This window comes from Bradyrhizobium sp. USDA 4369 (genome assembly GCF_054056435.1).
In genome coordinates this window covers 3,399,398-3,457,068 of sequence record NZ_JBSRYH010000001.1, presented here as the reverse complement: position 1 = coordinate 3,457,068, position 57,671 = coordinate 3,399,398, and the positions used below count along the sequence as shown (strand labels likewise).

At 65.6% G+C, this 57,671-nt stretch carries 45 protein-coding genes, 1 other RNA gene and 5 pseudogenes (2 of these 51 running past the window's edge); 26 read left to right on the top strand and 25 right to left on the bottom strand.

All coding sequences use genetic code 11. The features are described 5' to 3' along the window. Window positions 1-427, bottom strand: partial view of a YebC/PmpR family DNA-binding transcriptional regulator gene (locus tag ACVIJ6_RS15625; protein WP_456773421.1) — the 5' portion only. 320 nt of this gene lie to the left of the window's left edge; 427 of the gene's 747 nt are visible here — the first part of the coding sequence; it begins with the start codon at window positions 425-427; the stop codon falls past the left edge of the window. Between the two features lie 222 nt (window positions 428-649). On the opposite strand from ACVIJ6_RS15625, the gene ACVIJ6_RS15620 reads away from it, so the two are divergent. The 3 genes from ACVIJ6_RS15620 to ACVIJ6_RS15610 all read left to right on the top strand — a co-directional run bounded on the left by ACVIJ6_RS15620 (window position 650) and on the right by ACVIJ6_RS15610 (window position 4,192). Beyond that, window positions 650-2,404, top strand: a complete 1,755-nt coding sequence (locus ACVIJ6_RS15620) for a methyl-accepting chemotaxis protein (protein ID WP_456773420.1) — start codon at window positions 650-652, stop codon at window positions 2,402-2,404. Window positions 2,405-2,461: 57 nt separating this feature from the next. Further along, window positions 2,462-3,892, top strand: a complete 1,431-nt coding sequence (locus ACVIJ6_RS15615; protein ID WP_456773419.1) for a methyl-accepting chemotaxis protein — start codon at window positions 2,462-2,464, stop codon at window positions 3,890-3,892. A 69-nt stretch (window positions 3,893-3,961) separates the two neighbouring features. Then, window positions 3,962-4,192: a hypothetical protein gene (locus ACVIJ6_RS15610; protein WP_456773418.1), complete on the top strand. Its 231-nt coding sequence runs from the start codon at window positions 3,962-3,964 to the stop codon at window positions 4,190-4,192. Between the two features lie 31 nt (window positions 4,193-4,223). On the opposite strand, the gene ACVIJ6_RS15605 is transcribed toward ACVIJ6_RS15610, so the two are convergent. From ACVIJ6_RS15605 to ssrS, 3 genes are all read right to left on the bottom strand, one after another. Continuing rightward, a complete protein-coding gene (locus ACVIJ6_RS15605) occupies window positions 4,224-5,048 on the bottom strand; it encodes a TIGR00282 family metallophosphoesterase (protein WP_456773417.1) in 825 nt (274 codons plus the stop codon). A 1-nt stretch (window position 5,049) separates the two neighbouring features. Beyond that, a complete protein-coding gene (locus ACVIJ6_RS15600; RefSeq protein ID WP_456776995.1) occupies window positions 5,050-5,631 on the bottom strand; it encodes a 5-formyltetrahydrofolate cyclo-ligase in 582 nt (193 codons plus the stop codon). 128 nt (window positions 5,632-5,759) lie between these two features. After that, window positions 5,760-5,921, bottom strand: a non-coding RNA gene (gene ssrS, locus ACVIJ6_RS15595) — 6S RNA. Between the two features lie 1,095 nt (window positions 5,922-7,016). On the opposite strand from ssrS, the gene ACVIJ6_RS15590 reads away from it, so the two are divergent. Then, the gene (locus ACVIJ6_RS15590) at window positions 7,017-7,472 is read left to right on the top strand and encodes a DsrE family protein (RefSeq protein WP_456773416.1); all 456 of its coding nucleotides are present in this window, start codon (window positions 7,017-7,019) and stop codon (window positions 7,470-7,472) included. 119 nt (window positions 7,473-7,591) lie between these two features. Then, a complete protein-coding gene (locus tag ACVIJ6_RS15585) occupies window positions 7,592-8,854 on the top strand; it encodes a TAXI family TRAP transporter solute-binding subunit (protein ID WP_456773415.1) in 1,263 nt (420 codons plus the stop codon). Between the two features lie 377 nt (window positions 8,855-9,231). Here the strand turns inward: ACVIJ6_RS15585 and ACVIJ6_RS15580 are convergent, their stop codons facing one another. After that, complete coding sequence (locus tag ACVIJ6_RS15580; protein ID WP_456773414.1) at window positions 9,232-9,873, bottom strand: glutathione S-transferase family protein; 642 nt, start codon at window positions 9,871-9,873, stop codon at window positions 9,232-9,234. A 3-nt stretch (window positions 9,874-9,876) separates the two neighbouring features. After that, window positions 9,877-11,145, bottom strand: a complete 1,269-nt coding sequence (locus tag ACVIJ6_RS15575) for a serine hydrolase domain-containing protein (RefSeq protein ID WP_456773413.1) — start codon at window positions 11,143-11,145, stop codon at window positions 9,877-9,879. A 208-nt stretch (window positions 11,146-11,353) separates the two neighbouring features. On the opposite strand from ACVIJ6_RS15575, the gene ACVIJ6_RS15570 reads away from it, so the two are divergent. Beyond that, on the top strand, window positions 11,354-11,557 hold the full coding sequence (locus ACVIJ6_RS15570; protein ID WP_456773412.1) for a hypothetical protein: 204 nt from the start codon (window positions 11,354-11,356) through the stop codon (window positions 11,555-11,557). Window positions 11,558-11,625: 68 nt separating this feature from the next. Continuing rightward, window positions 11,626-12,011, top strand: a pseudogene (locus tag ACVIJ6_RS15565) (ester cyclase). 179 nt (window positions 12,012-12,190) lie between these two features. Here ACVIJ6_RS15565 and ACVIJ6_RS15560 read toward each other — a convergent pair. Together ACVIJ6_RS15560 and ACVIJ6_RS15555 are read right to left on the bottom strand one after the other, a co-directional pair. Beyond that, complete coding sequence (locus ACVIJ6_RS15560; protein WP_315804786.1) at window positions 12,191-12,574, bottom strand: cell division protein ZapA; 384 nt, start codon at window positions 12,572-12,574, stop codon at window positions 12,191-12,193. Next, window positions 12,571-12,921: a DUF4164 domain-containing protein gene (locus ACVIJ6_RS15555; RefSeq protein ID WP_456773411.1), complete on the bottom strand. Its 351-nt coding sequence runs from the start codon at window positions 12,919-12,921 to the stop codon at window positions 12,571-12,573. Before ACVIJ6_RS15555 ends, ACVIJ6_RS15560 begins: the two co-directional genes overlap by 4 nt. Before the next feature lie 268 nt (window positions 12,922-13,189). On the opposite strand from ACVIJ6_RS15555, the pseudogene tkt reads away from it, so the two are divergent. The 10 genes and pseudogenes from tkt to ACVIJ6_RS15505 all read left to right on the top strand — a co-directional run bounded on the left by tkt (window position 13,190) and on the right by ACVIJ6_RS15505 (window position 25,284). Then, a pseudogene (gene tkt / locus ACVIJ6_RS15550) lies at window positions 13,190-15,176 on the top strand (transketolase). A gap of 251 nt (window positions 15,177-15,427) precedes the next feature. Beyond that, window positions 15,428-17,305 (top strand): DNA helicase RecQ, encoded by a 1,878-nt coding sequence (recQ, locus tag ACVIJ6_RS15545; protein ID WP_456773410.1) that lies wholly within the window; start codon window positions 15,428-15,430, stop codon window positions 17,303-17,305. Window positions 17,306-17,449: 144 nt separating this feature from the next. Further along, entirely contained in the window at window positions 17,450-18,457 is a 1,008-nt protein-coding gene (gap, locus tag ACVIJ6_RS15540; protein ID WP_456773409.1) for a type I glyceraldehyde-3-phosphate dehydrogenase, read from the top strand. 114 nt (window positions 18,458-18,571) lie between these two features. Beyond that, on the top strand, window positions 18,572-19,762 hold the full coding sequence (locus ACVIJ6_RS15535) for a phosphoglycerate kinase (RefSeq protein WP_456773408.1): 1,191 nt from the start codon (window positions 18,572-18,574) through the stop codon (window positions 19,760-19,762). A gap of 46 nt (window positions 19,763-19,808) precedes the next feature. After that, on the top strand, window positions 19,809-20,066 hold the full coding sequence (locus ACVIJ6_RS15530) for a hypothetical protein (RefSeq protein WP_456773407.1): 258 nt from the start codon (window positions 19,809-19,811) through the stop codon (window positions 20,064-20,066). Window positions 20,067-20,264: 198 nt separating this feature from the next. After that, on the top strand, window positions 20,265-21,332 hold the full coding sequence (fba, locus tag ACVIJ6_RS15525) for a class II fructose-bisphosphate aldolase (protein WP_456773406.1): 1,068 nt from the start codon (window positions 20,265-20,267) through the stop codon (window positions 21,330-21,332). Window positions 21,333-21,573: 241 nt separating this feature from the next. Next, entirely contained in the window at window positions 21,574-22,596 is a 1,023-nt protein-coding gene (locus tag ACVIJ6_RS15520) for a class I fructose-bisphosphate aldolase (RefSeq protein WP_456773405.1), read from the top strand. Window position 22,597: 1 nt separating this feature from the next. Then, on the top strand, window positions 22,598-23,275 hold the full coding sequence (locus ACVIJ6_RS15515) for a thiamine phosphate synthase (RefSeq protein ID WP_456773404.1): 678 nt from the start codon (window positions 22,598-22,600) through the stop codon (window positions 23,273-23,275). Window positions 23,276-23,285: 10 nt separating this feature from the next. After that, window positions 23,286-24,368 carry a tetratricopeptide repeat protein gene (locus ACVIJ6_RS15510; protein WP_456773403.1) on the top strand — a complete coding sequence of 361 codons (1,083 nt, stop codon included), beginning with the start codon at window positions 23,286-23,288 and terminating at the stop codon, window positions 24,366-24,368. 124 nt (window positions 24,369-24,492) lie between these two features. After that, a complete protein-coding gene (locus tag ACVIJ6_RS15505) occupies window positions 24,493-25,284 on the top strand; it encodes an inositol monophosphatase family protein (RefSeq protein WP_456773402.1) in 792 nt (263 codons plus the stop codon). Between the two features lie 164 nt (window positions 25,285-25,448). Here the strand turns inward: ACVIJ6_RS15505 and ACVIJ6_RS15500 are convergent, their stop codons facing one another. From ACVIJ6_RS15500 to ACVIJ6_RS15480, 5 genes are all read right to left on the bottom strand, one after another. Further along, window positions 25,449-26,045: an outer membrane protein gene (locus tag ACVIJ6_RS15500; protein WP_456773401.1), complete on the bottom strand. Its 597-nt coding sequence runs from the start codon at window positions 26,043-26,045 to the stop codon at window positions 25,449-25,451. 203 nt (window positions 26,046-26,248) lie between these two features. Beyond that, window positions 26,249-29,404 carry a multidrug efflux RND transporter permease subunit gene (locus ACVIJ6_RS15495; protein ID WP_456773400.1) on the bottom strand — a complete coding sequence of 1,052 codons (3,156 nt, stop codon included), beginning with the start codon at window positions 29,402-29,404 and terminating at the stop codon, window positions 26,249-26,251. Between the two features lie 6 nt (window positions 29,405-29,410). Beyond that, complete coding sequence (locus ACVIJ6_RS15490) at window positions 29,411-30,607, bottom strand: efflux RND transporter periplasmic adaptor subunit (RefSeq protein WP_456773399.1); 1,197 nt, start codon at window positions 30,605-30,607, stop codon at window positions 29,411-29,413. 276 nt (window positions 30,608-30,883) lie between these two features. Continuing rightward, the gene (locus ACVIJ6_RS15485) at window positions 30,884-31,915 is read right to left on the bottom strand and encodes an SAM-dependent methyltransferase (RefSeq protein WP_456773398.1); all 1,032 of its coding nucleotides are present in this window, start codon (window positions 31,913-31,915) and stop codon (window positions 30,884-30,886) included. Continuing rightward, on the bottom strand, window positions 31,912-32,727 hold the full coding sequence (locus ACVIJ6_RS15480; RefSeq protein WP_456773397.1) for a DUF1295 domain-containing protein: 816 nt from the start codon (window positions 32,725-32,727) through the stop codon (window positions 31,912-31,914). Before ACVIJ6_RS15480 ends, ACVIJ6_RS15485 begins: the two co-directional genes overlap by 4 nt. 184 nt (window positions 32,728-32,911) lie before the next feature. On the opposite strand from ACVIJ6_RS15480, the gene ACVIJ6_RS15475 reads away from it, so the two are divergent. The 3 genes and pseudogenes from ACVIJ6_RS15475 (at window position 32,912) to ACVIJ6_RS15465 (ending at window position 35,425) form a co-directional block, all read left to right on the top strand. After that, window positions 32,912-33,904 carry a hypothetical protein gene (locus ACVIJ6_RS15475; RefSeq protein WP_012046758.1) on the top strand — a complete coding sequence of 331 codons (993 nt, stop codon included), beginning with the start codon at window positions 32,912-32,914 and terminating at the stop codon, window positions 33,902-33,904. Between the two features lie 45 nt (window positions 33,905-33,949). Then, window positions 33,950-34,979 (top strand): annotated as a pseudogene (locus ACVIJ6_RS15470) (peptidoglycan -binding protein). Continuing rightward, the gene (locus tag ACVIJ6_RS15465; protein ID WP_456773396.1) at window positions 34,976-35,425 is read left to right on the top strand and encodes a GNAT family N-acetyltransferase; all 450 of its coding nucleotides are present in this window, start codon (window positions 34,976-34,978) and stop codon (window positions 35,423-35,425) included. The pseudogene ACVIJ6_RS15470 and the gene ACVIJ6_RS15465 overlap by 4 nt, the downstream one beginning before the upstream one ends. A 200-nt stretch (window positions 35,426-35,625) precedes the next feature. Here the strand turns inward: ACVIJ6_RS15465 and ACVIJ6_RS15460 are convergent, their stop codons facing one another. Both ACVIJ6_RS15460 and ACVIJ6_RS15455 read right to left on the bottom strand, forming a co-directional pair. After that, window positions 35,626-35,826 carry a hypothetical protein gene (locus ACVIJ6_RS15460; protein WP_006614616.1) on the bottom strand — a complete coding sequence of 67 codons (201 nt, stop codon included), beginning with the start codon at window positions 35,824-35,826 and terminating at the stop codon, window positions 35,626-35,628. Window positions 35,827-36,143: 317 nt separating this feature from the next. Beyond that, entirely contained in the window at window positions 36,144-38,003 is a 1,860-nt protein-coding gene (locus ACVIJ6_RS15455) for an ABC transporter ATP-binding protein/permease (RefSeq protein WP_456773395.1), read from the bottom strand. A 234-nt stretch (window positions 38,004-38,237) separates the two neighbouring features. On the opposite strand from ACVIJ6_RS15455, the gene rpmE reads away from it, so the two are divergent. After that, complete coding sequence (gene rpmE / locus ACVIJ6_RS15450; protein ID WP_015664357.1) at window positions 38,238-38,465, top strand: 50S ribosomal protein L31; 228 nt, start codon at window positions 38,238-38,240, stop codon at window positions 38,463-38,465. Between the two features lie 140 nt (window positions 38,466-38,605). On the opposite strand, the gene rcdA is transcribed toward rpmE, so the two are convergent. Together rcdA and ACVIJ6_RS15440 are read right to left on the bottom strand one after the other, a co-directional pair. Further along, complete coding sequence (gene rcdA / locus ACVIJ6_RS15445; protein WP_456773394.1) at window positions 38,606-39,118, bottom strand: protease adaptor protein RcdA; 513 nt, start codon at window positions 39,116-39,118, stop codon at window positions 38,606-38,608. 399 nt (window positions 39,119-39,517) lie between these two features. Further along, a complete protein-coding gene (locus tag ACVIJ6_RS15440; protein ID WP_456773393.1) occupies window positions 39,518-39,709 on the bottom strand; it encodes a DUF1192 domain-containing protein in 192 nt (63 codons plus the stop codon). Between the two features lie 101 nt (window positions 39,710-39,810). On the opposite strand from ACVIJ6_RS15440, the gene ACVIJ6_RS15435 reads away from it, so the two are divergent. Further along, complete coding sequence (locus tag ACVIJ6_RS15435; RefSeq protein WP_456773392.1) at window positions 39,811-40,809, top strand: NAD(P)H-quinone oxidoreductase; 999 nt, start codon at window positions 39,811-39,813, stop codon at window positions 40,807-40,809. A 168-nt stretch (window positions 40,810-40,977) separates the two neighbouring features. Beyond that, window positions 40,978-43,855: pseudogene (locus ACVIJ6_RS15430) on the top strand (EAL domain-containing protein). A gap of 37 nt (window positions 43,856-43,892) precedes the next feature. On the opposite strand, the gene ACVIJ6_RS15425 reads toward ACVIJ6_RS15430, so the two are convergent. Beyond that, the gene (locus ACVIJ6_RS15425; protein ID WP_456773391.1) at window positions 43,893-44,372 is read right to left on the bottom strand and encodes a MarR family winged helix-turn-helix transcriptional regulator; all 480 of its coding nucleotides are present in this window, start codon (window positions 44,370-44,372) and stop codon (window positions 43,893-43,895) included. Window positions 44,373-44,651: 279 nt separating this feature from the next. Here ACVIJ6_RS15425 and ACVIJ6_RS15420 point away from each other — a divergent pair, with 279 nt between their 5' ends. Both ACVIJ6_RS15420 and ACVIJ6_RS15415 read left to right on the top strand, forming a co-directional pair. Then, window positions 44,652-46,505, top strand: a complete 1,854-nt coding sequence (locus ACVIJ6_RS15420; protein WP_456773390.1) for a feruloyl-CoA synthase — start codon at window positions 44,652-44,654, stop codon at window positions 46,503-46,505. Between the two features lie 362 nt (window positions 46,506-46,867). Then, window positions 46,868-48,853 carry a cache domain-containing protein gene (locus tag ACVIJ6_RS15415; RefSeq protein WP_456773389.1) on the top strand — a complete coding sequence of 662 codons (1,986 nt, stop codon included), beginning with the start codon at window positions 46,868-46,870 and terminating at the stop codon, window positions 48,851-48,853. Window positions 48,854-48,868: 15 nt separating this feature from the next. Here ACVIJ6_RS15415 and ACVIJ6_RS15410 read toward each other — a convergent pair whose 3' ends face one another. The 7 genes and pseudogenes from ACVIJ6_RS15410 to ACVIJ6_RS15380 all read right to left on the bottom strand — a co-directional run bounded on the left by ACVIJ6_RS15410 (window position 48,869) and on the right by ACVIJ6_RS15380 (window position 57,028). Further along, complete coding sequence (locus ACVIJ6_RS15410) at window positions 48,869-49,867, bottom strand: ABC transporter ATP-binding protein (protein ID WP_456773388.1); 999 nt, start codon at window positions 49,865-49,867, stop codon at window positions 48,869-48,871. Beyond that, window positions 49,867-50,865: an ABC transporter ATP-binding protein gene (locus ACVIJ6_RS15405; RefSeq protein ID WP_456773387.1), complete on the bottom strand. Its 999-nt coding sequence runs from the start codon at window positions 50,863-50,865 to the stop codon at window positions 49,867-49,869. Before ACVIJ6_RS15405 ends, ACVIJ6_RS15410 begins: the two co-directional genes overlap by 1 nt. After that, window positions 50,865-51,806 carry an ABC transporter permease gene (locus tag ACVIJ6_RS15400; RefSeq protein WP_456773386.1) on the bottom strand — a complete coding sequence of 314 codons (942 nt, stop codon included), beginning with the start codon at window positions 51,804-51,806 and terminating at the stop codon, window positions 50,865-50,867. The genes ACVIJ6_RS15405 and ACVIJ6_RS15400 overlap by 1 nt, the downstream gene beginning before the upstream one ends. Then, a pseudogene (locus ACVIJ6_RS15395) lies at window positions 51,772-52,732 on the bottom strand (ABC transporter permease). The gene ACVIJ6_RS15400 and the pseudogene ACVIJ6_RS15395 overlap by 35 nt, the downstream one beginning before the upstream one ends. Before the next feature lie 43 nt (window positions 52,733-52,775). Then, entirely contained in the window at window positions 52,776-54,569 is a 1,794-nt protein-coding gene (locus ACVIJ6_RS15390) for a peptide ABC transporter substrate-binding protein (RefSeq protein ID WP_456773385.1), read from the bottom strand. Between the two features lie 265 nt (window positions 54,570-54,834). Further along, entirely contained in the window at window positions 54,835-56,628 is a 1,794-nt protein-coding gene (locus tag ACVIJ6_RS15385) for a peptide ABC transporter substrate-binding protein (RefSeq protein WP_456773384.1), read from the bottom strand. Between the two features lie 142 nt (window positions 56,629-56,770). Then, a complete protein-coding gene (locus ACVIJ6_RS15380) occupies window positions 56,771-57,028 on the bottom strand; it encodes a DUF7662 domain-containing protein (RefSeq protein ID WP_456773383.1) in 258 nt (85 codons plus the stop codon). A 140-nt stretch (window positions 57,029-57,168) separates the two neighbouring features. Here ACVIJ6_RS15380 and ACVIJ6_RS15375 point away from each other — a divergent pair, with 140 nt between their 5' ends. Next, window positions 57,169-57,671: the 5' end (the start) of a diguanylate cyclase gene (locus ACVIJ6_RS15375; protein ID WP_456773382.1), read on the top strand. It continues 1,006 nt past the right edge of the window; only the first 503 of its 1,509 coding nucleotides appear in the window; it begins with the start codon at window positions 57,169-57,171; its stop codon lies beyond the right edge, outside the window.

Sequence of the window (57,671 nt, the reverse complement as noted above, 5' to 3'; positions counted from 1 at the left end):
GGTCATATTCGATGATCCCGACCCGGTCGAACATGAACGACACCGAACCGGTTTCGCCGAGATTGCCGCCGGATTTCGTGAAGTAGGAGCGGATGTCGGAGGCGGCGCGGTTGCGGTTGTCGGTCAGCGCCTCGACGATGACGGCAACACCGCCGGGGCCATAACCCTCGTAGCGGATCTCGTCATAATTGTCGCCCTCGCCGCCGAGCGCCTTCTTGATCGCACGCTCGATATTGTCCTTCGGCATATTCTCGGCGCGGGCGGCGACCACGGCGGCCCGCAGGCGCGGGTTCATCGCCGGATCGGGCGTGCCGAGCTTGGCCGCGACGGTGATTTCGCGCGCCAGCTTGCCGAACAGCTTGGACTTCATCGCATCCTGCCGGCCCTTGCGATGCATGATGTTCTTGAATTGGGAATGGCCGGCCATGCGAGGTCTCTTGGAAGGGTCTGAGGTCAGTGGGGAGCGCGGCCTTATAGGCCGATGACTCGTCAAAATCAAAGATTTGGAGCGGATTCAAGGGGCGGTGCAACCGACGGCATGCAGCTGGCGGCCTTGCACCGTAAGGCGGAATTTAACCATCGCTTCACGCTGAAGTGCAAGGATATCCCCCTATCTGCACCTTTTCACGCGTACCAGGGTACTTCTCCCATGGCGTTTGGTTTCCTTGCACGACGTGCCCCTGCGCCCGAGACAAAGGCGGAGGTCGCCCCGAAGCCGATCGCCATCGTTGAGACGCCGGTCGGAGCGGACGGCGATTCGGCCGGCGCGATTCTGGACCTGCTGGAGCTGGAACTCGGCGGGATGATCCGCCAACTGGAACGCGCCGCGAACGCCGTAGCCAGCGGTGCGGAGGCGACGGCGGGGACACTGACCGACATCCGCCAGCGCGCGGACGCCCTGACCGGCCGCAGCAGCGCTGCCCAGGGGACCGCCGCGACCTTTGCCCAGGCTGCCGAGAAGGTGACCCAGTCCGCCCACGGTATCCGTACACAGGTCCAGGATGCAGGCCAGCTCGCCGACCAGGCCAGCGCCGCCGCACGTGAGGCGCGCGCTAATGTCGACCGGCTGCGCGAATCCTCGGCCGCGATCGGCAATGTCGTCAACCTGATCTCCCAGATCGCCCGCCAGACCACCCTGCTCGCGCTCAACTCGACCATCGAGGCCGCGCGAGCCGGCGACGCCGGCCGCGGCTTTGCAGTGGTCGCCACCGAGGTCAAGGCGCTGGCCATCCAGACCCAGAATGCGACCGAGGAGATCACCCGCAAGATCGAGGCGCTGCAGAAGGACGCCGCCGGCTCCGCCGACGCCGTGCACCGCATCGCCCAGGCGATCGATGCGATCCGTCCGGTGTTCACCAATGTCAACGGCGCGGTGGCCGAGCAGAACCAGACCACTGGCGAGATGTCCAGCAATGCGGCGCAGGCGTCGCAGTTCATTGCCTCGGTTGTGGACAGCGCCGCCGACATCGGCACTGCCACCAAGCAGGCGGAGAGCTATGGCGAAAGCGTCACCAGCGCCGGCCGCGCGGTGAAGACGCACGCGCAGAAGCTGAAAGCGCGTTGTGCGGTGCTGCTGCGCCAGGGCAATCGCGTCGCGCGCAGCGGCAATGAGCGCCTGCCCTGCCATCTCAGCCTCGAGATCAAATCCGGCCCACGCACCCTCAGCGTACCTGTCTATGAGATCTCCAATGACGGCATGCTGATCACCGGACCTGAGGCGGGCCGCCTGCCGGTGAACGAGCGTTTCGACGCCGTGCTGGAGGATGTCGGCCCTTGCCGGCTGCGCGTGACCGAGCAGGTCAGGGCTGGCGCCCAGGCGCGGTTCGATGCGCCGAACGCCGAGCTGCGCGAGAAGATCGAGGACAAGCTCTGGGCGCTGCACGAGGAGAACAACGAATTCGTTGCCCGTGCGATGGAGGCCGGCACCGAGCTGAACCGGATTTTCGAAAACGCCGTCAAGAACGGCGAGATCACCCTCGAGGACATGTTCGATTCGAACTATGTCGAAATCGCCGGCACCAATCCGCAGCAGCACCGCAGCCGAATTCTCGACTGGGCCGACCGCGCTTTGCCGCCATTCCAGGAGGCCTTCCTGGCCAAGGATGCGCGGATGGCATTCTGTGTCGCGATCGACCGCAACGGCTACCTTCCAGTGCATAACAGGATCTACTCGCACCCGCAGCGGCCGGGGGACGTGGCCTTCAACACCGCCAACAGCCGTAACCGCCGCATCTTCAACGACGCGGCCGGCCTCGCCGCCGGCCGCAACCAACGGCCTTATCTGATCCAGAGCTATGCCCGCGACATGGGCAACGGCAACACCGTCATGATGCGCGAAATCGACGTGCCGATCCGCGTCCGCGGCCGGCACTGGGGCGGCTTTCGAACTGCCTACAAACTGTAAATCGAGCCGAGACCTACCGACAGTCCTTTTAAAATCATCAATCCCGGGAGCCTGGAAATGTCCGTCGCGCAACGCGCAATCCTGGAAAGTCACGATGCGCGCTGGGGCGCCGAACGCCTCATCGACGAAATCGCCGACCGCATTGGCGGGCTCGGCGTCGAACTCGCCGATGTCGCCGGCAATGTGCAGGAGGTCGCCAACAGGTTCAGCTACCAGTCGCAGCGGTTCGGCCATCTGCAGACGACCGCCAAGACGATGGTGGCGGCCAATCACGACATCGCCACCGCCTCGCAGGCGGTGCAATCGGCCACGTCGGCGGCGGTCGGCGATATCGCGCAATCGCGCAGCGTCGTCGATGCCGCGGTGCGCCACATCGCCGAGCTGGTCGATTCCGTCGAGCGCATCGAGCATCGGCTCGGTTCGGTCGGCGATGCGCTGTCGCAGGTCGCCAAAGTGTCGGTGGCGATCGAAGCGATCGCCAAGCAGACCAACCTGCTCGCCCTCAATGCCACGATCGAGGCGGCGCGCGCCGGCAGCGCCGGCCGCGGCTTCGCTGTGGTCGCGAGCGAGGTGAAATCGCTCGCCGAGGCGACGCGCCAGGCCACGCAGCAGATCGGCGACACGCTGCGGGGACTCGATGCCCAGGTGAAGAACCTGCTCGGCGAGAGCGGCCAGGCCTCCTCGCGGGCCAAGACCGCGGGCGAAGGCGCCCAGCAGATCGGCGGCATCATCGTCCGCGTCCAGGACGGCTTCACCAGCGTCGGCCAGGAGATCGATGGCGTGGCCAAGGCCGCGACCTCCAACCTCGCGCATTGCGACGCTGTGATCAGCGAGCTCAACGAGCTTGCCAAGGGCGTCGATCAGTCCTCGATCGAGCTCAAGCAGGCCGACGCCCGCATTGCCAAGCTGCTCGACAGTTCCGAGGCGCTGATCGGACTGATCGCCGAGAGCGGCGTCGAGACCGCGGATGCGCCGCTGATCCGTAGCGTCGTCGAGACCGCCCGGCAGATCTCGGAGACGTTCGAGGCGGCAGTCGATCGCGGCGAGATCGCGCTGGCGGACCTGATGGACGAGAACTATCGCGAGATCCCCGGCACCAACCCCAAGCAGTACATGACGCGCTATGTCGAGTTCACCGACCGCGTGCTGCCCGCGATCCAGGACCCAATCCAGGGCAGCGATCCGCGCATCGTGTTCTGCGTCGCCTGGGCTCGCGGCGGCTACCTGCCGACGCACAATCCGAACTATCGCAAGCCGCAAGGCGCCGACCCGGTCTGGAACAACGCCAATTGCCGCAACCGCCGGCTGTTCGACGACCGGGCCGTCAAGAAGGTCGCAGCCGCCAGCAGCAAGCCGTTCCTGCTGCAGACTTACCGCCGCGACATGGGTGGCGGGCAGTTCGTGCTGATGAAGGACCTGTCCGCACCGATCTTCATCAAGGGCCGGCATTGGGGCGCATTCCGGATGGGCTTCCGGCCGACCGTATAGTCCAACTGTCGTCGTGCAGTCATTGGCGCTTCCTATAACTCCGCTGCGATCAGCGGCAGGAGTTGAGACATGAGCGACCGTCCCGAGCTCGATGCACTGCAGAAGGCCTACAAGGACGCGGTCGAGCAATGGATCGCCGCGATCCGTCACGAGGAGGAGCTCGCCTCCGTCAACCACAGCGTCGCCGACATCGACAAATGGGAGCAGGCCCATTTGGACGAGGACGAGCAGCGCAACCGGGTGAAGGATGCCAAGGAGGCCTATGAAGACGCACTGCGCGAGAAGTTCTTCGGCTTCTGAGCAGCGTCCCATCCGTCTCACCCGGCGCAGCTCATCCTGCCCAGAACTCCGGCCTGGCCGGGGACAATCGTCCGCCGATGCGCAACGGCGCGACCTTGACGGCGAGCCCGGTCGCATCATCGGTCTCGACCGCCACACCGCTCAAGGTGGCCTCGCCCATCGCCGGCTCGAACCGCGCCGACGGGATGCCTGACTGGAAGCGGCGCAGCGGCTCGTCCTTCTGCATGCCGATGATGGAGTCGTAATCGCCGGTCATGCCGGCATCGGTCATGTAGGCGGTGCCGCCCGGCAGGATCTGGTGATCGGCGGTGGGCACATGGGTGTGGGTGCCGACCACGAGACTGGCGCGGCCGTCGCAGAAATGGCCAAGCCCCTGCTTCTCGCTCGACGCCTCGCAATGCACGTCGACCACGATCGCGTCCGCCGCCTCGCGCAACGGACAGGCGCTGAGCTCGCGGCCGATCGCCGCGAACGGATCGTCGAACGGCGTCATGAACACGCGCCCGAGCACGTTGACCACCAGTGCGCGGGCACCGTTCTTGGCCTCGACCAGCGCGGCGCCGCGGCCGGGCGTGCCCGGCGGATAGTTCGCGGGCCGTACCAGGCGCGGCGCCCGCTCGATGAACACCAGCGCCTCGCGCTGATCCCAGGAGTGATTGCCGAGCGTGACCGCGTCCGCTCCGGCATCGACCAGTTCCTGATAGATCGCCTCGGTAATGCCGAAACCACCGGCCGCGTTCTCGCCATTGACGATGACGAGATCGAGCGCCCAGTCGCGGATCAGGCCTGGAAGGTGGTCAGAAACGGCGCTGCGGCCGGCCCGGCCGACCACGTCGCCGACAAACAGAATTCGCAATTCATTTGCTCCGGAAATCGAAGGTCTCGCGTTCGGTTAGCACATAATCCAGCGCGGCGTCGTGGGCCAGGGCCGGCACAGCAGCGGTTTCCTGGACGGCGAAACCGAGACCGACGCCGATGACATGATGCGCCTTCCGCAGGTGCGAAAAGGTGTAGTCGTAGTAGCCGCCGCCATAGCCGATGCGGTGGCCGGTGCGATCGAAGGCCGCGAGCGGCACCAGCATGACGTTCGGGATCAGCTCGGCGGCGGCCGGCGACGGTTCGGGGATGCCGAGCGAGCCCATCACCAGCCGATCGTCCGGCGCGAAGGCCCGGAAGGTCAGCGCGTGGCCCCGCGCGGTGATCGCCGGCAGCGCCAGCCGGGCGCCGGCGGCGGCAAGTCTCAGCATCAGGGGGGCCGGATCGAGCTCGCTGCGAATCGCGACATAGCCAGCGACGACGGCGCCCGGCTGCAGCGCGAACGGCAGGCCGCGGGCGGCAATCGTCGCTGCGGCCGCCTTGCGGGCATCCTCGCTCAGCGCATCGCGCGCGGCGAGCGCGGTGGCTCGCAATTGCTGCTTGGACTGCTGTGCGGCCTTCATCGGCATGCGACGTGACCTCCGGGGAGGCCCGCGGACGGCGGGCGATCGAACGTTCTCAGAAACGCTGGGGACCGGCAACCGATGAGGACAGGGAAATGAGGGTAGAGAGATGAGGGTAGAGAGCGAAGCGCGAAGCCGCAATCGCCGTTGAAACGCTCGATCCCGGAGTTCCCTACGAAAGTAGGTGGGCACCATATGTCCAGGTCCACGGACCTGGCCAGGGACAGTTCCCTAAAGGATCGATAAGGCCCCGGGGATATGTTGGTTCCGGACGCGCGTCGCAGCCTCGCACGGCCAATGTAACCATCGCGCGGTGATTTTGCCAGCGGTGGACGTGGATAAGGCAAGACCCGGCGTCCAACTCGCTGTCGTCGCCCGGCTTGCCGCCTTCGCTGAAGCTTCGGCGCGCACGGGGGGCTCATGGCGGCCGCGTCGAAGCCGAAGGCGAAGACGTGACCGGGCGATCCAGTCCTCCGAGACGGCTGTAACGGAGCCGAGTGGCCGCGGCGTACTGGATCGCCCAGCTTCGCGGCGGATGACGATTGTGGGTCGGCGACGGTCGGGCCGATCACGCCAGAGCCGGCGCCCGAGCAGATCATGATGGACATGGCTTCGCCTCCTCGCGGCACTGACCGAGCCCGAGTTGTTGAATTTCAATCCCCCTCTTCGACAGAGGGGACAGGGAAGGCCGGACGTCGGCTGACGCCCATGGCCCGCCTGCGAGAAAAAATGCAGGCGGCAGGTACCACAGGTGCAGCCGGAAACATCCGGCCTTCCCTGCGCGACGGTTTGAACGGCTGCTTCGCGATCTCCCTGGTGCGCCGGGCTTGTTGGCCACCATGGCGACAACGCGCGTGAAGCGCATCATCGCGGGACACCAGCATCGGGGTGTCAGGACCACGCGACTTGACCGTACGTGTCTCGCCGTTCGTCCGCGCAAGTGACTCACGCTGCGGCAATCCACGCCCATCGCATCCCACTGCCAACGATCCGTGACGGCCGCGAAACGTCCCTCATGCGGCAGCAGGACGGCCGGGACTCTCCACCTGATTTGCCCGGCACGACAAGCCGCGCAGCGTGCGACATCGTAACGCGACGGGCAGTTGGCGCATGAGCGACATGCGCTGATTGCCCGTCGTGCAAAGGAGCCGGTGCGAGAAGGCCCGGATCGCACCGAACGCGAGGCGCCGCCATCCATTCGCTGTGGTCGCGGGCAAGCCGCCGCGGGAGCCCTCGCGCGAGGCTGCCATGGGGCAACGCGGCCCAAGCCGCGCATAGTGTCGCCATGATTAGGGCTCAACGATTGCAGCTGTGGTTGTGCCGGATCATGACCACATCCAATGCCCAGTAGCGTACATATCTGTAGCGTCCATTGGAGAGCTGGCATGCGCTTCGATCTCAAGATAGTCACAGCGGCCTGCGCGCTGTTGATCGCATCGGCCGGCGCGAGCCTCAGCGCCGACGTCAAGATTCACCGCGTCGCGATCCAGGTCGATCAGAACGATCCGGCGATCATGAATCTGGCCCTCAACAACGCCAGCAACATCATGGAGACCTTCAAGGAGAAGGGCGAGGAGGTCGAGATCGAGCTCGTCACCTACGGGCCCGGGCTCAACATGCTGCGCGAGGACACTTCGCCGGTGAAGGACCGGCTCAAGCAGATCGCCGAGCTCAGCTTTCCCGCCAAGATCAAGTTCTCCGCCTGCAACATCACCAAGCGCGGCATGGAGAAGCGCGAAGGTCACCCGATCGCCATCGTCGCCGAAGCCAGCCTCGTGCCCTCGGGCGCTGTGAGGCTGATGGAACTTCAAGAGAGTGGTTGGAGCTACTTAAAACCCTAGGTAGCTGTCGCCGCAAATCCGCCAGCTTTATATCACACGTTCACACGACCTTAGATTGAAGCGGCCATATCAGTCTGCTCACTGGGACACGCGGGCAGACGCGATCGGGGATGATCATCATGCGTCGAACGCCCGCTGGTCCAGCGCTGATCGCGCTGGCGCTGACCTCTGCTGTCTTGTTCACTGCCAGGCCCGTGGCGCTGGCTCAGGATCTCATCAGGGATCAGCCTGCGACGCCGCTCTCCCTCAAGCCTGCCCGCACGGCGGAACGGCGGGCTGTCGAGCCTCGGGCCGCGCAGGCGCGTGTGCCCGAGCCACGCAGCGCAGCGGACGAAACCGCGACCAAGACGCGCATGAACCAATGGACCGTCGGCCTCGCCGCGGGCCTGCCCGATGGCGGCTTCGTGCGCTTCGCCAGCGAGATGGCGCGGACGATGGATGACGGCGACAATATGCGCCTGATTCCGATGGTGACGCGCGGCACGACGTCGAACATCGCCGACCTGCTCTATCTGCGCGGCGTCGACGTCGCGATCACCTATGCCGATGCGTTCGACTTCTATGTGCGGCAGGCCGGGCTCGCCAACATCAACGACCGCATCCGCTATGTGCTGCGATTCTTCATCTCCGATGTGCATATCTATGCACGCAATGAGTTCAAGTCGCTGCAGGATCTCAAAGGACAGAAGATTGCGGTCGGCACGCCCGGCGTCGCCGCCGCGCATACCGGCCCGCTGATCTTCCGGCGACTTGGCATCGACATCGAGCCGGTCGCGGTTGGCGGACCGGTCGCGCTGGAGAAGCTGCACAAGGGCGAAATTGCGGCGATGGTCTATGTCGCCTCGAAGCCAGGCGAGGTGTTCAGCAGCATGAAGGCGGCCGACCCGGGTTTTCACTTCGTGCCGATCCCCTACACCAGCCAGTTCTCGGACTTCTATTATCCCACGGCGATCAAGGCGGAGACCTACCCGGCGCTGCTCGCACCCGACGCATCGGTCGAGACGATCGCGGTCCCCTCGGTGCTCGCGGTCTATAATTGGAAGCCGGGCAGCGACCGCGCCGACCGCGTCAACCGTTTCGTCGACACGCTGTTCACCAACCTCGCCCGGCTGCAGCAGCCGCCGTTCCATCCCGGCTGGAAGGACCTCAATCTCGAAGCACAGGTGCCGGGCTGGCAACGCTATCCCTATGTCGAGACCGTGCTGGAGCGCATGAGGAAGGAGGCCGATGTCGGCCTGCCGCCCGCCATCACCGGCAGCCTGTCGCAGCAGGAGCGCTTCGAAGCGTTCCTGGCCTCGCAGGCCAAGGCGCCGACCTCGAAAGCCGACAGGGAGGAGCTGTATCGCTCGTTCCTGGACTGGAGCCGCAAGCGGCCGAAGTGAGGGAAGAGGAACGCGTCAGGACGGACGCGATGCGCTGCAGGCTGTGAGGTCATTGGCCCCCTCACATGACGCCATCGCAACTATGCGGAGCTGCATCGAACGAACGAGACGAGTCATAGCGACTCGGGCAGTCTGCTCCCTCTCCCCGTTCTTACGGGGAGAGGGTCGGGGTGAGGGGCAGCCGCACGAATAGTGTAGCTATCTCCACGACGCGCTGATCGGCGCGGAGCCATCGTGCCCGTCCGATGGATTTCGGATCTGAGCCCCGCATGTGCCATGCCCCTCACCCGGATTGCTGCGCAATCCGACCTCTCCCCGCAAAGAGCGGGGAGAGGTGCACCGCGCCTGCCGCACGAGCGATCGTCAAATGACTTCTCTCAACTCAACAACAGCGCCATGCCCGGATCGCCCTTGGCCATCGCGCGCTGATAGGCCGGACGGGCGCCGATCCGCGCCAGATAGCCGCGGATGTTGGGGAACGGCGCGAGGTCGTAGGGCAGGAAGTAGCGCATCGTGGTCAGCGAGAACACGGTCATGATGTCGGCGGTGGTCAGCGCGTTGCCGGCCAGATAATCCGTCTCGCCGCAGCGCGCCTCGACGGCGGCGAAGGCGCGATCGACGCGCCCGCGCATCGCCAGCAGCATGGGATTGTCCTCGGGCAGATTGAGCCGGTTCAGGATCATCAGCCGCCCCATCGCCGCCTGCAGCGTGCCGTTGGCGAAGTGAAACCAATACAGGAACGGGGCAAAGCCGGGATCGTCGGGACCGGGCCGCAGCCGGCCCTGGCCATATTTCGCAGTGATGTACTCGACGATGGCGCCGGATTCGGCGAGCAGCAGCTCGCCGTCGGTGATGACGGGCGCCGCACCGATCGCGTGCAGCGCTTTGTACTCCGCCGGCGCCAGGATGGTCCTGGCGTCGCGCGTGTAGTGCTTCAACTCATAGGGGATCTCCAGCTCCTCGCAGAGCCAGACGATGCGTTCGGATTGGGATTTGCCGAGGTGATGAACGGTGAGCATGCGCTACCTTACCATCGCGCCATAGACGATGTCCTGCACCTGCTCGCGATAATATTTGCGCAAATCCCCAGGCGCGGCCGTGCCGACGACCACGACGAGGCGCTCCTTGGGATCGCAAAAGAACAGCGTGCCGAAGGCACCGTTCCAGCTGAACTCGCCGGGATTGCCGGGCACGGCCGACAGGCCCTCGCTGACGCGCACGGCCACGCTGAGGCCGAAGCCGAAGCCGGCGCGATGCGGCTCGACATTGGCGACGGTGTTCTTGATCTCCGGTCCCAGATGGTTGGAGGTCATGTGATGCACTGTCTTCGGGCTCAGGATGCGCACACGGTCGAGCTCGCCGCCATTGAGCAGCATCTGGCCGAAGCGGATGTAGTCGCCGATGGTCGCAAACGAACAGGCGCCGCCGCAATCCGACCTGGTCGGCGTGTCCAGGAGCTTGATCGCCTGCGGCTTGCCGGTGAGCGGATCGTTCGGGAACGGCCGCGCCAGCCGCGGCCGCTGCGCCTCGGTCGGCGCGAAGGTGGCATCGACCATGCCGAGCGGCTTCCATAGATTGTTGGAGAGATAGTCGCCGAGCCGCTGCTCTGAGACCTTCTCGACGACGGCGCCGAGCACGTCGATGGAGAAGCCATATTCGAACTGCGTGCCCGGCTGATGCGCCAGCGGCAGCTTGGTGAGGCGCTCGATGAAGGCCTGGGTGTCGCCCTCGATCGCCGGCGCGATGCCGTCCGGATAGAGCCGCGCCACCGGGCTCGCGCTGTCCGGCCGGCCGCCATACATCAGGCCCGAAGTGTGGCGATAGAGATCATGGATCAGGATCGGGCGCCGCTGCGGCTCGAACTGCAGCGCTCCGCCCTCCTGCACCACGCCGACCTTCATGTCCGCGAACGCCGGATAATAATCGGCGAGCTTCGCCTGCAGCGGCAGCCGGCCCTGCTCCATCAAGGTGAGCGCGCCGACCGCCGCCATCGGCTTTGTCATCGAGGCCAGGGCAAAGATCGCATCGAGCGGCATCGGCGTGCCCTTGACCGGATCGAGCTGGCCATAGGCCTTGTAGTGCACCAGCTTGCCATCGCGCGCGATCGCCACCACGGCGCCGGGCACGCGCTTGGCGGCGATCTCGCGGGCGAAGAAAGCGTCCATGCGGTCCAGGCCGGATTGCGAGAAGCCGACCTCGTCGGGCTTGGCTTCGGGCAGAGGTGCGGCAGCGAGCGGCGTGACGATCATGGTGATGGCAATGGCCGCAGCCGCCTTGATCCGCGTCTTCATGAAATCTCCCTGATGCGGGTGACCCCGCTTATGCTTGCGGGACTCGACAGGTCCGCTGACGCAAGCAGTAAGTCAGCTCGCGGAGAACGACAAGCGTTTGCAACACGATCGTATCGCGGCGATGTGATCAGCTTCGCTGCTGCACAATGGCCGCGCGGCCTGACGAATCATCGAGGACGGATGAGATCGCTGCCGCGCGGGATCACGCATGCTGAGGACGATCGGGCACATCCTTCACGCGATCTGGGCTGTCTGCGCGATGGCGGCCGGCACATTCGTCGGTGCCGCCTTAGGTCTTCACTCCGGCGGCTGGATCGGCGCCGTTGTGCTGGGGACCGTCGGCCTCGTCATCGGCGCCGTGGCGGCGGCATTCCCGTTGCAAACCATCGCAACGATCATCGAGGGCCTCTGATCGCATCGCCGGAACCGTTGCGGTTGCGAGATGTTGGCTGACTCACGTTTCGAACAGAGCTTAGCGCCATGACCGCAACCGAACTCGGCGCGCGCTATCGCGCCTACATCGCATGCCTGAACGCGCAGGACTGGCCGCAGGTCGGCAATTTCGTGCCGAGCATGTCGTCCACAACGGGCGGCAGATCGGGCTCGCAGGCTATCACGACATGCTCATAGGCAATTTCGCCGAAATTCCAGACCTTCGCTTCGACATCCGCCTGTTGCTATCAGACCCGCCACATGTCGCGAGCATCCTGAGCTTCGATTGCCGGCCGCGCGGCACGTTTCTCGGCCTCCCCGTCAACGGCCGGCGCGTCGTCTTCGCCGAGCACGTGTTCTACGCATTCCGCGAGGGCAGGATCGCCGAGGTGTGGTCGGTCATCGACAAGGCGGCGATCGAGCCGCAATTGTGAGGCCACGGCGCGAGCGTACCTTCCATCCTGCCACTGATGGATCTGGCTCTGTCATTGATGGCGAGTGCTGCGAAACAATGCTGAGTCTTTGCTCAGCCCTGGATTGCTTCGCTGCGCTCGCAATGACGGAGCAAGTCAATGATGATTGATCAAACTGATCAGTTGTATGTCGTAGCAACCTACCCGATCGCCACGCCGCCGCCGATGGTGCGGTTCAGCACCTGTGTCGTCCGCTCGATGCGCTCTGCCGCCGCATTCAGCGCTTTCGCCACCGCGACCTGCGTCGCGCGGGCGCGGTCGCTGGCCTGGTTGCGGACGTTGCGCAGGCCTTCGAGCTCCTGCTCCAGCATCTGCACGCGCTGATTGGCGTCGATCAGCTCGTCGCACACGGTGAGCGCCGCCATCACGGTGAGCCTAGCGTCACCGATCTCGCCGAACTTGCCGCGTAGATTGGTGATGCGGGATTCGAGGCTCTCGGCGAGCTTCAGCAGCCTGAGCTCCTGGCCCTCCTCGCAGGCCATGCGATATTGGCGGCCGTTGATGGTGACGTTGATGTGGCTCATTCGTCATCCTCATCGTCATGCGCCTTGTCCTGCGCATCGCCGCCATTGAGCACCGCGCGAATGGTGCCGATCGCGCTGTCGAGGCGCTCGGCGATCTCGCGATTGGTGCGCTCGAGCCGGCGCGTTTTCATCAGCGAGCCGTCGAGTTCATCCGCGAGGCGGGAGCGATCGGCGCCCAGCGCCTGAATCCGCGTCGCCAACTCGTCCTCGTCCCGATCAGCCTCCCGCCGCCGCTCGACCGCGCTCTCCAGCGCGTCGAGCGCGGTCATCAGACGCCGCGTCGCCGCCTCGAGATCGGCGGCGCCGGGTTCCACCTGACCGGCAAGATTGGCAGGGTGATCGTTCATGAGGCGGATGCGGGCCTTTCCATCGCCGGGATAGCGACAAAAGCCGCTGTCCGGCAAGCGTTTACGGGCAAAATCTTACGTGCTGGACGAGCCAAGCGCAACGCTCGGCCGAAACTATGCACTACTAAGCAACTTTTGGGCGGCCCGGGACGTTGCATTGCCTTTGATTCCCGGAACCGAGGTGCTAATCAGCCCGCAAATTCCGGGCCCGCCAGCGATACCGGCGGCTCTCTTGTCATCAGCACTTCACGTTTGGACGGATTCCAGCATGACGCAGGTCGATCATTCCCGCATGGCCAACGCCATCCGCGCGCTCGCGATGGATGCCGTCGAGAAGGCGAAATCGGGCCATCCCGGCCTGCCGATGGGCGCCGCCGACGTCGCCACCGTGCTGTTCACCCGCGTGCTGAAATATGATGCTGCAGCGCCCGCCTGGCCGGACCGCGACCGCTTCGTGCTGTCCGCCGGTCACGGCTCGATGCTGCTGTATGCGCTGCTGTATCTCACCGGCAACGAGGAGATGACGCTCGACCAGATCAAGCGCTTCCGCCAGATCGATTCGCTGACCCCCGGCCATCCGGAAAATTTCCGCACCAAGGGCATCGAGACCACCACCGGCCCGCTCGGCCAGGGCGATCTCGACCGCCGTCGGCATGGCGCTGGCCGAGAAGATGCTCCAGGCCGAATATGGCAAGAAGATCGTCGACCATCACACTTACGTGCTGGCCTCCGACGGCGACCTGATGGAGGGCATCTCCCAGGAAGCGATCGCGATGGCCGGGCACTGGAAGCTCAACAAGCTGATCGTGCTGTGGGACGACAACGGCATCTCGATCGACGGCCCGCTGTCGATCGCCGACTCGGTCGACCAGGTGAAGCGCTTCAAGTCGGCCGGCTGGGCCGCCGAGCTGATCGACGGCCATGATCCGGAGGCGATCGCCGCGGCGATTGCCCGGGCGCAGAAGTCCTCCAGGCCGTCGCTGATCGCCTGCAAGACCACGATCGGCTATGGCGCGCCGACCAAGGCCGGCACCTCCAAGGTGCATGGCGAGGCGCTCGGGCCTGAGGAATTGAAGGGCGCCAAGGAGAAGCTCGGCATCTCCCTGGAACCGTTCTCGGTGCCGGACGACGTGCTGGCGGCCTGGCGCGAGGCCGGCCGCCGCGGCGCGCCTGCGCGCGCCGAATGGGAGACCCGGCTTGCCGAGATGGGCCCGCGCAAGCGCGCCGAGTTCGAGCGCCGGCTGCGCCATGAGCGTCCCGCGGCGCTGGCAAAGGCGCTGAAGGACCACAAGAAGGCGCTGCTCGAGACCCCGCTCAACATCGCGACGCGCAAATCGTCGGAGGCCGCGATCGAGGTCATCGCCGCGGCGATGCCGTTCGAGTTCGTCGCGGGCTCTGCCGACCTCACCGGCTCCAACAACAACAAGGCGAAGTCGGCCACCTCATTCTCGGCCAAGACGCCGAAGGGCCGCTTCATCCATTACGGCATCCGCGAGCACGGCATGGCCGCGGCCATGAACGGCATCTTCCTGCATGGCGGCTTCGCGCCGAACGGCGCCACCTTCCTGGTGTTCTCCGACTACGCGCGTGGCGCGATGCGCCTGTCGGCGCTGATGGGCGCCGGCGTCGTCTATGTCCTGACGCACGACTCGATCGGCCTCGGCGAGGACGGCCCGACGCATCAGCCGGTCGAGCATCTGGCGGCGTTGCGCGCGATCCCCAACATGCGCGTGTTCCGCCCGGCCGATGCGGTCGAGACCGCGGAGTGCTGGGAGCTGGCGCTGAACCGCACCAATGGCCCGACCGTGCTGGCGCTGACGCGGCAGAACCTGCCGCAGCTCCGCACCTCGGCGCCGTCGGACAATCCGTGCAGCCATGGCGGCTATGAACTGGTCGCAGCCCAAGGCGAGGCCAAGGTGTCGCTGTTCGCGACCGGCTCCGAGGTCGAGATCGCGGTCGCCGCGCAGAAGCAGCTCGCCGAGCGTGGCATCCCAGCGCGCGTGGTCTCGGTGCCGTCGCTGGAGCTGCTCCTGGAGCAGCCAGAGGAGGCGAAGGCCGCCATCATCGGCAAGGCACCGGTCAAGATCGCGATCGAGGCTGCGGTGCGCTGGGGTTGGGACGCCGTGATCGGCCAGGATGGCATCTTTATCGGCATGCATTCGTTCGGCGAGAGCGGCCCGGCCAAGGAGCTCTACAAGCATTTCGGCATCACCGCCGAGGCCGCCGTGGACGCGGCGGTCAAGCGGCTGGGCTGATCTTTCCGCCTAGCGGCTGCATCGCGGGTCTCGACTCTCAACCCTCATGGTGAGGAGGCGCGCAGCGCCGTCTCGAACCATGAGGCCGAGATTTGAGATCACAGGCCTCGCCCTTCGAGACGCCCGCCTCCGGCGGGCTCCTCAGGGTGAGGAGATGGATTGACTATGACGCGCCAAGACGAGGACAATACGAGAACAGGCGCGGATTGACGCGCTCGCTCGTCTAATCTTTCGGAAACTCCCGCACACCCATGCCTTCAGCCCCCAACGTCACGACCGACACGGCCGATCGCGCGCTGGCCGTGCTGCATTCGGTGTTCGGGCTGCCGGGCTTTCGCGGGGCACAGGAGAAGGTGGTCCGGCATGTCGCCGCGGGCGGCAATTGCCTGGTGCTGATGCCGACCGGCGGCGGCAAGTCGTTGTGCTATCAGCTGCCGTCGCTGCTGCGCAAAGGCTGCGGAATCGTCGTCTCGCCGCTGATTGCCTTGATGCGCGACCAGGTCGCCGGGCTGACCGAGGCGGGCGTCAATGCCGCTGTGCTGAACTCCACGCTGTCGCGCGAGGAGGCCGACGAGGTCGAGCGGCGGCTCATCGTCGGCGATCTCGATTTGCTCTACGTCGCGCCGGAGCGGCTGGTGACGCCGCGCTGCCTGGCGCTGCTGGAGCGTGCCGATATCGCGCTGTTCGCGATCGACGAGGCGCATTGCGTGTCGCAATGGGGGCACGATTTCCGTCCGGAATATATCGGCCTGTCGATCATTGCCGAACGCTTTCCCGACGTGCCGCGCATCGCGCTGACCGCGACCGCCGACGAATTGACGCGCAAGGAAATCGCCGAGCGACTCGGCCTCACCGACGCACCGCAATTCGTCGCGAGCTTCGACCGCCCGAACATCCGTTATGAGATCGTCGACAAGAACAACGGGCCGGCGCAGCTGAAGGCCTTCATCAAGGAGCGCCACCCGGGCGACGCCGGGGTCGTCTACTGCCTGTCGCGCGCCAAGGTCGAGGACACCGCTGCGGCGCTGACCGAGGCCGGCATCACCGCGATCCCCTATCATGCCGGGCTCGAGGCGAGCGTGCGTTCGCGCAACCAGGACCGCTTCATCAACGAGGACGGCATCGTCGTCGTCGCGACCGTCGCCTTCGGCATGGGCATTGACAAGCCTGACGTGCGCTTCGTGGCGCATCTTGATCTGCCGAAGAGCATAGAGGCCTACTACCAGGAGACCGGACGCGCCGGGCGCGACGGCAAGCCGTCGACCGCCTGGATGGCCTACGGCCTGTCCGACATCGTGCAGCAGCGCCGAATGATCGACGAGTCCACCGGCGCCGAGGCGTTCAAGCGGGTATCGATCCGCAAGCTTGACGCGCTGGTGGCGCTGGCCGAGACCGCCGGCTGCCGGCGCCGGCTGCTCCTGAGCTATTTCGGCGAGACGCCGGCGGACGAAAAATGCGGCAATTGCGACAACTGCCTGTCGCCGCCGCAGGTGCGCGACGGCAAAGTGATCGCGCAAAAGTTGCTGTCCTGTGCCTATCGCACCGGGCAACGCTTCGGCGCCATGCATTTGATCGACGTGCTGGTGGGCCGCGCAACCGAACGCGTCAAGCAGTTCGGACATGATCAATTGTCAGTGTTCGGCGTCGGGCGCGAGCTCAATGAGAAACAATGGCGCGCGGCGCTGCGCCAGCTGGTGGCGATGGGCCATCTCGCGCCGGACAGCGAGGCCTATGGCGCGCTGAAGCTGACGGAGAGCGCGCGCGGCGTGTTGAAGGGCGAGACGCCGATCCTGCTGCGCGAGCAGACGGCGAGTACCGGCCGTGCGATCCGCAGTAAATCGCGGCGCGGCGACCTGGTGCAGCGGCCGGCCGCGGCAGGCGATGCCACGCTGCTCGCGCGCCTGCGGGCCTGGCGCTCGGAGATCGCGCGCAAGCGTGGTGTACCAGCCTATGTCGTGCTGCACGACGCAACCATCGATGGCATCGCCAGCGCCCGGCCGGCCACACTCGGGCAGCTTCGCGACATCCCCGGGATTGGCGACAAGAAGCTTGAACATTACGGCGACGAGCTGCTGGCGCTGATCACGGCGGCAGGCGCCTCGGGATCAGGATCGCCATCAGACAGTTGAGATTGGCGCAAAAACGGGCTACCAAGGGCTCATATCGTCCGCTCCCGTCCGGCAGAACCGGTCGGCATTAGTTCCAAAACCCTCGTGGCGCCCTTCCGAAAAGGTCGCAGACGGGGACGAGAAACGTCATTGAAGGAGACGAACATGGCAGTCCGGGTCGGGATCAACGGGTTTGGCCGCATTGGCCGTAACGTTCTGCGCGCCATCGCGGAGTCGGGTCGCAAGGACATCGAGGTGGTCGGCATCAACGATCTCGGCCCGGTCGAGACCAATGCCCATCTGCTGCGCTTCGACAGCGTGCATGGCCGCTTCCCCCACACCGTGACCGTCGACGGCGACAGCATCGATATCGGCCGCGGCAAGATCAAGGTGACCGCCGAGCGCGATCCGTCGAAGCTGCCGTGGAAGGATCTCGGCGTCGACATCGCGCTGGAATGCACCGGCATCTTCACCTCCAAGGACAAGGCCTCCGCGCATCTGACCGCCGGCGCCAAGCGCGTGCTGGTCTCGGCTCCGGCCGACGGCGCCGACGCGACCATCGTCTACGGCGTCAACCACGCGACGCTGACCAAGGATCATCTGGTCGTCTCCAACGGCTCCTGCACCACCAACTGCCTGGCGCCGATCGCCAAGGTGCTGAACGATCTGGTGGGCATCGAGACCGGCTTCATGACCACGATCCACGCCTACACCGGCGACCAGCCGACGCTCGACACCATGCACAAGGATCTCTATCGCGGCCGCGCGGCGGCGATGTCGATGATCCCGACCTCGACCGGCGCTGCCAAGGCGATCGGCCTCGTGCTCCCCGAGCTGAAGGGCAAGCTCGACGGCGTCGCGATCCGCGTGCCGACGCCGAACGTCTCGGTCGTCGACCTCAAGATCGTCGCCAAGCGCAACACCGACCCGAAGGAGATCAACGAGGCGATGAAGCGCGCCAGCGAGCAGGAGCTGAAGGGCATCCTCGGCTACACCACGGCGCCGAACGTCTCGATCGACTTCAACCACGATCCGCACTCCTCGACGTTCCACCAGGACCAGACCAAGGTCATGAACGGCAACCTCGTGCGCGTGATGTCCTGGTACGACAATGAGTGGGGCTTCTCCAACCGCATGGCCGACACCGCCGTCGCAATCGGCAAGCTGCTGTAACCCACATACACCGTCATGCCCGGCCTTGTGCCGGGCATCCACATCTTGCTCGCAAGGCAACTAAGCCGTGGATGGTCGGGTCAAGCCCGGCCATGACGGAGGGAGATGTTCGACATGACAAAATTCCGCACCCTCGACGACGTCGATCCCAAAGGCAAGCGCGTGCTGCTGCGCGTCGACCTCAACGTGCCCACCGAGAACGGCCACGTCACCGACACCACGCGGCTGGAGCGCGTCGCGCCGACCATCAACGAGATCGCGACCAAGGGCGGCAAGGTCATCCTGCTCGCCCATTTCGGCCGGCCGAAGGGCCGCGATCCGAAGGAGTCGCTGAAGCCGGTCGCGGCCGCACTGTCCCAGGTGATCAAGCGCCCGGTCGCCTTCGCCGATGATTGCATCGGCGAGCCGGCCGCAACGGCCATCGCCGCGCTGAAGGACGGCGACGTGCTGTGCCTGGAGAACACCCGCTTCCACAAGGAAGAGGAAAAGAACGATCCGGCCTTCGTGGCCGAACTGGCAAAACTCGGCGACATCTGGGTCAACGACGCGTTCTCCGCCGCCCACCGCGCCCATGCCTCGACCGAGGGCCTCGGCCACAAGCTGCCGGCCTATGCCGGCCGCACCATGCAGGCCGAGCTCGACGCGCTGGAGAAGGCGCTGGGGTCGCCCGCCAAGCCGGTCATCGCGATCGTCGGCGGCGCCAAGGTGTCGACCAAGATCGACCTCTTGGAAAACCTCGTCACCAAGGTCGATGCGCTGGTGATCGGCGGCGGCATGGCCAATACCTTCCTGCATGCGCAGGGCGTGCAGATCGGCAAGTCCCTCGCCGAGAAGGATCTCGCCGCGACCGCGCTGCGGATCATGGAGAAGGCGGAAGCCTCGAACTGCGCCATCATCCTGCCGGTCGATGCCACCGTCTCCTATCACTTCGCGGCCAACTCGCCGTCCTTCGCCTATGGCCTGGACGCGATCCCGCCGGACAGCATGATCCTCGACGTCGGCCCGCAATCGACCGCACGCATCCATGCCGCGATCGACGATGCGGCGACCTTGGTGTGGAACGGCCCGCTGGGCGCCTTCGAGCTGACGCCGTTCGATCGCGGCACCATGGTCGCCGCCAAGCACGCGGCGGAACGGACCAAGGCCAAGAAGCTGATCTCGGTGGCGGGCGGCGGCGATACCGTCGCGGCGCTCAACCAGGCCGGCGTAGCCGCGGATTTCAGCTACGTCTCGACCGCCGGCGGCGCCTTCCTTGAGTGGATGGAAGGCAAGCCGCTGCCGGGCGTCGAGGTGCTGAAAGTCTGATACCGCGGAGCTTGTCGGCCATGAATGTTTCTGTTATGTTCCACTCATGGCCGAGACACCGACAGACGCTGTTCTTCCGATTCTGGTGAAGATCCAGGAGAGCATCACTGCGCTCCGGACCGACGTTGGGCAGTTCAGGCAGGATAATCGCGCAGAGCACGAGCGGATGGAAGCTTTGATCCGCAAGCAGCGCCGCGATTCCGCTGGCATGCTGGTCATGATGCGCGCGGCGGCGAGCGACTTCGACGAGCGGGTCAGCGCGGTCGAGGAGCGTATCGCGGCTCTCGAAGCCAGGAAGACCTGAGCCTCTGCGGCCATCCCGTTATCGACCAGCGGCACCGGCTCTGGTCGCTAACCTAAACATCGCCTGACTGTCCCCTGCTCCCGCCTGCGTCGCCGCCACCCTTGGATTCCGCCCACCACCGCGTTATGCACGGGGCATCAGTTTCGGCGCGTGCGTCAGCCGCCGCACAGTCCAATTCTTAATCGGGGAGTTCCAGCCATGGCTCGTATTACGTTGCGTCAATTGCTCGATCACGCGGCGGAGCACGATTACGGCGTCCCGGCCTTCAACATCAACAATATGGAGCAGGCGCTGGCGATCATGGAGGCGGCCAATGCGGCCGATGCCCCGGTCATCATCCAGGCCTCGCGCGGCGCCCGCGCCTATGCCAACGACGTCATGCTCAAGCACATGATGGACGCGTTGACCGAGATCTATCCGCAGATCCCGATCTGCGTGCATCTCGATCACGGCAATGAGCCGGCGACCTGCATGACCGCGATCCAGTCCGGCTTCACCTCGGTCATGATGGACGGCTCGCTCAAGGCCGACGGCAAGACGCCGGGCGATTGGGACTACAATGTCGGCGTCACCAAGACGGTGACCACCATGGCGCATCTCGGCGGCATCTCGGTCGAGGGTGAGCTCGGCGTGCTCGGCTCGCTCGAGACCGGCATGGGCGACAAGGAGGATGGCCACGGCGCGGAAGGCAAGCTGTCGCATGATCAGCTGCTGACCAATCCCGACGAGGCGGTGAAGTTCGTGCGTGAGACCAAGGTCGACGCGCTGGCGATCGCGATGGGCACTTCGCACGGCGCCTACAAGTTCACGCGCAAGCCGGACGGCGACATTCTCGCGATGAACGTGATCGAGGAGATCCACCGCAAACTGCCGAACACGCATCTGGTGATGCACGGCTCGTCGTCGGTGCCGCAGGACCTGCAGGAGATCATCAATTCCTATGGCGGCAAGATGAAGCCGACCTGGGGCGTGCCGGTCGCCGAGATCCAGCGCGGCATCAAGAACGGCGTGCGCAAGATCAACATCGATACCGACAACCGCATGGCGATGACCGGCCAGATCCGCAAGATCCTGTCGGAGCACCCGGAAGAGTTCGATCCGCGCAAATACCTGAAGCCTGCGATGGAAGCGATGACCAGGCTGTGCAAGCAGCGCTTCGAGGAGTTCAACACCGCCGGCCAGGCCAGCAAGGTCAAGCGCGTGCTGACGACCGCCGAGATGGCCAAGCGCTATGCCAAGGGCGAGCTCGACCCGACAGTGGCGTAAGCCTGTCGTCATCGTCGAGGCTTACCGGGCTCAGACATGGGCGCCACAGGGATGTCCTCTCTCAAGTGAAGAGGACATCCCTGACGGCCGATTGAGAAGCTGAGGCGAAAGAGGCTGATCCGAAAGAGGCAGCCTGCTTCACCTCTCCGAGAGCCCGCCTTACCTGCGGCCAATGTTCGCTCGGCAACCGCCCGAGAACCGTCTATTTTGATGGGCAGGGCAGGTGCGTCTGGAGCCAAACATGAATCTCTCCGCACTGAACACCGTCGCGCTCGCCATGGTCACCCCCGGAAAGGGCATTCTCGCCGCCGATGAATCCACCGGCACCATCAAGAAGCGCTTCGACGCCATCGCCGTCGAATCCACCGCGCAGAACCGCCGCGACTATCGCGAGATGCTGTTGCGCAGCGACGGCATGACGTTCATCTCCGGCGTCATCCTGTATGACGAGACCATCCGGCAGAACGCCGCCGACGGCACGCCGCTGGTGAAGCTGATCGAGCAGGCGGGCAGCCTTCCCGGGATCAAGGTCGACGAGGGCACGCAGCCCCTGCCCGGCTGCCCCGGCGAAACGGTCACGGTGGGGCTCGACCGGCTTGCGGATCGGCTCGCGGCGTACTACGCGCTGGGTGCGCGCTTCGCCAAATGGCGAGCGGTGATCGATCTCGACAAGGACAGGATCCCCTCGATGACCGCTGTTCATGTCCATGCGCATGCGCTCGGCCGCTATGCCGCGCTGTGCCAGGCCGCCGGTCTCGTGCCGATCGTCGAGCCGGAGGTGTTGATGGACGGCGATCACGACATCGGTCGCTGCTTCGACGTCACGCGGCGCGTACTGAACGAGGTGTTTCGCGAATTGCGCATCCAGCGGGTTGCCCTCGAAGGCATGATCCTGAAGCCGAACATGGTGGTGTCCGGTCAGAAATGCCCCGTGCAGGCCGGCGTCACGGAGGTCGCTGACCGAACAGTGCAGCTCTTGAAAGAATGCGTGCCGGCGGCGGTGCCAGGTGTCGCCTTCTTGTCGGGCGGACAATCGGATGCTCAGGCAACGGCGCATCTCGACGCAATGAACCGGCGCGGCCCGCTGCCTTGGAGGCTGACCTTCTCCTATGGCCGCGCATTGCAGGCGGCGCCGCAGCGCGCCTGGGCTGGCCGGGCGGCGAACATCCCCGCCGCGCAGCGCGCCTTCAGCCACCGCGCCCGCATGAACGCGCTGGCGAGCCGCGGTCAATGGACCAACGAACGCGAGAACGAGGCGGCCTGACGTGTCCGATAAGACTGCTCCCACAAGGCCGGCGCCGCGGCTCTATCTGGCAACACCGATGGTGACCGATCCGACACCGCTCGCGGCCAGCCTGCCGGCGATCCTCGGCAGCGCCGACGTCGCCGCGGTTCTGGTGCGGCTCAAGGAGACCGATCCGCGCAGCATGATCACCACCGTCAAGGCGCTGGCGCCCGCGATCCAGGGCACCGGAGCGGCGCTGCTGATCGACGGCCATCCCGACATCGTGGCCCGCGCCGGCGCCGACGGCGCGCATCTGACCGGGATCAAGGTGCTGGAGGAGGCGCTCCCCGGCCTGAAGCCCGACCGCATCGCCGGGATCGGCGGCTTGTCGACGCGCCACGATTCGATGCGCGCCGGCGAGCTCGGCGCCGATTACGTGCTGTTCGGCGAGCGCGACGCCCATGGCCGGCGGCCTTCGCCGGACGCGATCAACGAGCGCCTGGCCTGGTGGGCCGAGCTGTTCGAGCCGCCTTGCGTCGGCTACGCCATCTCGCTCAAGGAGGCGGCTGATTTCGTGGCTGCCGGCGCCGATTTCGTGCTGGTCGACGATCTCGTCTGGAACGATGCCCGCGGCCCGGCCGCGGCGCTCGCGGAGATCGGCGCCACGCTCCGGGCCGCTCATGCCGCGGCGCCGGCCGCCCCGGCGGGACAGGGCTGAACGGCTGGCGATGACCCTCCTGCGCCTGACATATGTGCTTGCGGTGATCGCGACGGCGACGACGGCGGCGCATGCGCAGATCTCGTTGACGCCGACCTTGCAGCAGCCGCCGGCCGACAAGCCGAAGCCCGCCGAAAAGGCAGCCGACAAACCCAAGCCGCCGGCGGTCGCGAAGAAGCCGGCGCCCGCCCCGGCCCCGACGGCAAAGCCCGCCGCTCCGGCGCCGGTGGCATCGCCGCAGCCGGCGGCCAACGATCCCAATGTCGACCTGGTCTATGGCGCCTATCAGCGCGGCCAGTACAAGACCGCCTTCGACCTGGCCACCCCCCGCGCACAATCCGGTGATCCCAAGGCGATGGCCATGCTGGGCCAATTGTACGAAAACGCCATGGGCATCCGCCGCGACTACGACAAGGCGGCGATCTGGTACAAGCGCGCCGCCGAGGCCGGCGACCGTGAGGCGATGTTCGCGCTGGCGATGATGCGGCTGGCGGGTCGCGGCGGCCCTGCGGACAAGCAGGAGGCGCTGAAGCTGCTCGCCTCGGCTGCCAAGCTTGGCGAGCCCAAGGCGGCCTATAATCTCGCGCTGCTGTATCTCGACGGCCAGACCCTGCCGCAGGACCTCAAGCGATCCGCCGAGCTGCTGCGCATGGCCGCCGATGCCGGCAATCCGGAGGCGCAATATGCGCTGGCCACCTTCTACAAGGAGGGCACGGGCGTCCCGAAGGACCCGGAAAAGGCGGCCCGGCTGCTGCAGGCCGCAGCGGTCGCCAACAATATCGACGCCGAGGTCGAATACGCCATTGCCCTGTTCAACGGCGCGGGCGTTGCGAAGGACCAGCCCGCGGCGATTGCGCTGCTGCGCCGGGCGGCGCGGCAGAACAGCCCGGTCGCCCAGAACCGGCTCGCCTGGGTGCTGTGGTACGGGATCTCCACGCCGCTGGACAAGATCGAAGCGTACAAATGGCACCTGGTGGCCAAGACCGCCGGCAAGGGTGACCCCAAGCTGGAGGAGAAATTCGCCGACATGCCACCCGAGGATCGCGCCAAGGGCGAAGAGGCTGCGAAGCGCTGGCTCGGCACCATCAAATGACCGGCGCCTGATCGGCTCTTGACGTCGCCGCCCCGGCAGGGCACCCACTGCATCCGTCTCACCCGCCTCTGCCCGTCCGGACGAGGCACACCGCGAGCTGCGGTCAGCCCAGCGCATCGAGAACATGATCCATTCCGCCCTCATCAATGTCATGGTCAAGGCCGCGCGCCGGGCCGGCCGCAACCTCAAGCGCGACCTCGGCGAGATCGAGCATCTGCAGGTGTCGCTGAAGGGACCCGCGAACTTCGTCTCACGCGCCGACAGAAAGGCCGAGGAGATGCTGTACGAGGACCTCTCGAAGGCCCGTCCCGGCTACGGCTTCATCGGCGAGGAAGGCGGCACGCGCGAGGGCAGCGACGCGTCACATACCTGGATCGTCGATCCGCTCGACGGCACCACCAATTTCCTGCACGGCATCCCGCAATTCGCCATCTCGATCGCACTTCGGCGCGAGGACACGGTGATCGCCGGCGTGATCTACAACCCGGCCAATGACGAGCTCTATATTGCCGAGCGCGGCAAGGGCGCATTCCTGAACGACCAGCGGCTGCGCGTCGCCGCGCGCCGTCAACTGCATGAATGCGTCATCGCCTGCGGCCTGCCGCATATCGGCCGCGGCGACCACCAGCTGTTCCTGCGCGAGATGACCGCGCTACAGCCGAAGGTCGCAGGCCTCCGCCGCTTCGGCGCCGCCTCGCTCGACCTCGCTTTCGTCGCCGCAGGCCGTTTCGATGCCTATTGGGAGCGCGATCTGCAGCCCTGGGACATCGCCGCCGGCATGATCATGGTGCGCGAGGCCGGCGGCACCGTCTCCGACGTCGACGGCAAGAGCGACGCGCTGACCACCGGCCACGTGCTCTGCGGCAACGAGGTCATCCACCGCGAACTGGCCAAGGTGCTGAAGGCAGCGGGGTAGGACGGCAGAAACGGCTCCTGAACGCGAGGGCCGAAGCCGTCGCTTCACGCTCATTGTCATCATCCGCGAAGACGGATGATCCAGTACGCCGTGCCGCCTGTCATGCACAGGACCGCCTGCGTTTACTGGATGCCCGCCTTTGCGGGCATGACAACCGCGAGAGACTACCGCCGGCCGCTGGTGAACGCCTGCGGCGTGGCGCCGGGAAGCGCTGGCGAGTTGATGTCGCTGTCGATGCGGTCGGACGACTGGCCGGCATAGCTGAAGCCGAGCGACAGGCTGAGATTGGACGTCGGCTTGAACTCGACGCCGCCATTGATCGCATAGGCCGGCGTCGAGGTAGATCGGCCGTCGAAGGTCGCGAACGGGCCGCCGAGGCCGGGATTGTATTTCAGCGTATCGAAGCCGCCGTAGAAGCTGACGCCGCTCTTGAAGGTGTAGCCATATTGCGCGCCCTCGGTGGTGTAGGAGCCGAGCGATCCATAGCGGTTGACGATGTTCGAGCTGAGGCCGACGCCCGACAGCGCCGACCAATTGTTCGTCACGCTGTAGCGTCGTGAGAAGAAGCCGCTGTCGGTTCCATTCGTCGTGAAGCTCGGAACATCGCCGTAGGAATCGAGGCTGCCGGACTCGCTGAAGCCGACCGGCCAGCCCGGAAGCCAGTATTTGACAGGGCCCGACTGGGCGCGGGCCGCGTCAACGCCGAGGCTGAGGCCAGCCAGCAGAAACGCGAAAGCCAATTTGCGTGAGACCATCGACATGCCGTTACCGCTAAACGTCGGCGGATCATACACGCGGAGAGTGGCGAACTCCAGACACAGAGAGGATATCGCGCGCCGCGAAGCGGGTGCGCTTCCCTTCCCCACGCCGCAATCGCGCCAGCGATGATCGGCAGCGGGGAGGGAACAGAGCGTCTGCGCGGATAAAATGCGGCACGATCGTTTGAGCACGCTGCTCCGATCGTCTACGGCTTCGCTGGCGCTGGCGGTCCATAGACCTCGCGCTCAGCCGTCGGCTCCGGCTTCTCCCGATCGCCTGCGAGCACGCGCTGCACCGAGACGAAGAACACCGGCACCATCAACAGCGCGAGGACCACCACGGCGATCATGCCGCCCATCACATTGGTGCCGAGCGCCTGCTGGCTGGCGCCGCCGGCGCCGGTCGCAATCGACATCGGCAGCACGCCGCAGACGAAAGCAAGGCCGGTCATGATGATCGGCCGGAACCGGAGCGAGCAGGCCTCGATCGTCGCCTCCACCAGCGGCTTGCCGTGGGCGCGCAGATCCTTGGCGAACTCGATGATCAGGATCGCGTCCTTGGCGGCGAGGCCGATGATGGTGATCAGCGCCACCGTGAAATAGACGTCGTTGGACAGTCCGCGCAGATTGGCCGCGACCACGGCGCCGAGAATGCCGAGCGGCACGGTCAGGAGTACCGCCAGCGGAATGGTCCAGCTTTCGTAGAGCGCAGCGAGACACAGGAACACGACCAGCGCCGACAATCCGAGCAGCAACGGCGCCTGCGAGCCCGACAGCTTCTCCTGCAACGACTGGCCGGTCCATTCATAGCCGAAGCCACGCGGCAGATTGGCGGCGAGACGCTCCATCTCGTTGAGCGCATCGCCCGAGGTGTAGCCGGCCCTCGCCTCGCCGGAGATGCGGATCGCCGGATAATAGTTGAAGCCCGCGATCTGGCTCGGTCCCTTGGCCCATTGGATCGTCGCGAAGGACGAGAACGGTACCGGCTGTCCCCTCGCGTTCTTGACGCTGTAGTTGAGAATGTCGTCCGCATTCATGCGGCTGATGCGGTCGGCCTGAACCACGACGCGCTGCATGCGACCGCGGTTCGGAAAGTCGTTGACGTAAGTCGAGCCGAGATTGGTCGAAATGGTGTTGTTGATGTCCTCGAAGGTGACGCCGAAGGCGCCGGCCTTCTCGCGGTCGATCATCAGGTTGACCTGCGGGCCCTGCGGCAGGCCCTCGATATAGACCTTCTGCAGCACCGGGCTGGCATTGGCCGCGGTGATCAATTGGTCGGCGGCCGCGGTCAGCGCGGCATAGCCCTTCTGGCCGCGGTCCTGCAGGCGGAAGCTGAAGCCCGAGGAGTTGCCGAGATTATCGATCGGCGGCGGCTGCAGCGCGGTGATCTTGGCATCGCGGAGCGAGGCCAGATCGCGGTTGATGTCGGCGACCAGCGCCGCGGCGCTGTCGTGCTTGCCGCGCTCGGACCAGTCCTTCAGCGAGATGAACGCCTGCGCCGTGTTGACGCCCTGGCCGGCATAGCTGAAACCGGTAAGGAACGTGACATCCTCGATGCCCTCGCGCTTGGCCAGATACTTCTCCACCGCCTCGACCGCCGTCTGCGTCCGCGCATAGGACGAATCCGCCGGAGTCTGCACGTCGGTGGTGATGAAGCCCTGGTCGTCGACCGGCAGGAAGCCGCCGGGCAGCTGGATGAAGGCGTAGGTGAGCCCGACGAGAACGATCGCGTAGATCAGCATGAGCCGTCCGGTGCGCGTCAGCGCACCGCCGACCACGCCTGTGTAGCGGTTGCGGCTGAAGTCCATGAAGCGGTTGAACCAGCCGAACACGCCCTTTTTTGCATGGCCGTGACCGGCTTGCACCGGCTTCAGCAAAGTGGCGCACAGCGCCGGCGTCAGAGACAACGCCAGCAGAGCAGAGAAGCCGATCGCCGCCACCATGGTGACCGAGAACTGCCGGTAGATGATGCCGACCGAGCCGGGGAAGAACGCCATCGGCACGAACACGGCCATCAGCACCAGCGTAATGCCGATGATGGCGCCGGTGATCTGGCCCATCGCCTTGCGTGTCGCCTCCTTCGGCGATAGCCCTTCCTCGGCCATGATGCGCTCGACATTCTCGACCACGACGATGGCGTCGTCGACGAGGATGCCGACCGCGAGCACCATGCCGAACATCGTCAGCATGTTGATGGAGTAGCCGACCAGCATCAGGGTCGCGCAGGTGCCGAGCAGCGCCACGGGCACCACGATGGTCGGGATGATCGTGTAGCGGATGTTCTGCAGGAACAGGAACATCACCACGAACACCAGCGCCACGGCCTCGACCAGGGTCATCAGCACCCGCTTGATCGAGGCCTTCACCACCGGCGTGATGTCGTAGGGAATCTCGTAGCTGATGTTGGACGGGAAGAAGCGCGACAGCTCCTTCATCTTGGCTTCGATCGCGCTCGCGGTCGCCAGCGCGTTGCCGGTCGGCGACAGCAGCACCGACAGGCCGGCGGTCGGCTTGCCGTTGAGGCGGGTATTGAACTGATAGCTCAAGCCGCCGATCTCGATCCGGGCCACGTCGCGCAGCCGCACCGTCGAGCCGTCGGGATTGGCGCGCAGCATGATCGACCCGAACTCGTCAGGCGAATCGAGCTGGCCCTTGACCAGCACCAGCGCCGAGGTGCGCTGCACGGTCGTCGCCGGCTCGGCGCCGATGCTGCCCGAGGCGACCTGCGCGTTCTGGGCGCCGATCGCCTTGGTGACGTCCTCGGCGGTGAGGCCGTAGCCGATCAGCTTGTTCGGGTCGAGCCAGACCCGCAGCGAGCGCTCGGTCGAATACAGCGTGGCGCGGCCGACGCCGGGAATGCGCCGGATTTCGCCGAGCACGTTGCGGATCATGAAGTCGCCGAGGCCGATTTCGTCGAGACTGCCGTCGGTCGACTGCAAGGTGATGATCTGCAGCACCGCGGCGGAGGCCTCCTCGACCAGGATGCCCTGCTGAATGACCGCGCGCGGCAGCCGCGCCTCGATGCGCTTGAGCCGGTTCTGCACCTCGACCGACGCGTCATTGGTCGACGTGCCCGGCACGAAGTTCGCGGTGATCTCGACCTGGCCGAGCGAGTCGCTGGTGGATTCGAAATTGAGAATGCCGGAGGCGCCGTTGAGCTCCTCCTCGATCAGGCGCGTGACGCTGTTGTAGAGGTTCTCGGGCGAGGCGCCGGGATAGCTGGTCGAGATCGAGATCGAGGGCGGCGCGATGATCGGATATTGCGCCACCGAAAGCAAGGGAATCGCGATCGCGCCGATCAGGCAGATGAAAAGGGCGACGACCCAGGCAAAGATCGGCCTGTCGATGAAGAAGCTCGGCATCGGCGACTAACGCGGCGTCGCGTTCGGTTCGAGCTGGGCCGCGGCGCTGGCCTCGGTCCAGGCCTGCGGGGCCACCTTGTCGCCGGCGGCGAATTTCTGGAAGCCGTCGACCACAACCCTGTCGCCGGCCCTGAGGCCGTCGGTGATCAGCACCAGACCGTCCTGGATCGGACCCGTGCGGATCGGCCGAGCAATAGCGCGATTGTCCTCGCGGATGACGTAGACCTCGGCCCCGCCGGCGGCGTTCCGCTGCACCGCCTGCTGCGGCACCGCGACGGAATCGCTGTCGATGCCCTGCTCGATGCGCACGCGCACATACATGCCCGGCAGCAGCTCGCGTTTCGGATTGGCGAACTCGCCCCGCAACGTGACCTGGCCGGTGGCGGCGTCGACCTTGGCATCGGAGAACAGCAGCTTGCCCGGAATCGAATACAGCGTGCCGTCATCGAGCACGAGCCGGACCTTGATCGCGTCCGGCGCGATCTGGTCGAGATCGCCGGACTCGAACGCACGGCGCAGGCGGTTGAGCTCGCTGACCGACTGGGTGAAGTCGGCATAGATCGGATCGAGCTGCTGGATGGTCGCCAGCGAGGTCTCGTTCTGGACCGCGATGGCGCCTTCGCTGACCTGCGCGGCGCCGACGATGCCGTCGATCGGCGCGCGCACCGTCGCGTAATCGAGATTGAGCTGGGCACGCGCAAGATCCGCCTTGCGGGCCTCGACATCGGCCGCCGCCTCGCGCTCGCTCGCGATCGCCTTCTCATGCTCGACCTCGGGCGCGGCGCGCTCCTTGAACAGCAGGTTGATCCTGCGCGCCTGCTGCACGGCGCGCTCATGCACCGCCTCGGCCTTCGCCAGCGCCGCACGGCCCGACATGATTTCCACCTCGAAGGGCTTCGGGTCGATCCGGTACAGCGGATCGCCTGCCTTGACCTCGCTGCCCTGGCGGAACAGCCGCTCGACGACGATGCCCGACACCCGCGGCCGAACGTCGGAGACGCGGGTCGGCGCAATGCGGCCGGGCAGCTCGCGCACGATCGCGCGCGGCTTCTGCTCGACGGTGACGATGCCGACGTCGGGAACGACGGCCTGTTCGTTGGCGGACGCCTGAGCCTGCGTGGCTTCGTTACAGCCGGCCAGCAGCGGCGCGGCAACGGCGAGCATCAATGCGGAGCTGATCAGCACCGCGCGCGAACGAGACATGGGTAATTGCGCCCCTGGATGATGTTGCAAAGCGGTCGACCGGGCGTCCCGGTCATGGCGCCATTCTGGCGGCAATGTCCGTGCAACATAGAAAGCGCACGCTGCGACGCAACGCAGCAGCCGGGCGGCTTGATGTCACACGAGCCAACCCGTTCATTCGTAATTACTTTTTAGGACTCACCGAATTGTGAGCGTTTTGTGTCGGCGGGTTCCAGCCGGTTCCGCACAGCGAAACCTGCATGTGTGCCGGTTCCGGCGAATCCTGCGGCCGTCGATTTATGTGTTGGCCGGACGCAAGCGGTAATGGCTGACGCCCCATTCCCGGCCTTCGTCGTGACCGAACAGGCCGGCGGTCGCGAGGAAGAACCAGCGCCAGCGGCGCATCCACAACGCGGTGTCGTCGCCATAGACCGGCTGCAGCGCCTGCAGGATGCGGTCGCGATCAGCGTCGAAATTGGCGAGCCAATCCTTGGCTGTGCGCTGATAATGCGTGCCGCTCCAGCGCCACTCCTTCTCTACCGCGAACAGATCTTCGTGCTGCCGGATCAGGGTGTGGCTCGGCATGATGCCGCCGGTGAAGAAATGCTGCGCGATCCAGTCCTCGCGATCATTGCGGTCAAACAAATAGGATCCGGTGCGGTGGGTGAAGATGTGCATGAACAGCCGCCCATCCGGCTTCAGCCACGATCTGACGCGCGACAGCAATTGCCGCCAGTTCATCATGTGCTCGAACATCTCGACCGACACCACGCGATCGAACTGGCCGTCCGGCGCGAAGTCGTTCATGTCGGCGGTGACAACACGCAGGTTGAGCAGGCCCCGCGCGCTCGCCATGTCCGCGATGGCGAGACGCTGAGAGTGGGAATTGGACACCGCCGTGATCTGCGCATGCGGAAACCGGCGCGCCATCCACAGCGACAGCGAGCCCCAGCCGCAGCCGAGCTCCAGGATGCGCTGGCCGTCCTGCAGACCGGCATTGGCGACGGTCTGGCGCAGCGCCTCCTCCTCCGCCTCCTGCAAGGTCGAGGCTGGGTCCTTGTAGAAGCAGCAGGAATATTTGCGATTGGGCCCCAGCACCCGCGCGAAGAACGCGGCCGGCACCTCGTAATGCTGGCTGTTCGCCGCATCAGTATGCTCGGCGATTGGGCGCATCGCGAGCAGGCGGGCGAACTCCGCGTCGCCCATCGCCTGCGGCTGCGCCAGCCGCGCCGCCGTGCGCGCGCACAATTCCTCGATCACGGCGCGGATCACAGTATCGGGCAGCGGCACACGCTCGGCGGCGCCGATAATGGTGGAGATGAAGCTCATGCGGTGGCTCCGTCGCGTGGCGGCAGGGGAAAGAAGGCGCTGGTGCGCGCCTGGTAGGCCCGGTAGCGGTCGCCGCGCGAGCGCAGCATCTGCTGCTCGAGCGGCGGAATGCCGGTGACGTGGACCAGGATCCAGTACATGAACAGCGGCGCCAGCAGGCTCGCGAGGCCCCACGGATTGTCGAGTGACAGCGCGATGACAGGATAGGACAGCCAGCACACCCACTCGAAGAAGTAGTTGGGATGACGCGACCAGCGCCACAGCCCGACGTCGCACACCTTGCCCTTGTTGGCGGGATCGGCGCGAAACGCCTTCAACTGCGCGTCGGCCAGCCCCTCGCCGGCGATGCCGAGAAACAGCACCAGGATGCCCAGATAGTCCTGCAGGCGCAACTCGGCCGCCGGCGCATGGGCGGCGACGAAAATCGCGAACACCAGGGGGATCGAGCCCCCGGCCTGCTGCTGCAGGAACATGAACATCCGCCGTGGCGCAGCGGCGCCCCATTGCCTGGCGAATTCGGCGTAGCGCGGGTCGTCGGAGATGCCGCGGCTGCGCACCGCGACATGGCCGCCCAGCCGCACCGCCCAAATCGCAACCAGGACCGCGACCAGCCATTGCCGCGCATTCGGCGCGGCGCCGCCGACCGGCCAGATCGCGCCGGCCGCGCCGACGAGGCCGACGGAAAATGTCCAGATCGTGTCAACCCAGCCCGAATTGCCGCTGCGCTGCTGCACCATCCAGGCCAGCACCATCAGCACGGACATCGCCAGCGCCATGGCCAGCAGAGCTTGCAGATATTCCAGGATGGTCATGACAAAGCCCGGGCATTCCAGCTAAAATATAAGCCACGGGACTAACTACGCCGCGGACGCCCGCCGGTTTCAGCCACAGTTCCGCGCAGGGACGGGAATTGCGCCGATCGCGGCTTTTCTCCCGCCGCTGCTGTGCCATAGTGGATTTTCGGGACCGGTCCCCCCGCAACGGATGTCATCGACAATGCCTCAAGGCTCCCCTTCCCGCTCCGCGATGGACGTCGCAATGACCAAATTGTCCACGCCCCGGATCTTCCTGGTGCGGATGCTGGTCTTCCTGGTGCTGTGCGCCCTGGTCGGGGTGGTGCTCTACAAGCAGATCATCATGGCGTTCTTCGCCAATCCGGGGCTCAACGCACTGATCGGCGCGGTGCTGCTGATCGGCGTCGTCCTGTCGTTCCGGCAGGTCATCCGGCTCTATCCCGAAGTGTCCTGGGTCAACAATTTCCGTATCGCCGATCCCGGCCTGGCGGTGCCCCGCCACCCGACCCTGCTGGCTCCGATGGCCGCGATCCTCGGCCGCGAGCGCTCCGGCCGGATGTCGATCTCGCAGCAGACGATGCGTCATCTGCTGGATTCGATCGCCACCCGTCTGGACGAGGCCCGCGACATCTCGCGCTACATGACCGGCCTGCTGGTCTTCCTCGGCCTGCTCGGCACCTTCTGGGGCCTGATCGAAACCGTCGGCTCGGTCGGCAAGGTGATCGACGGGCTCAAGGTCGGCGGCGACGCCGGCGCGCTGTTCGACACTTTGAAGGGCGGCCTCGCGGCGCCGCTCAGCGGCATGGGCATCTCGTTCTCGTCCTCGCTGTTCGGCCTCGCCGGCTCGCTGATCCTCGGCTTCCTGGACCTGCAATCGAGCCAGGCGCAGAACCGCTTCTATACCGACCTCGAGGACTGGCTCGCCGGCACCGTGCGCGAATTTGGCGGCAGCGGCGACGGCGCGAGCGGAGATCTCGCGATCGCCGTCGAGCGGCTGCGGACGGCCATGGAGGAAGGATCGGGCCGCGGCGCCACCGCGGCGATGGCCAACCTCGCCGAGGCGATCCAGGGCCTGGTCGGCCACATGCGCACCGAGCAGCAGATGATCCGGGAATGGGCCGACGGCCAGGGCGAGCAGAACCGCGAGATCAAGCGGCTCCTGGAGCGGCTCGCGCGGCAGACGGAAAAGAGCTAGCGCGCAACCGCCGCGCTTGCGTTGGCAGTTCTGAGGAGACGCTGAATGGCGCTTGCCCGTACCCGCCGAGGAGATTCCGGCCTCAACTACTGGCCGGGCTTCGTCGACGCGCTGTCGACGCTGGTGTTGTCGATCGTGTTCCTGCTGACCGTCTTCCTGGTGGTGCAGTTCTTCCTGTCGCAGGAGGTCACCGGCAAGGACAAGGCGCTGGAGCAGCTCAACGCCAAGATCGCGCAGCTCAACGAGATGCTGTCGCTGGAGAAGCTCGGCAAGCTCTCGCTGGATGACCAGGTCGCGCAATTGCGCGCGGGCCTCGCCAACGCCGAAGCCGAGCGCGATCGCGTCAAAGGTCTGTATGACGGCCTTGCCAGCGCCGGCAGCAATGCCGCCGGCCGGGCCAACGAGCTGAACCGGGCACTCGATTCCGAGAAGCAGGTCACAGCGCGGGCGATGGCCCAGATCGAGGTGCTGAACCAGCAGATCAGTGCGCTCAGGCGCCAGCTCGCCGCGCTCGAGGATGCGCTCGACGCCTCCGAGAAGCGCGACAAGGAATCGCAGAACCGCATCGCCGATCTCGGCTCCCGCCTTAACGTCGCGCTGGCGCAGCGGGTGCAGGAGCTGACGCGCTATCGCTCCGAATTCTTCGGCCGGCCTGCGCGCGATCCTCGGCAACCGGCCCGACATCCGCGTCGTCGGCGACCGCTTCGTGTTCCAGTCGGAGGTGTTCTTCGACACCGGCCAGGCCACCCTGCTGCCCGAGGGACAGCAGGAGCTGAACTCGGTGGCGACGGCGCTGGTCGATCTCGACAAGCAGATCCCGGCCGAGATCTCCTGGGTGCTGCGCGTCGACGGCCACACCGACGTCAGGCCGATTAACAGCCCGGTGTTCAAATCGAACTGGGAGTTGTCGTCGGCGCGCGCCATCTCGGTAGTGCAGTACATGATCTCGCTCGGCGTCCCCGCCCAGCGCCTCGTCGCCGCCGGCTTTGCCGAATTTCAGCCGCTCGATCCCGGCAACACCGAAGATGCCTTCCGCCGCAACCGCCGCATCGAATTGAAGCTGACGGAGCGGTGACGCCAAACGTCTCATTGCGGCCCTATCGCGCGGCGGACGAGGACGCGGCGATCGCGTTGTGGCAGGCGACGTGGCAGCTGGCCTATCCCGCGATCGACTTCGCAGCGCGGGTGCCGTGGTGGCGCGAGCGCTGGCGCAACGAACTGGTGCCGAATGCCGAGGTGATCGTCGCCGAGACGGACGGCGCACTCGCGGGCTTCGTGACCATTAATGCCACGGGCTATCTCGATCAGTTGGTGGTCTCGCCGCAGCATTGGGGCTCGTCGCTCGCGACGCGCCTGGTCGACGCCGCGAAGGCGCGGTCGCCTGGCGGCATCACGCTGCTGGTCAACAAGGACAACGCCCGCGCCATCCGCTTCTACCAGCGCAGCGGCTTCGTGAACGCCGGCGAGGACGTCAACCCGACCTCAGGCCGTCCCGTGCTGCGCATGGCGTGGACGCCTTAATCGCCGCGCTCCCCCATCTCAGCTGCACACGCGGCCGTCGTCCCGGACAACCGAGCGCAGCGAGGGCAGATCCGGGACCCATACGCCGCAGCAGGGGTTTTGCGAAGAACGACGTGGCGAGCTTCGCCCACCAAACGTCCGCCTGTGGTTATGGGCCCCTGCTTTCGCAGGGGCGACACCGCGTGTGGGGTGGACAGCAACTACACGCCGCGGAACAGCACACCGATGGTCAGCACCACGAAGGCGATGGCCAGCGCGTCGAAGGCGTGCGCAGCCGACAGCAGTGGTACCGAGGCATGCATGTAGTGCGCGAGCATCGCGACCAGGGCGAGCACCAGCGCGATCGCGAAGATCACGAAGGAGGGCGGCGTGAGGGCAAAACTGCCACGACGATAAGGCATGCGCGTTGCTCCTGAGCGGTAGGTGTGCGGCGGAGTGTGCGGTCGGCGCGCATCAGAGCGCCGCGCCAACTGTTCCGGCAGGGAACGTACAAAGCCCGAGAAAGGTTGCAGGTCCGGCCGCAAGAATTCGCTGATGTGCCCCAGTCCGCGATAGGGCCATCGCATGTGGCGCTCTACGTATTGCGCTGGTGTGTTTCCATGTCGTCATGGCCGGGCTTGTCCCGGCCATGACGGCCTAAATCAATGTTGGGCGTTCGTGCTGCGCTTGAGCCGATTGGTCAAACGCGATCGCCCTGCTGTGCACGGTGTTGCTGAAACTACACGCCCTCGAACTGCAGCCGCGCCAGCCGCGCGTAAAGTCCATTCGCTGCGACCAGCGAGCTGTGCGTGCCCTGCTCGACGATCCGGCCGCGATCCATGACCAGGATGCGGTCGCAGGACAGCACGGTGGCGAGGCGATGCGCGATCACCAAGGTGGTCCGGTCCTTCATCAGGCCTTCGAGCGCGGTCTGCACCAGCGTCTCGCTCTCGGCGTCGAGCGCCGAGGTCGCCTCGTCGAGGAGCAGCAGCGGCGCGTCGCGCAGGATGGCGCGCGCGATCGCAATGCGCTGGCGCTGGCCGCCCGACAGAGTCACGCCGCGCTCGCCGAGCGGGGTGTCGAAGCCTTCCGGCAGCCGACGAATGAACTCGCTGGCATGGGCGAGATCGGCCGCGCGCTCGACCTCGGCGTCCGACGCCTCCGGCCGGCCGAAGCGGATGTTGTCGCGCGCGCTCGCCGCAAACACCACGGATTCCTGCGGCACCAGCGCGATGCGCTCGCGCACCTTGCGCGGATCGGCGGCGCGCACCGGTACGCCGTCGACCGAAATCGCGCCGGAGGCCGGATCGTAGAACCGCAGCAGCAGATGAAACAGCGTGCTCTTGCCGGCACCGGACGGACCGACGATCGCGACCTTCTCGCCGGCGTGGATCGCAAACGAGACATCCTCGAGCACGCGGACATCGCGACGGCTCGGATAGGCGAAGCTGACACGGTCGAAGCTGATGTCGCCCCGCGCAGGCTCCGGCAACGCCGCCGGGTGTGCCGGCGCCTTGATGTCCGGCTGGACATGCAGGAGCTCGAACAACCGCTCGGCGGCGCCGGAGGCGGCCGAGACCTCGCCCCAAACCTCCGAGAGCTGGCCGAGACCCGCGGCCGCGAACGCCGCATAGAGCACGAACTGGCCGAGCCGCCCGGCACTGATACTGCCGGTCAGCACGTCATGCGAGCCGACCCAGAGGATCGCGACCACGCTGGAGAACACGATGAAGATGATGATCGCGGTGAGCACGCCGCGGGCCTGGGTCGAGACCCGCGCCGCCTCATAGGCCTGCTCGACCTCGCCGCCGAACCGCCCTGCCGCCAGCTTCTCGCTGGTATAGGCCTGCACCGTTCGGATGGCGCCGACCAGTTCGGAGGCATAGGCCGAGGCCTCGGCCAGAGTATCCTGGGCGTTGCGCGACAGACGCCGAACCCAGCGGCCGAATGCGACCAGCGGCATCACGATCAGCGGAATCGCCAACAGCACAAAGCCGGACAGTTTGGGGCTGGTGAAGACCATCATGCCGGTGGCGCCGACGAACAGCAGCAGATTGCGCAGCGCGATCGAGACCGAGGCGCCCGCCGCCGACTTGATCTGCGTGGTGTCGGCGGTGAGCCGCGACACCAGTTCGCCGGAGCGCGCCGAATCGAAGAAGGACGGCGACAGCGACATCAGATGCGCGAACACGTCGCGGCGGATGTCGGCGACGATGCGCTCGCCGATCGTCATCACGAGGTAATAGCGGGCGGCGCTGGCCAGTGCGAGCACGGCCACCACGGCGATCATCACGCTGAAATAGCTGTTGATCAGCTCGATGCCCTTCGGCGTGAAGCCGAAATCGATCATGCGCCGCACCGCGACCGGCACCAGCAGGGTGGTCAGTGCGGCGATCGTCAGCGAGATCAGCGCCAGGACGGCACGGCCGCGATAGCGGAGGATGTAGGGGGCGAGCGCCAGCAGCGGCCGCAGCTTGGACCGGCGGACCGGGGTGGTGGGCTCGATCAGCGCTTCGACGGCCGCAGCCGCATCGCCGACCGGGTCCTGCCCTGGCGGAACAACGCTCTGCCGCTCGTCCAGCCGTTCCACTGCGCTCATGAGGCCACCTGAGAATTCATCCAATCTGTCGTCGTGATAGGCCCGCCGCACCGGCCTTGGCAAATCCGGTAATATACCAAGGTGGATGGCGGATCCTGGCTTGTTTCGCGACCTTGGCTTGTTTTGGGCGGGACCTTGGGCTATAGACCGCGCCAATTGTCCCCCTTCAGTGACGGCAGGATGAGGCGCGACCGCGCCCTGTCATGTCTAACGCATTGCGCCCTAGGATCCGCCATGAAAGCCGACATTCACCCGAATTATCATACGATTACCGTCGTGATGACCGACGGCACCGAGTATCAGACCCGTTCGACCTGGGGCAAAGAGGGCGACAAGCTCAACCTCGACATCGACCCGAAGTCGCACCCGGCCTGGACCGGTGGCACCCAGCAGCTCATGGACCGCGGCGGCCGCGTCTCGCGCTTCCAGAAGAAGTTCCAGGGCTTCCTCAAGAAGGATTGATGCCACGCGCGGGCCTCAAGCGCCCGCAGCACTGGCAGCCTGACAGCAAAACGCCCCCGGAAACGGGGGCGTTTTTGTTGCGCGTGTCGCTGCGGCGATACCGGCGAGCTCGGCCTGCGCCGAGCCCCGGGATTCGAGGCTTACTGCTCGAAGGCAGCCTTCAGCCGGTTGAGCTGCGGCACCAGCGGATTGCCGATCGCGCTCTGGTCCGGCGGCGGGGAATGGATCGTGGCGTCGAGGCGGCGGACCCGCCCCTGCAGGCTCATCGAGCGCGCGATCAGGTCCTGCAGCTGCTGCGGCAGCTTCTCCAGGAGGTCGGCCGGCCCGGGATCTGCGGCGGTGAGCTTGACCTTGGTCTTCTCCCGATTGGCTTGACCCAGCGTCATCTCGCCTTCCTTCACGGCGCGGTGCAGCAGCAGCCAGGACGCCAGCTGCATCAGGCGCGTGGTGAGCCGCATGCTCTCGGTCGCGTAGGTCAGGCTGACGGCGCGATCCAGCGCCTTCGCTTCGTTGCGGCCGTCGCCATCGAGATAGGCGGCGGTCTCCTCGACCAGATCCATGCCCTCCCGAAACAGCGCGCCGAATGCAGCAGAATTGGTGAGCCGCTCATTGAACTGAACCAGAGCGCCATCGCCCAGCAAACGGTCCGACATGGTTAACGCCTCATAAACGCGACTGATTTACGCAATCCGGCCACCGCGCCGGTATGATGAACAAATCATTGCGCGACGGCTTTTCAGAGTCCAGCGGCAACGCCTTTTATGGTTTCCACGGCGTGGGGCGAGCGTCCTTCATACCGCTCGTGATGCGAGCAACGGTAGCTGGACAACGCAAAAAAAGAGCCGCCGTTTCCGGCGGCTTTTGAAGTTGATAACAGGGAGGCGTCAAACAGAGTGGACAGGAGCCACTCGGTGTCCAAACGAGGACGGTTCCGGTTGTAAACCCGAAAGCTTAATCAACCGTAAATGGCGAAAATTTTTCAAACTTCATTAGCCATGTCGGCCACTGGCCGACCGTAACTCGCCGACCGTATTTTTACCTGCTGGAACAGGTCAGGATTTAAAGATGCTGGCGGCGGCGTCGCGCGATGCGCGCTTCTTGGCCAGCGCCTGCTCGATCCGCTCGATCTCGCTCCGCAGCAGCACAATGCGGCCGGTCAGCTCCTCGACGGAGAGCATTGCGAGATCCTGCCCGATCTCATGTGACCCTGCCTTGCGCGGCCGATCGTCGTCCTCGTTTGCCATCGCACCCTCCTCCCGGTTGCCAGCCCGGCCCCGGCTGGCTTAAGCACGCCCAGCACACCGTCTCAACATCCTGATCTCAACGTCGTGCTGAAGGACATCTCATGGAACAGCTGCCCGCGCAAATGACCGTGGTCGCCATCAGCAAGCCGGGTGGCCCCGAGGTACTGCAGCCCGAGGCCCGGCCGGTTCCCAAGCCGGGTCCCGGCGAAATCCTGATCAAGGTGAAGGCTGCGGGGGTCAACCGTCCCGACGTCGCCCAGCGCTCCGGCAGCTACCCGCCGCCGCCAGGCGCCAGCGACCTGCCGGGCCTGGAGGTCGCGGGCGAAGTGGTGGCGCTCGGCGACGGCGCTGTGCGGCATAGGCTCGGCGATCATGTGATGTCGCTGGTCGCCGGCGGCGGCTACGCCGAATATTGCATCGCCCAGGACGCGCAGGCGATGGCCGTGCCGTCGGCCCTGTCGATCCTGGAGGCCGGCGCCCTCCCCGAGACGTTGATGACGGTGTGGCATAACGTGTTCGAGCGCGGCGGACTGACCGCGGGCGAGACCCTGCTGGTTCATGGCGGCTCGTCCGGCATCGGCACCATGGCGATCCAGCTCGCCAAGGCGTTCGGCGCCAAGGTGCTGGTCACCGTCGGCTCGACGGACAAGGCGGCTGCCTGCGTCAAGCTCGGCGCCGACCGTGCCATCAACTACAAGACGGAAGATTTCGTCGCCGTGGTCAAGGAAGCGACCGGCGGCAAGGGCGCCAACGTCATCCTCGACATGGTCGGCGGCGACTATATCGAGCGCAATTACGACGCCGCGGCCACCGATGGCCGCATCGTTCAGATCGCCTTCCTGGGTAGCCCCAAGGCGACCGTGAACTTCGTCAAGCTGATGGTGAAGCGCCTCACGCACACCGGATCGACCTTGCGCCCGCGCAGCAACGCCGACAAAGCGGCGATGGTGGCGGCGATCGAGGCCAAAGTGATGCCGTTGCTGCGCGAGGGCCGCATCAAGCCGCTGATGGACTCGACCTTTCCGCTGGTCGAGGCTGCGAAAGCGCATGCGCGCATGGAGACCAGCCAACATATTGGCAAAATTGTGTTGGAAATCTAGGCGCGGTCTAAACAGAGCGTGTTTGGAAACTCTTTGTTTTTCCTCGCTTTCGTGCCAATGATCGCGCACATCTGAACCGTGCCTGGAACGGCTCCAAATCCTTTGCGAACGTTGCGTTAGGTTTGATCTGTTTCGCTGGGGTTTGGCGTCGAACGCGGAGATTTGACATTGCGTCTGATCAGGTGCCTGGCGTCATTGGCGCTGGGCCTCGTGATGTGTGGTGCCGCTGCCCCCGCTCAGGCCGTTGACGCCGTCAGCGTCCGCAGCGACGCGCCTGCCATCGACCTGACCGGCATTCTCGATCATCAGCGCAGCGAGAACGACCGCATCCAGGTCTCCACCGCGCCCGGCACCGACGGCATCGTGCGCCGCATCGAGGTGCGGGCCCGCGAAGGCGGCCAGCACTGGATCGTGTTTGCGCTCGCCAACAATACCGACGACCAGCTCGACCGCCTGATCGTCGCGCCGCATTACCGCGTCGTCGGCTCCGGCGTGTTCTGGCCCGATCTCGGCCTGTCGCGCATCGCCACCATCACGCCTTCGATCGGCGACCTGCCCGAGCGGCAGGAGAGCCCGACCGCCGACGTCTTCCGCGTCACGCTCGATCCCGGCTCGGTCGTCACCTTCGTGGCTGAACTGCGCACCGACAAGCTGCCGCAGCTGTATCTGTGGGAGCCCGAGGCCTACAAGGACAAGGTCAACTCGTTCACGCTGTACCAGGGCATCGTGATCGGCATTTCCGGCCTGCTGGCGCTGGTGCTCACCATCCTGTTCGTGGTCAAGGGCAGCATCATGTTCCCGGCCGCCGCGGCGCTGGCCTGGGCGGTGCTGGTCTATATCGGCGTCGATTTCGGCTTCTGGGGCAAGGTCCTGGACATGTCGAACAATGCCGAGCGGGTCTGGCGCGCCTCCGGCGAGGCGATCCTCGCCGCCACCTTGCTGGTGTTCCTGTTCGCCTATCTCAATCTGTCGCGCTGGCACGTTCGCTACTCGCACATCACGCTGGGCTGGCTGTTCTTCCTCGGCTCACTGGTCGCGGTGGCGCTGTTCGATCCGGCGGTGGCCTCGGGCATCGCGCGGATGTCGCTGCTATTGATCGCCGTGCTCGGCTTCGCGCTGATCGTCTATCTCTCCAGCCATGGCTTCGACCGCGCGGTGCTGCTGATCCCGACCTGGTTCCTGCTGGCGGTCTGGGTCGGCGCCGCCGGCATGACGGTGGCCGGCCAGGTCACCAACGATATCGTCGGTCCGGCGCTGCTCGGCGGCCTCGTGCTGATCGTGATGCTGATCGGCTTCACGGTCATGCAGCACGCCTTCGCGGGCGGCGGCGCCAGCACCGGCATCGTGTCCGACGTCGAGCGGCGCGCGCTGGCGCTGGCCGGCTCGGGCGACCTGATCTGGGACTGGGACGTCTCCGCCGACAAGGTGTTCACCAGCCCGGAGACCGAGAGCCTGCTCGGCCTCAAGCGCGGCACGCTCGAAGGCCCGGCGGCGAAATGGCTCGAGGTGCTGCACCCGCTCGATCAGGACCGCTTCCGCGCCGCGCTGGACAGCGTGCTCGACCAGCGCCGTGGCCGCCTAGTGCAGGACTTCCGGCTGCGGACGCCGGATGGTCACTTCATGTGGTTCGCGCTGAAGGCGCGCCCGGTGGTCGGCTCCGACGGCGAGGTCTCGCGCGTGGTTGGCACACTGACCGACGTGACCGAGTTCAAGAATGCCGAGGAGCGCCTGCTCCACGACAGCGTGCATGACAATCTGACCGGCCTGCCCAACCGCAAGCTGTTCATCGATCGCCTCGCCGCCGTCGCCAATTTCGCCAAGTCGATGCCGACCCTGCGGCCGACCCTGATGGTGATCGATCTCGACCGCTTCAAGCAGGTCAACGATTCCGTCGGCATCGCCGTCGGCGATTCCATCCTGCTGACGCTGGCGCGGCGGCTGTCGCGCACGCTCAAGCCGCAGGACACGCTGGCGCGGCTGGCCGGCGACCAGTTCGGCCTGATCCTGTTGTCCGAACAGGACCCGGCGCGCATCACCGCCTTCGCCGAGACCATCCGCAAGACCATCCGCGCCCCGATCGCCTTCAACGAGCGCGAAATCTTTCTGACCGCCTCGATCGGCCTCGCTTTGTCCGACCCGCAGGTGCAGCTGTCGGAGGACATCATCAAGGATGCCGAGCTTGCGATGTATCATTCCAAGCGGATCGGCGGCGACCGCATCGACGTCTACAAGCCGGCGATGCGCGCCCCGCAAGAACGACCGCCTGACCCTGGAGAGCGAGCTGCGCCGCTCGATCGAACGCCAGGAGATCACGATCCTGTACCAGCCGATCGTGCGGCTGGAGGATCGCTCGATCGCCGGCTTCGAGGCCCTGGCGCGCTGGGATCATCCGAAGCTCGGCCGGATGTCGCCGAACGAGTTCATCACCATCGCCGAGGAGATCGGGCTGATCGTCGATCTCGGCACCTTCGTGCTCGACCAGACCGCGCGGCAGCTCTCGGTGTGGCAGCGCGCGACGCGCCTGCGCGAGCCGATCTTCGCCAGCGTCAACGTCTCCTCGCGGCAGCTGCTGCGCCACGACCTCATCCACGACATCCGCTCGGTGCTGGCGCGCTCGTCGGTCGCTCGCGGCTCGCTCAAGATCGAGCTGACGGAATCGCTGGTGATGGAAAACCCGGAACATGCCGCGCAGATGCTGACGCGCATCCGCGAGCTCGGCGTCGGCCTGTCGATCGACGATTTCGGCACCGGCCATTCCTCGCTCGCTTATCTGCAGCGCTTCCCGTTCGACACGTTGAAGATCGACCAGTCGTTCGTGCGCACCACCGCGCGCGGCACCCGCCCGGTGATCCTCAAATCGATCATCGCGCTGGCCCATGATCTCGGCATGGACGTGGTGGCGGAAGGCGCGGAGTCGGATTCCGACGCCGTGGAGCTCTATCAGCTCGGCTGCGAATATGCCCAAGGCTACGTCTTCGGCGAGCCTATGGATGCCGATGCCGCGATGCGGCTCTTGACCGAAGAGCGGCTGGAAGCCGCGAGCTGAGACGCCCACGGGCATCGCACGCCGTCTTCGGGCCCGCTCAATCCATCTCGAATTGCGACAGCGCCGCCAGCGCGCGGCGATAATTGTCGGAGCCGAGCCGGCCCGCCACCCGCTTTTCGTGGGCGGCCACGAGGGCGTTGGCCTTCTTCAGGATCAGGCGGCCGCGCGGCGTCAGGCCGAGCGCATGCGCCCGGCGGTCATGCTCGGAGCGCTCGCGCACGATCAGGCCGCTCTGCTGCAGATCGTCGAGCAGCCCGACCATCCGGGCACGCTCGATGCCCAGCGCGCCGGCGACCGCGATCTGCGTCGTGCCTGGATTGGCCGCGATCGTCTCCAGGATGGAATAGAGGATGACGTCGAGCTCCACCGCGGCCAGCGCCGCATTGACGTCGCGGAAGATCCAATGCTGGAGACGACGGACGAAATAGCCGAGATGGTTCTCGAGCTCGCCGAGCCCGATCTCCCCGCTCGGCTTCGCGGCGTCGCGTTGGGCTCCGGCGTTCACGCTCTTGGACATGATTTCTCGCTGCCGTGGACATCCATGCCTAGACCGGCGACATCGTCAGAACAAGCCGCCACAAAAGGTCACATTCACAATAATTGCAAACCACAATCATTCTGCTAGTCTTTCCCGCAACGAATACCAAATGGGAGGGACAAGCCATGTCGGCCTCGACAGCGGCTGCACGCGTGACGACAGCGCCGCGACCGTGTGCAACAGCGGATAGCCTATCTTGCTGCGACGCATTCTCTGGCCTCGTATCGGCGACGGCCGCTCGGAATGCGGAGGCGCGCAATGGCTAGCGCCGAACGCCAGATCCTCTCCGTACCTTCGATGTTCGCCGAGCCCGCAATCGAGGCCGTCAGGCGCGATGATGGCGCGATCATCCTGCGCTCACGCACAGCGCTCGCGCCGGCTGCGCGCTGCAGCGGCGAATGGCTGGAGCACTGGGCGCGCAGCGTCCCTGACCGGACCTTCCTGGCCGAGCGCCGTGGTGACGGCTGGACAGGGCTGACCTATGGCGAAACGCGCGCGCAGGTGCGCGCCGCGGCGGCCTGGATGCTGGCGCAAGGCCTCGGCCCCGATCGTCCGCTCGCGATTCTCTCCGACAACAGCATCGCGCATGCCGTGCTGGCGCTGGCCGCGCAGCATGTCGGCGTCACCGTCAGTGCGATCTCGCCGGCCTACTCGCTGATGTCGACCGACCATGAGAAGCTGCGCGCGATGATCCGGCTGCTCGATCCCGGCGCGATCTTCGTTGCGCAACGCGCGCCGTTCGCGCCTGCGCTGAGCGCGATCGAGAGCCTCCACCGGGCGACCATCATCGCCGGTGACGGGGATGGCACGAGCGCCGTGCCGCTGCAGACCCTGATCGCGACAACACCGGGCCCCGAAGTGGACCACGCCTTCGCCGCCGTCACGCCGGACACGGTCGCCAAGCTGCTGTTCACCTCCGGCTCCACCGGGCAGCCCAAGGCGGTGATCAACACGCAGCGCATGATGACGACCAGCCAGCAGGCCAAGGCGCAATTGTGGACGTTCCTGCGCGAGGTCGAAGGCGGCCCGGTCATCGTCGACTGGCTGCCCTGGAGCCACACCTTCGGCGCCAATCACAACTTCAACCTGGTGCTGAGCCAGGGCGGTTCGCTCTATATCGACGGTGGCAAGCCGGCCCCCGGTCTGTTCGACACCTCGCTCGCCAATCTCCGCAGCAAAGTGCCAACGATCTATTTCAACGTGCCGCGTGGCTTCGACATGCTGGTCGCCGCGCTGAAGACCGATGACGATCTTCGCCAGCAATTCTTCTCCGGCGTCAGATGCATTTTCTACGCAGCCGCGGCGCTGCCGCAGAACCTGTGGGACGCGCTCAACGAGATGAGCCTGGCCAGCGTCGGGCGGCCGGCTCCGCTGCTGTCGGCCTGGGGGGCGACCGAGACCTCGCCGCTGGCGACTGATTGTCACTTCTTCGCCGAGCGTGCCGGCAATATTGGCGTGCCGATTCCCGGCACGGAGCTGAAGCTGGTGCCCTCGGGCGAGAAGCTCGAAATCCGGGTGCGCGGGCCCAATGTGACGCCGGGCTATTGGAAGGCGCCGGAGCTGACGGCCGCAGCCTTCGACGGCGAAGGCTTCTACAAGATCGGCGATGCCGTGAAGTTCGCCGATCCGGAGCATCCGGAGCGCGGCCTGTTCTTCGACGGCCGCATCACCGAGGATTTCAAGCTCAGCTCGGGCACCTGGGTGAATGTCGGCGCGCTGCGCGTCGCCGGGATCGCGGCGCTGGCGCCGCTGGCCCAGGACATTGTGGTCGCCGGCCATGGCACGGACGAGGTGCATTTCCTGGTCGTCCCGAATATCCCCGCCTGCCGCAGCAAGGCCACGCTCGCAAACACGGCCTCGGTCGGCGAGGTGCTCGCGCATCCGGCAGTCCGCGACGCGATCGCGGAAGGAATGGCAAAGCTGCGCATGGAGGCGGTCGGCTCATCGCGCTACGCCATGCGCGCGCTGCTGATGGCCGAGCCGCCGTCGCTCGATGCCGGCGAGATCACCGACAAGGGCTACATCAATCAGCGCGCGGTGCTCTCCCGTCGGAGCGACCTGGTCGCCAGGCTGCAGGACGATGCGGCATCCGACCTGATCCGGCTGGCGTAGGCGGCTGAGCCACCAGGTCAGCTGGTTGCAAAGCCGCACGCGTAGAGAAGCCCGAAACGCATGAGCGCGGCGTCGATCCTGTTCGCCGCATCTCGATGAGTCCGCTTTGGGGATCTCAGACACGACACGAGACGGTGCCCGTGTATCCGCTTCGACCTACAACCGCTTGAGCGGTCCGCCACGTGCCTAACAACTAATCAGGACCAATCATCGGTTGAAGTTGCGTTCCATCCGCGTGCGAAAGCCCGTGAAACTACGGAGAACGGCGCAGATCCTGCAATGCACGACCATCCGCACTTAACCGGGCATCAACTGCGTTTCCTTAAAGTCGTCCGCATCTACCCTCTTGCCCGGACCGTGCCATGGCTCAGCCGCGCTTCTCGCTTGCCCTCCGTCTCTACGCGATCATCGGGCTCTCCTTCTGCGGGCTCGCCGGCCTCGCCGCGACGCAAAGCCAAAATCTCGCCACGGCTCTGCAGGAGCAGCGGCAGAGCGAGCTCGCGCATCTGACCCAGACCGCGCTCAGCATCGCGCGCGAGGAGTATGACGCGATCGCGCGCGACAAGGTGGCACCCGACGTCGCGCAGAAGAAGGCCGCCGAGCGGATCGGCAAGCTGCGCTATGGCAGCGGCGACTACTTCTGGATCAACGACATGGGTCCGAAGATGGTGATGCATCCGGTCAAGCCGGAGCTGAATGGCCAGAACCTCGCCGACAACAAGGATCCGAACGGCAAACGATTGTTCATGGAGATGGTCGATGTCGTCAAGCGCCAGGGCGCCGGCGTCGTCGACTACATGTGGCCGAAGCCCGGCAAGGACGCGCCGCAGCCCAAGTTGTCCTACGTCGCCGGCTTCGAGCCCTGGGGCTGGATCATCGGCACCGGCGTCTATGTCGACGATCTCGAAGCGCAGATGTGGGAGAGCAAGCGCGGCGTGTTCATCGCCGCCATGCTGGTGATGCTGATCATCGGATCGATCACCCTGATCATCGCGCGGCGGATGTCGTCGGCCCTCGCCTCCATGAGCGGCGCGCTGACCGAGCTCGGCCACGGCAATTTCGAGATCAAGCTGCCGGGCCTCAACCGCAGTGACGAACTCGGCGACATGGCGCGCTCGATCGAGCAGTTCAGGCAGAAGACCGAGGAGAAGGCGCGACAGACGGCGATGCTCGAGGACGAGCAGCGCCAGGTCGCCGAGCGGATCAAGAGCAAGGCTTTACAGGAGATGGCCGAGGCGGTCGAGCACGCTGCCAGCACGGCTGTCGGCGAGGTCGCCGAAGGGACCGGCCATATGGCCAGCAACGCCAAGTCGATGACGGAGAGCGCGCTGACGCTGGAGCGGAATTCCAGCAGCGTCGCGGCTGCGGCCGAGCAGGCGCTGGCCACGACGCAGACCGTGGCGAAGGCCTCGTCGCAGCTGGCCGTGTCGATCGCGCAGATCTCCAGCCAGGTCAACGCATCGCGCGAGCTCACGCGCAAGGCCGTCGCAACCTCGTCGGAGGCCCAGGCGACGATCGCGAAACTGTCCGAGGCCGCCGACAAGGTCGGCGCCGTGACCAGCCTGATCAGCGAGATTGCGGGCCAGACCAACCTGCTGGCGCTGAACGCGACCATCGAGGCGGCCCGCGCCGGCGATGCCGGCCGCGGCTTCGCCGTCGTGGCCTCCGAGGTCAAGTCGCTCGCCGAGCAGACCGCGAAGGCGACCAGCGAGATCGCGCAACAGATCGCCGAGATCCAGGAGTCGACGCGCGCCTCGGTCTCGTCGATCGGCGCCATTGGCGAAGTCATCCGCAATGTCGAAGCAGTGTCCACCGGCATTGCCGATGCGATCCAGGCGCAGAACAGCGTGACCATGGAGATTTCGCGTACAGTCGAGGAGACCTCGGCCGCGGCGCGCGAGGTCGCAACCCAGATCGCGGAGGTCTCGCGCGAGGCCAGCGAGGCCGGCCGGCGCTCGACCGATATCCGTGACGGATCGACCAATGTCGCCGACAAGGTGCAGCGGCTTCGTACCGAGCTGGTGCGGGTGATCCGGACCTCGACCGCCGATGTCGATCGCCGCCTGTCGACGCGACTGAACATCAACCGCCCAGGTACGTTGCAGGTGAATGGCGACCCGATTGCAGTGACCGTGCGCAACCTGTCGCTCGGCGGCGCGCTGCTCGAGCAGATTCCGGTCCGGCTGTCGATCAACACGCCGGTCGCGCTCGGAATCACCGGCATGGTCTCGGATCTGCCGGGCACCGTGACCCGCGTCAGCGATCGCACGGCCCTCGTCCAGTTCACACTGAACGCGGAGCAGGCGGCGCGCCTGACGGCGCTGATCTCCGATCGTCAGGCCGCCTGAGCTCGCGGCTTCATCTCACCGGAAATGGCAGGCGACGAGATGCCCCTCGGCGCTCGCCTTCAGCGGCGGCACCTCCTTGCTGCAGACATCCTTGGCGATGGGACAGCGGGTATGGAAGTGACAGCCCGACGGCGGATCGATCGGGCTCGGCACCTCGCCCTTGAGCCGGATGCGCTTGCGCTTGACGCTCGGATCCGGGATCGGCACCGCCGACAGCAGCGCTTCGGTGTAAGGATGCTTCGGTGCCGCATAGAGCAGCCGTGACGGTGCGGTCTCGACGATGCGGCCGAGATACATCACCGCGACGCGGCGGCTGATATGCTCGACCACCGAGAGGTCGTGGGCGACGAACAGATAGGCGATGCCGAACTTCTGCTGCAGGTCCTCGAGCAGATTGATGACCTGCGCCTGGATCGAGACGTCCAGCGCCGACACCGGCTCATCGCAAATGATCAGCTTGGGCTCGACCGCGATCGCGCGTGCAATGCCGATGCGCTGGCGCTGGCCGCCGGAGAATTCGTGCGGATAGCGCGTCATATGATCGGCCTGCAGGCCGACGGTCTCGAGCAGATGGACGATGCGCTCTTCGTATTTCTGGCGCGAGGCGGCGAGGCCATGGATCGTCAACGCCTCGCCAATGATGGCGCCGATGGTCATGCGCGGATTGAGCGAGGCGTAGGGATCCTGAAAGATGATCTGGATGTCGCGGCGCAGCGCGCGCAGGCTCTCGCCGGACAGCGCGATCACGTCCTTGCCTTCGAATATCAGTTCGCCCGAGCTCGGCTCGATCAGCCGGAGCACGCAGCGGCCGGTGGTCGACTTGCCGCAACCGGACTCGCCGACCAGGCCGAACGTCTCGCTCGGTTCGATGTGGAAGCTGACGCCGTCGACGGCGCGCACGCTGCCGATCTGGCGCTTCAACAATCCGCCCCGGATCGGAAACGCCTTGGTCAGGTTGCGCACGCTGAGCAAAGGCGCCGGTGCGGTGGCGGGAGCAATGGCGGTGTCGGTCATCACAGCAACGTCTCTTCGGCGCGGATGCACGCCACCTTGTGGCCGGGCTCGATCTCGCGCAGCTCGGGCTGCGCGCGCGTGCACTCGGGAATAGCGAAGCGGCAGCGCGAGGCGAAGCGGCAGCCTTCGGGCGGATTGATCAGCTTCGGCACGCTGCCCGGAATGCTCTCGAGCCGGCTTTTCTTCACCGCGGCGAGATCGATCCGCGGAATCGAGCGGATCAGACCCTGGGTGTAGGGATGCCGCGGATTGGCGAACAGGCGCTCGACCGGCGCCTCTTCGGCCACCCGGCCCGCGTACATGACCACCACACGCTGGGCGACCTCGGCGACGACGCCCATCGCGTGGGTGATCAGCATGATCGACATCCCGAGCCGCTCCTTCATGTCGAGCAGCAGATCGAGGATCTGGGCCTGGATCGTCACGTCCAGCGCGGTGGTCGGTTCGTCCGCGATCAGGAGCTTCGGATTGCACGACAGCGCCATCGCGATCATCACCCGCTGGCGCTGGCCGCCTGAGAAGTGATGCGGATAGTCGTGAATGCGGCGCTGCGGGTTGGGAAGCTGCACCAGCGCCAGCATCTCCGCCGCGCGCTCCATCGCCGCCTTCTTGGACAGGCCCTGATGCAGCCGGATCACCTCGGCGATCTGGTCCCCAACGGTGTAGACCGGATTGAGCGAGGTCATCGGCTCCTGGAACACGATCGCGATCTCGCTGGCGCGGATCTTGTTCATCTCGGAGGAGCCGAGCGGTACCAGGTCGCGGCCCTGCCACAGGATCTGCCCGCCGACGATGCGGCCCGGCGGCATCGCGATCAGCTTCAGCACCGACATCGCGGTCACGGTCTTGCCCGAGCCGGACTCGCCGACCACGCACAGGGTCTCGCCACGGTTGATCGAGATATCGACGCCGTCGACAGCCTGGACCTGGCCTTCGTCGCTGTTGAAATAGGTCTTCAGCCCCTTGATCTCGAGGAGCGGTGCGACACGCGCGTCCATCACATCACCTTCCGCGGATCGAGCGCATCGCGCAGGCCATCGCCGATGAAATTGATCGCGATCACGGTCAGGAAGATCGCGCCGCCGGCGAACAGCGCCCAATGCGGCGCGATGTCGAGATAGTCCTTGGCGTCGAACAACAACCGGCCCCAGGTCGGAATATCCGGCGGGAAGCCGAGACCGAGGAACGACAGCGTCGATTCCGCGATGATCGCCGCTGCGACGTCGATAGTGCCGGCGACGATCACCGGACCGAGCGCATTGGGCAGGATGTGGCGAATGACGAGGCGGATGTTGGAGGCACCGAGCGCGCGCGCGGCCTCGACGAACTCCTTCTCCCGCAGCGACAGGAACTGCGCGCGCACCAGGCGCGCCACCGGCATCCAGCGAAAGCCGCCGATCACCAGCACGATGAGGACGAACACGCCGCCCTCCGGCCCCAGCCAGCCTTTGAGGAAGTCGCGAAACAGATAGATGATGAGCAGCAGCAGCGGCAGCTGCGGCAGCGACAGGAACAGGTCGGTCAGCCACATCAGCGCGGCGTCGACCGGCCCCTTGGAGGTGCCGGCGAGCGCGCCGATGACGATGCCGACGATCAGCGCCACGCCCATCGCGGCGAAGCCGACCGCGAGCGAGATGCGGCCGCCATAGATCATGCGCGCCAGCAGATCCTGGCCGAGATCGTCGGTGCCGAACGGATGTTCCCAGGACGGCGGCGCCAGCCGGGCGGTGAAGTCGATCTCGTTGATCGGGATGCGCCAGAGCAGCGGGCCGAGCACGATCGACAAAGCGAGCAGCGCGAGCACGAGGATGCTCGCCGCCGCCATGCGATGGCGCAGGAAGCGGCGCAGCGCGTCGCGGCCGGGCGAGAAGCGCCGTTTGCCCGACGCGGCGACCGGCGCCGCCTCAACGGAAGGAGATGCGTGGGTCAAGCCAGCCATACAAAATGTCTGCGATGAGGTTGAAGAGAACGACGAGGCAGGCGAACACGAAGGTCACGGCCATAATGACAGGCGTGTCGTTGGCGAGGATCGCGCTGATCAGCAGCGAGCCGATGCCCGGAATGCGGAAGATCTGCTCGGTGACGATGGCGCCGCCGAACACGGTCGGCATCTGCAGCGCCACCAAGGTCACCACCGGAATCAGCGCGTTGCGCACCACGTGCTTGACGATGACCTTGCGCTCGTCGAGGGCCCTTGGCGCGCGCCGTCGTGACATAATCGAGCTTGATGACGTCGAGCACCGCGGATCGCACATAGCGGGTGTAGGACGCGGCCTGATACAGGCCGAGCACCGTGATCGGCATGATCGCCTGCTTGATGCTCTCCCACCACCATTGCCAGCCGGTCGCCTGCAGATCGGCGCGGTAGACGAACGGCAGCCAGCCGAGATTGACGCTGAAGATCAGAATCAGCAGCAGGCCGGTGAAGAAGGTCGGCAGCGAGAAGCCGATGAAGGCGAAGGTGTTGGCGATCTGGTCGAAGATCGAATAGGGCCGCCGCGCCGCCAGCACGCCGACCGGCAGCGCGACCGCCAACGCCAGGATCTGCGCAGTGCCGACCACGTAGAGCGTGGTCGGAATCCGCTGCAGGATCAGCGTGTCGACGTTGACGCGGCTGGCGAAGGAGAAGCCCCAATCGCCATGCAGCATGGCGATCAGCCAGCGCATATAGCGCAGCAGGATCGGATCGTTCATGCCGAACTTGATGCGCAGCGCCTCGCGCACCTCGGGCGGCACGTTCGGATTGGTCGCGAGCTCGCCGAACGGATCGCCCGGCGCCAGCGCGAGCAGCACGAACAGAATGAGGCTGATGCCGAGCAGGCTCGGCACGGCGACGAGGAGGCGCCTGAGAAGGTAGTTTCCCATCGCTCCCCCCCTACGATGTCTGGCTGGTCATGCTGGCCGCGCGTCAGCTCGCCCGGTACCAGGATGCGATGAACGCCAGGTCATTATCCCAGCCGCTCTTGTACAGCACCATGCCGTTCTTGACGCCGATCGCGTTGAGCCGGTTGATCTCGGGCAGCACGTAATTGTCGCGCACGACGAGGTCGTTCAGCTTGATGAACAGCGCGGCGCGCTTGACCGGATCGAGCTCGCTCTGGGCCAGCTTGTAGGTCTCGTCATAGTCCTTGTTCTGCCAGCGGCAGACATTGCGGCCCTGCCACTTGTTCTCCTTGGTGGCGCACTCCCAGGAGGTGAACTGGTTCATGAAGAACTGCGGATCGGCCTGCGGCATCGTCGTCTGATACATCTGCATGTCGCAGTAGAAATGCGTGTAAGTATCGGGATTGGCGACATCCGAGGAGAAGAACACGGATGCGACCACCGACTTCAGCTCGACATCGATGCCCGCCTTCTGGCAGGCCTGCTTGATGATCGCCTGGTTCTTCTGACGCGGCCCGTTGATCGAGGTCTGGAACACGAATTTGAGCGGCTTGCCGTCCTTCTCGCGGATGCCGGACGCCCCCTTCTTCCAGCCTGCGGCATCGAGGATCTGGTTGGCCTTCTCGATCGAGAACTCAAAGCTGTTGTTCTTGGAACGGTAGCGCTCGGGATTGTTGAGAAAGTTCGGCGTCGCGACGCCGGCACGGCCATAGATGAATTTCTGCACCGAGGCGCGATCGATCAGGAGATTGATCGCCTTGCGCACCTCCGGATCGGAGAACAGCGGATGCTTGGTCTTGAGGCTGGCGCGCTCGCCGTCGACCTCGACATTGGGATCGGTGACGTTGAGGCCGATATATTCGATGTTTCCGGTCAGCGTCAGCTCGGTCTTGCCCTGGCCGCCGGCCTCGAGCTTGGTCAGGATCTCGTCCTCGACCTGCAGATTATAGGCGTAGTCATATTCGCCGGTCTGCAGCACCGCGCGCGCCGCCGACACCGCATCGCCGCCGCCCTTGATCTCCACCGTGTCGAAATAAGGCTGCGCCGGCACGTGATAGTCCGGGAAGCGCTTGCCGGCGACGGTGTCGCCCGGCTTGAAGTCGACGAACATATAGGGGCCGGTGCCGACCGGCTTCAGATTGGCCGGCGCCTCGCGCGACTTCGCGCCGATATAGTCGCCGAACAGATGCTTCGGAATGATGCAGCCGAACGAAGCCACGAAGGCATCGGCCCAGAACGGCGTCGGCTGCGGGAAGATCAGCTTGACGGTGAGATCGTCGATCTTCTCGACTGCCTTGACGTTCTTGTAGCTGCCGATCGAGACCGCCGAGGTCTCGGGATTGTTGGCGTATTCCCAGTTGAAGACGACATCGTCGGCCGTGAACGGCTTGCCGTCGTGCCATTTCACGCCGGGCTTCAGCTTCCAGATCGCGGACAGACCGTCGGCGGCGAGACCGCCATTCTCCTTGCTCGGAATCTCCGCGGCGAGGATCGGAACCAGATTGCCTTCCTTGTCCCAGCCGGCGAGCGGCTCGTAGAACAGGCGGCACGCCTCCTGGTCCTTGGTTCCCACGGCGAAATGCGGGTTGAGCAGCGTCGGCGCCTGCCAGAGCAGCAGCTTGAGCGGTCCGCCGCCGCCCGCCTTGGTTGGCTTATAGGGAATCGCTTCTGCGGCCTGCGCGATCCCGGAATGCGCGAGCATGGCGCCAGCCATCGGCGCGGTCAGCCCGACGGCGATCATCCGCTGCACAAATTCGCGTCGTGACAGACGCCCTGTTTTGACATCAGCGATCTGGCGACGGAGGTCACGCTCGTTCATTCAATCGACTCCACAGTGGCGCTGATGCCCAAAAAAAGCGCCATGCCATACATAAGGGGGACGCTGCTTAAAATTGGATCAGCCTTCGAGCCGAGTGTCAAAGCAGATTCCGGGCCAATTTCGCAATATGGAAGGGATCGATTGTCGCACCTTTGCACTGCGGTAATTAGTTGCAGCAGCATATCCCGGAAAATGGAACAGGCACCTGACCGGGAGGCTTCCCGACCAGAGTGCCTGGTGATGGGATCAAACGCTGAGGTTGACCTCAGACCTCACGATACCAGTTCGGCAGCTGCCACAGATCATTGTCCCAGCCGGAGGAATGGGTCTGCAGCCCCTTTCGGAGTCCTGACATGCGCGGCCGGCTGAGCTGCGGCAGCACGTGGTGACCCGCGCAAACCGTATCGTTGAGCCTGATGTAAAGCGCGGCGCGCTTCACCGGATCGATCTCCCGCGTCAGCTCCCTGTAGAGATCGTCATAATCCTTGCTCTGCCAGCGGCTGATGTTGCGGCCCTGCCATTTGTTGGCCTTGCTGGCCACCTCCCAGGAGACATATTGGTTCATGAAGTTCTGCGGCTCGGGCGACAGCGTGAACCACTGATACATCTCCATGTCGCAATAGAAATGCGCATAAGTGTCCGGATTGGCGGTGTCGCTGGAGAAGAACACCGATCCGACGATGGATTTCAGCTCGAGCTCGATGCCTGCCCTCTGGCAGGCCTGCTTGATGATCGCCTGGTTCTTCTGCCGCGGCGCATTGATCGAGGTCTGGAACACCAGCTTGAGCTGTTTGCCATCCTTCTCCCTTATGCCGGAGGCGCCCTTCTTCCAGCCGGCGCCGTCGAGCAGCTCGTTGGCCTTGGCGATGTTGAACTCGAAGCTGGTGTTTGGCGAACGGTATCGTGCGGGATTGTTGATGCAATTGGCCGTCGCGATGCCGCCGCGCCCGTAGACGTATTTCTGCACCGACGCGCGATCGATCAGCATATTGATGGCCGCACGCACCGCCGGGTCCGAGAACACCGGGTGCTTCGTCTGGATGCTGGAGCGCTCGCCATCCACCTCCGTCCAGGGATCGGTGGCGTTGAGCAGGATGAACTCGAAATTGCCACCAGGCACGATCTCGACCTGGCCTGCCCCGCCGCTCTCCAGCTTCAGCAGGATCTCATCCTCGACCTGCAGATTCCAGGCATAGTCGTATTCGCCGGTCTGCAGCACCGCGCGCGCTGCCGAGACCGCATCGCCGCCACCCTTGATCTCGAGCGTGTCGAAATACGGCCGGTTCGGCACGTGATAATTCGGGTTGAGCTTGCCGAGCAGAACGTCGCCCGGCTTGAAATCGACGAACAGATAGGCGCCGGTACCGACCGGCTTGAGATTGTTCGGCGCCTCGCGCGACTTGGCGCCGATATAGTCGCCGAACAGATGCTTGGGAATCAGCGCGCTGCCGCCGCCGACGAAGCCCGTCATCCACAACGGCGTCGGCTGCGCGAACACGACGCGAATGGTGTGATCGTCGATCTTCTCGATCGCCTTGATGTGCTTGTAATCGCCGCTGGTGACCGCCGACGTCTCGGGATCGGTCGCATATTGCCAATTGAAGATCACGTCGTCGGCGGAGAACGGATGACCGTCGTGCCATGTCACGCCCTGCTTCAGCTTCCAGATGACGAAGGTGCCGTCCGCTGCGACCGTGCCGTTCGCCATGCTGGGAATCTCCGCCGCCAGCACCGGCACGAGATTGCCCTCCGCATCCCAGCCGGCGAGCGGCTCGTAGAAGGCCCGCGCTGCCTCCTGGTCCTTCGTGCCGATGGCAAAATGGGGATTGAGCAGCGTCGGCGCCTGCCAGAACAGCAACTTCAAGGGCCCGCCGCCGCCGGCCTTGGTGGGCTTGTAGGGAAACTCCTGGGCCGCCATGGCGACCCCGGAATGTGCCAGCATCATGCCGGCCATCGGCGCTGTCAGCCCGACGGCGATCATCCGCTGCACGAATTCGCGGCGTGACAGCCGGCCTTCTTTGACCGCAGCGATCTCGCCGCGCAGGTCCCGTTCGTTCATCTCGCATCTCCTCTGCGCGGCATGGCTGCGCGAAAGCCGCATCATTCCGCCGCCCATTGAGAGCAGGAAGCGGGCCAATCCGCCACAACCGGCGTCCAAGAACCTGGCAACCAAAAATTGCGTGGGCCGCGCGGCGCGGAGCTCACATTTTCTGCTTCAGCCGGCGGAAGCGCACGCCCTTGCCGTCGGGCATGCGCGTCGCGACATACCCCGCGGCCAGGCAAGCCTCGCGCTGCGGCATCTTCTCCTGCGGGCTTCTCAGGCTGTCCCACCACGACGCGCGCTGCGCCGCACGCGGCAGGCTGTCACCGATAAGCTCTTCGATCGCCTCGAAGCTGAGCGTCAATTCGGGAAGGGTCTGCCGCTTCAGATAATCTCGAAGCGCATCATAGTCCGGCAAGTCTCGACTCCCTCGTAGCAGCGCGTGTGCGGCCGCCTTGACGACAAGCGCGGCGGACGCAACGACTCGTTAATCTAACATGCGTTACTTCCGGTGACCCGTCAGTTTACGGGCGGGATTCCACGGGACGGGACGGGCTGATGCGCTGGACACGCCGAACAGGCCGGGCAAAGCAGCCTTGGCGACTCTCGGCGCGCACGCTGATCAGCTGCTCCATTTCGACCATCATCGGCTTCTCCGCAATCTGCGCCAGCGTCATGATCGACCTGCGCCGCGGCGAGGAAGTCCGCGCCCGGCAGGCCCTGGAGAACATGGCCGCCAGCATTGCCGCCGACATCAGCCGCAACGTCGAGCTTTACGATCTCTCGCTGCGGGCCGTGGCGGGCAACCTGTTGCTGCCTGAAATTCACGAGGTCAGCAAGCCGCTTCGCCAGCTGATCCTGTTCGATCGCGCCTCGACCGCAAGGAATTTCGGGACGATCCAGGTGTTCGACGCCCGGGGTCGGCTGATCATCGATTCCGCCACGCTCGATCCGCAGCCCGAGGATCGCAGCGACGCCGATTTCTTCCAGGTCCATCGCGACCGCTCCGATGCCGGCCTCTATGTCGGACGCCCGGCGCAGCATCGTGGCCCCTCCTCCAT

Bases quoted from the DNA above. Each gene is read 5' to 3' on its own strand.
- ACVIJ6_RS15460 (WP_006614616.1), bottom strand. From the start codon at position 35,826: ATGCCTTATCGTCGTGGCAGTTTTGCCCTCACGCCGCCCTCCTTCGTG.
- ACVIJ6_RS15570 (WP_456773412.1), top strand. From the start codon at position 11,354: ATGCTGAGGACGATCGGGCACATCCTTCACGCGATCTGGGCTGTCTGC.
- ACVIJ6_RS15420 (WP_456773390.1), top strand. From the start codon at position 44,652: ATGGCTAGCGCCGAACGCCAGATCCTCTCCGTACCTTCGATGTTCGCC.
- ACVIJ6_RS15425 (WP_456773391.1), bottom strand. From the start codon at position 44,372: ATGTCCAAGAGCGTGAACGCCGGAGCCCAACGCGACGCCGCGAAGCCG.
- ACVIJ6_RS15590 (WP_456773416.1), top strand. From the start codon at position 7,017: ATGCGCTTCGATCTCAAGATAGTCACAGCGGCCTGCGCGCTGTTGATC.
- ACVIJ6_RS15410 (WP_456773388.1), bottom strand. From the start codon at position 49,867: ATGACCGACACCGCCATTGCTCCCGCCACCGCACCGGCGCCTTTGCTC.
- gap (WP_456773409.1), top strand. From the start codon at position 17,450: ATGGCAGTCCGGGTCGGGATCAACGGGTTTGGCCGCATTGGCCGTAAC.
- ACVIJ6_RS15585 (WP_456773415.1), top strand. From the start codon at position 7,592: ATGCGTCGAACGCCCGCTGGTCCAGCGCTGATCGCGCTGGCGCTGACC.
- ACVIJ6_RS15615 (WP_456773419.1), top strand. From the start codon at position 2,462: ATGTCCGTCGCGCAACGCGCAATCCTGGAAAGTCACGATGCGCGCTGG.
- ACVIJ6_RS15480 (WP_456773397.1), bottom strand. From the start codon at position 32,727: ATGACCATCCTGGAATATCTGCAAGCTCTGCTGGCCATGGCGCTGGCG.
- ACVIJ6_RS15485 (WP_456773398.1), bottom strand. From the start codon at position 31,915: ATGAGCTTCATCTCCACCATTATCGGCGCCGCCGAGCGTGTGCCGCTG.
- ACVIJ6_RS15560 (WP_315804786.1), bottom strand. From the start codon at position 12,574: ATGAGCCACATCAACGTCACCATCAACGGCCGCCAATATCGCATGGCC.
- ACVIJ6_RS15440 (WP_456773393.1), bottom strand. From the start codon at position 39,709: ATGGCAAACGAGGACGACGATCGGCCGCGCAAGGCAGGGTCACATGAG.
- ACVIJ6_RS15475 (WP_012046758.1), top strand. From the start codon at position 32,912: ATGCCTCAAGGCTCCCCTTCCCGCTCCGCGATGGACGTCGCAATGACC.
- ACVIJ6_RS15600 (WP_456776995.1), bottom strand. From the start codon at position 5,631: ATGAAGGCCGCACAGCAGTCCAAGCAGCAATTGCGAGCCACCGCGCTC.
- ACVIJ6_RS15390 (WP_456773385.1), bottom strand. From the start codon at position 54,569: ATGAACGAGCGTGACCTCCGTCGCCAGATCGCTGATGTCAAAACAGGG.
- recQ (WP_456773410.1), top strand. From the start codon at position 15,428: ATGCCTTCAGCCCCCAACGTCACGACCGACACGGCCGATCGCGCGCTG.
- ACVIJ6_RS15455 (WP_456773395.1), bottom strand. From the start codon at position 38,003: ATGAGCGCAGTGGAACGGCTGGACGAGCGGCAGAGCGTTGTTCCGCCA.
- ACVIJ6_RS15435 (WP_456773392.1), top strand. From the start codon at position 39,811: ATGGAACAGCTGCCCGCGCAAATGACCGTGGTCGCCATCAGCAAGCCG.
- ACVIJ6_RS15415 (WP_456773389.1), top strand. From the start codon at position 46,868: ATGGCTCAGCCGCGCTTCTCGCTTGCCCTCCGTCTCTACGCGATCATC.
- ACVIJ6_RS15495 (WP_456773400.1), bottom strand. From the start codon at position 29,404: ATGCCGAGCTTCTTCATCGACAGGCCGATCTTTGCCTGGGTCGTCGCC.
- ACVIJ6_RS15575 (WP_456773413.1), bottom strand. From the start codon at position 11,145: ATGAAGACGCGGATCAAGGCGGCTGCGGCCATTGCCATCACCATGATC.
- ACVIJ6_RS15505 (WP_456773402.1), top strand. From the start codon at position 24,493: ATGATCCATTCCGCCCTCATCAATGTCATGGTCAAGGCCGCGCGCCGG.
- ACVIJ6_RS15555 (WP_456773411.1), bottom strand. From the start codon at position 12,921: ATGAACGATCACCCTGCCAATCTTGCCGGTCAGGTGGAACCCGGCGCC.
- ACVIJ6_RS15400 (WP_456773386.1), bottom strand. From the start codon at position 51,806: ATGGCTGGCTTGACCCACGCATCTCCTTCCGTTGAGGCGGCGCCGGTC.
- ACVIJ6_RS15580 (WP_456773414.1), bottom strand. From the start codon at position 9,873: ATGCTCACCGTTCATCACCTCGGCAAATCCCAATCCGAACGCATCGTC.
- ACVIJ6_RS15530 (WP_456773407.1), top strand. From the start codon at position 19,809: ATGGCCGAGACACCGACAGACGCTGTTCTTCCGATTCTGGTGAAGATC.
- ACVIJ6_RS15535 (WP_456773408.1), top strand. From the start codon at position 18,572: ATGACAAAATTCCGCACCCTCGACGACGTCGATCCCAAAGGCAAGCGC.
- rpmE (WP_015664357.1), top strand. From the start codon at position 38,238: ATGAAAGCCGACATTCACCCGAATTATCATACGATTACCGTCGTGATG.
- ACVIJ6_RS15520 (WP_456773405.1), top strand. From the start codon at position 21,574: ATGAATCTCTCCGCACTGAACACCGTCGCGCTCGCCATGGTCACCCCC.
- ACVIJ6_RS15490 (WP_456773399.1), bottom strand. From the start codon at position 30,607: ATGTCTCGTTCGCGCGCGGTGCTGATCAGCTCCGCATTGATGCTCGCC.
- ACVIJ6_RS15500 (WP_456773401.1), bottom strand. From the start codon at position 26,045: ATGTCGATGGTCTCACGCAAATTGGCTTTCGCGTTTCTGCTGGCTGGC.
- ACVIJ6_RS15620 (WP_456773420.1), top strand. From the start codon at position 650: ATGGCGTTTGGTTTCCTTGCACGACGTGCCCCTGCGCCCGAGACAAAG.
- ACVIJ6_RS15510 (WP_456773403.1), top strand. From the start codon at position 23,286: ATGACCCTCCTGCGCCTGACATATGTGCTTGCGGTGATCGCGACGGCG.
- ACVIJ6_RS15385 (WP_456773384.1), bottom strand. From the start codon at position 56,628: ATGAACGAACGGGACCTGCGCGGCGAGATCGCTGCGGTCAAAGAAGGC.
- fba (WP_456773406.1), top strand. From the start codon at position 20,265: ATGGCTCGTATTACGTTGCGTCAATTGCTCGATCACGCGGCGGAGCAC.
- ACVIJ6_RS15610 (WP_456773418.1), top strand. From the start codon at position 3,962: ATGAGCGACCGTCCCGAGCTCGATGCACTGCAGAAGGCCTACAAGGAC.
- rcdA (WP_456773394.1), bottom strand. From the start codon at position 39,118: ATGTCGGACCGTTTGCTGGGCGATGGCGCTCTGGTTCAGTTCAATGAG.
- ACVIJ6_RS15405 (WP_456773387.1), bottom strand. From the start codon at position 50,865: ATGGACGCGCGTGTCGCACCGCTCCTCGAGATCAAGGGGCTGAAGACC.